General features: G+C 65.4%; 50 protein-coding genes and 1 pseudogene (1 of these 51 running past the window's edge). 27 read left to right on the top strand and 24 right to left on the bottom strand.

The window, feature by feature from the left end:
* On the bottom strand, window positions 1–507 hold the 5' portion of the coding sequence (locus tag A8G15_RS26575) for an IclR family transcriptional regulator (protein ID WP_068166031.1). It extends 255 nt beyond the left edge of the window; only the first 507 of its 762 coding nucleotides appear in the window; its start codon is at window positions 505–507; the stop codon falls past the left edge of the window.
* A gap of 370 nt (window positions 508–877) precedes the next feature.
* Here A8G15_RS26575 and A8G15_RS26570 point away from each other — a divergent pair, with 370 nt between their 5' ends.
* Entirely contained in the window at window positions 878–2083 is a 1206-nt protein-coding gene (locus A8G15_RS26570; protein WP_082900183.1) for a 3-ketosteroid-9-alpha-monooxygenase, oxygenase component, read from the top strand.
* 51 nt (window positions 2084–2134) lie between these two features.
* Here A8G15_RS26570 and A8G15_RS26565 read toward each other — a convergent pair whose 3' ends face one another.
* The 5 genes from A8G15_RS26565 to A8G15_RS26545 all read right to left on the bottom strand — a co-directional run bounded on the left by A8G15_RS26565 (window position 2135) and on the right by A8G15_RS26545 (window position 7493).
* On the bottom strand, window positions 2135–3598 hold the full coding sequence (locus A8G15_RS26565) for an FAD-dependent oxidoreductase (RefSeq protein ID WP_082900182.1): 1464 nt from the start codon (window positions 3596–3598) through the stop codon (window positions 2135–2137).
* 139 nt (window positions 3599–3737) lie between these two features.
* Complete coding sequence (locus A8G15_RS26560; RefSeq protein ID WP_068166030.1) at window positions 3738–4733, bottom strand: alpha/beta hydrolase; 996 nt, start codon at window positions 4731–4733, stop codon at window positions 3738–3740.
* Window positions 4734–4924: 191 nt separating this feature from the next.
* Window positions 4925–5566, bottom strand: a complete 642-nt coding sequence (locus tag A8G15_RS26555) for a Dabb family protein (protein WP_068166029.1) — start codon at window positions 5564–5566, stop codon at window positions 4925–4927.
* Window positions 5559–5906, bottom strand: a complete 348-nt coding sequence (locus A8G15_RS26550) for a hypothetical protein (protein ID WP_068166028.1) — start codon at window positions 5904–5906, stop codon at window positions 5559–5561. Before A8G15_RS26550 ends, A8G15_RS26555 begins: the two co-directional genes overlap by 8 nt.
* Before the next feature lie 99 nt (window positions 5907–6005).
* Entirely contained in the window at window positions 6006–7493 is a 1488-nt protein-coding gene (locus A8G15_RS26545; protein ID WP_082900181.1) for an MFS transporter, read from the bottom strand.
* A gap of 233 nt (window positions 7494–7726) precedes the next feature.
* On the opposite strand from A8G15_RS26545, the gene A8G15_RS26540 reads away from it, so the two are divergent.
* Together A8G15_RS26540 and A8G15_RS26535 are read left to right on the top strand one after the other, a co-directional pair.
* On the top strand, window positions 7727–9196 hold the full coding sequence (locus A8G15_RS26540; RefSeq protein ID WP_068166055.1) for an FAD-dependent oxidoreductase: 1470 nt from the start codon (window positions 7727–7729) through the stop codon (window positions 9194–9196).
* A 2-nt stretch (window positions 9197–9198) separates the two neighbouring features.
* Entirely contained in the window at window positions 9199–10077 is an 879-nt protein-coding gene (locus tag A8G15_RS26535; protein ID WP_068166027.1) for a crotonase/enoyl-CoA hydratase family protein, read from the top strand.
* A gap of 62 nt (window positions 10078–10139) precedes the next feature.
* Here the strand turns inward: A8G15_RS26535 and A8G15_RS26530 are convergent, their stop codons facing one another.
* The 6 genes from A8G15_RS26530 to A8G15_RS26505 form a co-directional block, all read right to left on the bottom strand.
* Window positions 10140–11189 (bottom strand): hypothetical protein, encoded by a 1050-nt coding sequence (locus tag A8G15_RS26530; protein ID WP_068166026.1) that lies wholly within the window; start codon window positions 11187–11189, stop codon window positions 10140–10142.
* On the bottom strand, window positions 11189–12220 hold the full coding sequence (locus A8G15_RS26525; protein WP_068166025.1) for an ABC transporter ATP-binding protein: 1032 nt from the start codon (window positions 12218–12220) through the stop codon (window positions 11189–11191). Before A8G15_RS26525 ends, A8G15_RS26530 begins: the two co-directional genes overlap by 1 nt.
* Window positions 12221–13231, bottom strand: coding sequence for an ABC transporter ATP-binding protein (locus tag A8G15_RS26520; RefSeq protein ID WP_082900186.1), 1011 nt, complete (start codon window positions 13229–13231; stop codon window positions 12221–12223). It lies immediately after the preceding gene.
* A gap of 116 nt (window positions 13232–13347) precedes the next feature.
* Entirely contained in the window at window positions 13348–14301 is a 954-nt protein-coding gene (locus A8G15_RS26515; RefSeq protein ID WP_245688013.1) for an ABC transporter permease, read from the bottom strand.
* Window positions 14298–15245, bottom strand: a complete 948-nt coding sequence (locus A8G15_RS26510) for an ABC transporter permease (RefSeq protein ID WP_082900180.1) — start codon at window positions 15243–15245, stop codon at window positions 14298–14300. The genes A8G15_RS26515 and A8G15_RS26510 overlap by 4 nt, the downstream gene beginning before the upstream one ends.
* A complete protein-coding gene (locus tag A8G15_RS26505) occupies window positions 15242–16792 on the bottom strand; it encodes an ABC transporter substrate-binding protein (RefSeq protein ID WP_068166023.1) in 1551 nt (516 codons plus the stop codon). Before A8G15_RS26505 ends, A8G15_RS26510 begins: the two co-directional genes overlap by 4 nt.
* 199 nt (window positions 16793–16991) lie before the next feature.
* Between A8G15_RS26505 and A8G15_RS26500 the strand changes: the two genes are divergently transcribed.
* Both A8G15_RS26500 and A8G15_RS26495 read left to right on the top strand, forming a co-directional pair.
* On the top strand, window positions 16992–17771 hold the full coding sequence (locus tag A8G15_RS26500; protein WP_068166022.1) for an SDR family NAD(P)-dependent oxidoreductase: 780 nt from the start codon (window positions 16992–16994) through the stop codon (window positions 17769–17771).
* 144 nt (window positions 17772–17915) lie between these two features.
* The gene (locus tag A8G15_RS26495; protein ID WP_068166052.1) at window positions 17916–18731 is read left to right on the top strand and encodes an SDR family NAD(P)-dependent oxidoreductase; all 816 of its coding nucleotides are present in this window, start codon (window positions 17916–17918) and stop codon (window positions 18729–18731) included.
* Window positions 18732–18919: 188 nt separating this feature from the next.
* On the opposite strand, the gene A8G15_RS26490 is transcribed toward A8G15_RS26495, so the two are convergent.
* Window positions 18920–20467: an ABC transporter substrate-binding protein gene (locus tag A8G15_RS26490; protein ID WP_068166021.1), complete on the bottom strand. Its 1548-nt coding sequence runs from the start codon at window positions 20465–20467 to the stop codon at window positions 18920–18922.
* A 264-nt stretch (window positions 20468–20731) separates the two neighbouring features.
* On the opposite strand from A8G15_RS26490, the gene A8G15_RS26485 reads away from it, so the two are divergent.
* On the top strand, window positions 20732–21775 hold the full coding sequence (locus tag A8G15_RS26485; protein ID WP_068166020.1) for a hypothetical protein: 1044 nt from the start codon (window positions 20732–20734) through the stop codon (window positions 21773–21775).
* 94 nt (window positions 21776–21869) lie between these two features.
* On the opposite strand, the gene A8G15_RS26480 is transcribed toward A8G15_RS26485, so the two are convergent.
* From A8G15_RS26480 to A8G15_RS26470, 3 genes are all read right to left on the bottom strand, one after another.
* Window positions 21870–22661, bottom strand: a complete 792-nt coding sequence (locus tag A8G15_RS26480) for an SDR family NAD(P)-dependent oxidoreductase (protein ID WP_156665576.1) — start codon at window positions 22659–22661, stop codon at window positions 21870–21872.
* Window positions 22658–23074, bottom strand: coding sequence for a VOC family protein (locus A8G15_RS26475; protein WP_068166019.1), 417 nt, complete (start codon window positions 23072–23074; stop codon window positions 22658–22660). Before A8G15_RS26475 ends, A8G15_RS26480 begins: the two co-directional genes overlap by 4 nt.
* A gap of 146 nt (window positions 23075–23220) precedes the next feature.
* Complete coding sequence (locus A8G15_RS26470; protein ID WP_068166018.1) at window positions 23221–24027, bottom strand: SDR family NAD(P)-dependent oxidoreductase; 807 nt, start codon at window positions 24025–24027, stop codon at window positions 23221–23223.
* Between the two features lie 398 nt (window positions 24028–24425).
* Here A8G15_RS26470 and A8G15_RS26465 point away from each other — a divergent pair, with 398 nt between their 5' ends.
* The 9 genes from A8G15_RS26465 (at window position 24426) to A8G15_RS26425 (ending at window position 35175) form a co-directional block, all read left to right on the top strand.
* The gene (locus A8G15_RS26465; RefSeq protein ID WP_068166017.1) at window positions 24426–25667 is read left to right on the top strand and encodes an ABC transporter substrate-binding protein; all 1242 of its coding nucleotides are present in this window, start codon (window positions 24426–24428) and stop codon (window positions 25665–25667) included.
* Window positions 25668–25700: 33 nt separating this feature from the next.
* Window positions 25701–28499 (top strand): branched-chain amino acid ABC transporter permease/ATP-binding protein, encoded by a 2799-nt coding sequence (locus A8G15_RS26460; protein ID WP_068166016.1) that lies wholly within the window; start codon window positions 25701–25703, stop codon window positions 28497–28499.
* Window positions 28496–29251, top strand: coding sequence for an ABC transporter ATP-binding protein (locus A8G15_RS26455; protein ID WP_068166015.1), 756 nt, complete (start codon window positions 28496–28498; stop codon window positions 29249–29251). Before A8G15_RS26460 ends, A8G15_RS26455 begins: the two co-directional genes overlap by 4 nt.
* A 122-nt stretch (window positions 29252–29373) precedes the next feature.
* A complete protein-coding gene (locus A8G15_RS26450; RefSeq protein ID WP_068166014.1) occupies window positions 29374–30165 on the top strand; it encodes an SDR family NAD(P)-dependent oxidoreductase in 792 nt (263 codons plus the stop codon).
* 213 nt (window positions 30166–30378) lie between these two features.
* Window positions 30379–31326, top strand: coding sequence for an SMP-30/gluconolactonase/LRE family protein (locus A8G15_RS26445; RefSeq protein WP_068166013.1), 948 nt, complete (start codon window positions 30379–30381; stop codon window positions 31324–31326).
* 35 nt (window positions 31327–31361) lie between these two features.
* Window positions 31362–32270: an SDR family NAD(P)-dependent oxidoreductase gene (locus A8G15_RS26440; protein WP_068166012.1), complete on the top strand. Its 909-nt coding sequence runs from the start codon at window positions 31362–31364 to the stop codon at window positions 32268–32270.
* 42 nt (window positions 32271–32312) lie between these two features.
* Entirely contained in the window at window positions 32313–33563 is a 1251-nt protein-coding gene (locus A8G15_RS26435) for a cytochrome P450 (RefSeq protein WP_068166011.1), read from the top strand.
* A 9-nt stretch (window positions 33564–33572) separates the two neighbouring features.
* A complete protein-coding gene (locus tag A8G15_RS26430) occupies window positions 33573–33893 on the top strand; it encodes a 2Fe-2S iron-sulfur cluster-binding protein (RefSeq protein ID WP_068166010.1) in 321 nt (106 codons plus the stop codon).
* Between the two features lies 1 nt (window position 33894).
* Window positions 33895–35175 carry an NAD(P)/FAD-dependent oxidoreductase gene (locus A8G15_RS26425; RefSeq protein ID WP_068166009.1) on the top strand — a complete coding sequence of 427 codons (1281 nt, stop codon included), beginning with the start codon at window positions 33895–33897 and terminating at the stop codon, window positions 35173–35175.
* Between the two features lie 110 nt (window positions 35176–35285).
* Here the strand turns inward: A8G15_RS26425 and A8G15_RS26420 are convergent, their stop codons facing one another.
* From A8G15_RS26420 to A8G15_RS26400, 5 genes are read right to left on the bottom strand one after another with little or no spacing between them, the layout of a single operon-like run.
* Window positions 35286–35993, bottom strand: a complete 708-nt coding sequence (locus A8G15_RS26420; RefSeq protein WP_425415133.1) for a GntR family transcriptional regulator — start codon at window positions 35991–35993, stop codon at window positions 35286–35288.
* Between the two features lie 51 nt (window positions 35994–36044).
* On the bottom strand, window positions 36045–37331 hold the full coding sequence (locus tag A8G15_RS26415; protein ID WP_068166046.1) for a CaiB/BaiF CoA transferase family protein: 1287 nt from the start codon (window positions 37329–37331) through the stop codon (window positions 36045–36047).
* A gap of 2 nt (window positions 37332–37333) precedes the next feature.
* On the bottom strand, window positions 37334–38446 hold the full coding sequence (locus A8G15_RS26410; protein WP_068166008.1) for an acyl-CoA dehydrogenase family protein: 1113 nt from the start codon (window positions 38444–38446) through the stop codon (window positions 37334–37336).
* Window positions 38443–39591, bottom strand: coding sequence for an acyl-CoA dehydrogenase family protein (locus A8G15_RS26405; RefSeq protein WP_068166047.1), 1149 nt, complete (start codon window positions 39589–39591; stop codon window positions 38443–38445). The genes A8G15_RS26410 and A8G15_RS26405 overlap by 4 nt, the downstream gene beginning before the upstream one ends.
* Window positions 39588–40403 carry an enoyl-CoA hydratase-related protein gene (locus A8G15_RS26400; RefSeq protein ID WP_068166007.1) on the bottom strand — a complete coding sequence of 272 codons (816 nt, stop codon included), beginning with the start codon at window positions 40401–40403 and terminating at the stop codon, window positions 39588–39590. Before A8G15_RS26400 ends, A8G15_RS26405 begins: the two co-directional genes overlap by 4 nt.
* Before the next feature lie 122 nt (window positions 40404–40525).
* On the opposite strand from A8G15_RS26400, the gene A8G15_RS26395 reads away from it, so the two are divergent.
* Genes A8G15_RS26395 through A8G15_RS26385 form a run of 3 tightly spaced genes read left to right on the top strand, consistent with a single transcriptional unit; the run spans window position 40526 to window position 43312 of the window.
* Window positions 40526–41284, top strand: a complete 759-nt coding sequence (locus A8G15_RS26395) for an SDR family NAD(P)-dependent oxidoreductase (protein WP_068166006.1) — start codon at window positions 40526–40528, stop codon at window positions 41282–41284.
* The gene (locus A8G15_RS26390) at window positions 41281–41697 is read left to right on the top strand and encodes a VOC family protein (protein WP_068166005.1); all 417 of its coding nucleotides are present in this window, start codon (window positions 41281–41283) and stop codon (window positions 41695–41697) included. The genes A8G15_RS26395 and A8G15_RS26390 overlap by 4 nt, the downstream gene beginning before the upstream one ends.
* 55 nt (window positions 41698–41752) lie before the next feature.
* Window positions 41753–43312: an FAD-dependent oxidoreductase gene (locus tag A8G15_RS26385; RefSeq protein WP_068166004.1), complete on the top strand. Its 1560-nt coding sequence runs from the start codon at window positions 41753–41755 to the stop codon at window positions 43310–43312.
* A gap of 112 nt (window positions 43313–43424) precedes the next feature.
* On the opposite strand, the gene A8G15_RS26380 is transcribed toward A8G15_RS26385, so the two are convergent.
* Window positions 43425–44204 (bottom strand): IclR family transcriptional regulator, encoded by a 780-nt coding sequence (locus tag A8G15_RS26380; RefSeq protein ID WP_068166003.1) that lies wholly within the window; start codon window positions 44202–44204, stop codon window positions 43425–43427.
* Window positions 44205–44485: 281 nt separating this feature from the next.
* Here A8G15_RS26380 and A8G15_RS26375 point away from each other — a divergent pair, with 281 nt between their 5' ends.
* Genes A8G15_RS26375 through A8G15_RS26345 form a run of 7 tightly spaced genes read left to right on the top strand, consistent with a single transcriptional unit; the run spans window position 44486 to window position 53462 of the window.
* Complete coding sequence (locus tag A8G15_RS26375; RefSeq protein ID WP_068166002.1) at window positions 44486–45685, top strand: 3-ketosteroid-9-alpha-monooxygenase, oxygenase component; 1200 nt, start codon at window positions 44486–44488, stop codon at window positions 45683–45685.
* Window positions 45686–45721: 36 nt separating this feature from the next.
* Window positions 45722–46906, top strand: a complete 1185-nt coding sequence (locus tag A8G15_RS26370) for an acyl-CoA dehydrogenase family protein (protein ID WP_068166001.1) — start codon at window positions 45722–45724, stop codon at window positions 46904–46906.
* A 28-nt stretch (window positions 46907–46934) separates the two neighbouring features.
* Entirely contained in the window at window positions 46935–47846 is a 912-nt protein-coding gene (locus A8G15_RS26365) for a VOC family protein (protein WP_068165999.1), read from the top strand.
* Entirely contained in the window at window positions 47843–49480 is a 1638-nt protein-coding gene (locus A8G15_RS26360; protein ID WP_068165997.1) for a flavin-containing monooxygenase, read from the top strand. Before A8G15_RS26365 ends, A8G15_RS26360 begins: the two co-directional genes overlap by 4 nt.
* Before the next feature lie 36 nt (window positions 49481–49516).
* Window positions 49517–51499 carry a flavin-containing monooxygenase gene (locus tag A8G15_RS26355; RefSeq protein ID WP_068165996.1) on the top strand — a complete coding sequence of 661 codons (1983 nt, stop codon included), beginning with the start codon at window positions 49517–49519 and terminating at the stop codon, window positions 51497–51499.
* Window positions 51496–53205, top strand: a complete 1710-nt coding sequence (locus tag A8G15_RS26350) for a 3-ketosteroid-delta-1-dehydrogenase (RefSeq protein ID WP_068165995.1) — start codon at window positions 51496–51498, stop codon at window positions 53203–53205. The genes A8G15_RS26355 and A8G15_RS26350 overlap by 4 nt, the downstream gene beginning before the upstream one ends.
* Window positions 53202–53462 carry a hypothetical protein gene (locus tag A8G15_RS26345; RefSeq protein ID WP_082900177.1) on the top strand — a complete coding sequence of 87 codons (261 nt, stop codon included), beginning with the start codon at window positions 53202–53204 and terminating at the stop codon, window positions 53460–53462. Before A8G15_RS26350 ends, A8G15_RS26345 begins: the two co-directional genes overlap by 4 nt.
* A gap of 58 nt (window positions 53463–53520) precedes the next feature.
* On the opposite strand, the gene A8G15_RS26340 is transcribed toward A8G15_RS26345, so the two are convergent.
* Complete coding sequence (locus A8G15_RS26340; RefSeq protein ID WP_068165993.1) at window positions 53521–54729, bottom strand: NADH:flavin oxidoreductase; 1209 nt, start codon at window positions 54727–54729, stop codon at window positions 53521–53523.
* Entirely contained in the window at window positions 54695–55378 is a 684-nt protein-coding gene (locus A8G15_RS26335) for a TetR/AcrR family transcriptional regulator (RefSeq protein WP_068165992.1), read from the bottom strand. The genes A8G15_RS26340 and A8G15_RS26335 overlap by 35 nt, the downstream gene beginning before the upstream one ends.
* Before the next feature lie 113 nt (window positions 55379–55491).
* Between A8G15_RS26335 and A8G15_RS26330 the strand changes: the two genes are divergently transcribed.
* Window positions 55492–56340, top strand: a complete 849-nt coding sequence (locus A8G15_RS26330) for an SDR family oxidoreductase (RefSeq protein ID WP_068165990.1) — start codon at window positions 55492–55494, stop codon at window positions 56338–56340.
* 492 nt (window positions 56341–56832) lie between these two features.
* A pseudogene (locus tag A8G15_RS26325) lies at window positions 56833–57671 on the top strand (ATP-binding protein); the annotation flags it as partial.

The following is a 57671-nucleotide window of genomic DNA, read 5'->3' as shown; positions in this document are numbered from 1 at the left end:
AGCGATTCCGCTTTCCCGGATGTGGTCGTAAGCCTGTCCGGGGGTGCCCGTGTAGGCAAGAAGAGCCTTGCCGAGCGCTGTACTGTGCGCCGTACGGCGCCCGCCGATGCGTGTGGGAACGGCGGACATCAGTCGTCCACCGAGTTTCTCGAGATAGACGATGTCGTTCCCGTCGAGGACGGCCAGGTGTACGACGAAGCCGGTGAGACGCTGCAGCTCCTGGAGGTGCGGTAGAGCGGTTGCGTGCAGCCGGTCCTGATGAACGGCGAGAGAGCCGAGTTCCATCAGGCGTAGGCCCAGCGTGTAGTCACGGCCTTCGCGGTGGAGCCACCGCATCGAAACGAGTCGCTCGAGCATCCTGTGAGCGGACGATCTGGGCAGGCCCGTTCGGCGCACGATCTGGGCGAGGGTCAGTCGGCCGGCGCCGTCGAACGCGTCCAGTACCAGGCTGACGCGATCGAGTACTGCGCTGGGGGTCAGGCGGTCGGCTTCGACCTGGATCGTCATGTGTTCTCCTACAGTCGCGGCGTCATTGACGCGGGGACGTGGGTATTTCTATTAGGAATACTGTCACATGGCCGCCTGATTGTGAAGCACGACACCTCGCGGGCGTTGATGCGTCTCGGACGACCGACGCGGCCGGACCCGAGAACCCGGGCGGCGGCTCGAGTGGTACGGGTTCCGAGCCGATCCGGAATGGATCGGTCACCGAGGTGTTCCGTCGCAACCACGTCGGTGTCTCTTCCGGCACGACCTCTCCCGCTCAACGCAACATGCACTACACCCAGGGTCGGGAAGTCACTACCGTCCGACAGATCCCGCCCGGGACCCGGAATCTCACCCTCTCGGCCCACCCCACTTGTATCGGAGGTACACAATGACACTCCCGGACAACGAAGTTCGCGTCATCGAATCGGCCCCGCCACCGACCCGCTACGCGCGAGGATGGCACTGCCTGGGGCTCCTCGACGAGTTCCGCGACGGCAATCCGCATGCGGTCGACGTGTTCGGCACGAAACTGGTCGTTTTCGCAGACAGCAAGGGCTCGTTGAACGTACTCAACGGCTACTGCCCGCACATGGGCGGCGATCTCACCCAGGGCACGGTCAAGGGTGACTCCGTGGCGTGCCCGTTCCACGACTGGCGATGGGCGGGTAACGGTCGCTGCTCGAGCATCCCCTATGCGCGACGGGTTCCGCCGCTCGCTCGGACGAAGGCGTGGACCACGCTGGAACGCAACGGCCAGCTGTACATCTGGCACGATCCACAGGGCAACCCGCCGCCGCCGGAAGTCACGATCCCGGAGATCGAGGGATACGCCGAAGGCGAGTGGACCGACTTCACGTGGAACCGTCTGACGATCGAGGGCTCGAACTGTCGTGAGATCGTCGACAACGTGGTCGACATGGCACACTTCTTCTACATCCACTATTCGTTCCCGGTGTATTTCAAGAACGTGTTCGAAGGTCATATCGCCAGTCAGAACATGAACACCAAACCGCGTGAGGACGTGGACCTCGGTACCAGTTACTCCCGCAGTGACGATTCGATAGGGCGTTCCGAGGCCGCGTACTACGGGCCTTCGTACATGATCGACTACTTGTGGAACGAGTCACCGGTGGGGCAACTCGAGACGGTGCTGATCAATTGCCACTATCCGGTTTCGCCCACGAGCTTCGTGCTGCAGTGGGGCGCCGCGGTGAAGAAGCCGCAGGGGCTCACCGACGATCAGGCCAAGGAGATTGCCGAGACCTTCACGAAGGGTGTCGAACTCGGGTTCGTTCAGGACGTGGAGATCTGGCGGAACAAGGCGAAGATCGACAACCCGTTGCTGTGCGAAGAGGACGGCCCGGTCTACCAGTTGCGTCGCTGGTACGAGCAGTTCTACGTCGACGTCGAAGACGTCACTCCGGAAATGACCCGGCGCTTCGAATTCGAGATCGACACCGAACGCGCGATCAGTTTCTGGCGTGAGGAGGTCGAGGAGAACCTCGCAGCCGGACGATTCATCACGTCCGACCCACGGATCGAGGCTTTCCAGGCGAGTGATGACCAGCCGACCGAGGTCGGTGCGCAGAACTGAGAGTGAACCGTGAGGCCGGCCCGGCCGAACCAGGCCGGCCTCACGGGCATGTCACCTGGCGCGTAGTGCTGCGTGCTCTCCGGCGATCCGGCCGAACACGATGGCGTCGGCGATGTGGAACCCCCCGTCCTTCGCCCAGCTGAACGTGGAGCTGACCGTGCCGGCCGCGTAGAGACCGTCGATCACGGCACCGTCGGTGTCGAGGACACGCGCGTGCTCGTCTCGGCGGGGGCCACCGTTGGTCCACGCCAGCATCGGTCCGCTGTGATAGGCGTAGAAGGGCGGTTCGAGGAGCGGAACCAGGGTTGCGGCGGAACGCCCGAAGCGTCCGTCGACGCCGGCGGCACATGCGGCGTTGTACTCCGCCACGGTGTCGCCGAGCCGATCCGCCGGAAGGCCCGTGGCTGCAGCCAGCTCTTCGAGCGTGTCGCCTCGCAGGATCCACCCCGCGTCGATCTCCGTGCTGTTGTCGGCACTCCAGCGGTATTCGTTCATCAGCACGTTCCACCCGACGGGCAGGACGTCCGCGGAACCGCTGATCGGTCCCGCCGCCCTCGTCTTCTCGTCGAACACGACCCACATGGGACGATGCGGATGCAACACGTACCGTCCGTCGATCAGTGCCTGACCGTGCCCCGAGGGGACGAACTCGTCGACGAAGCGCGCTCCGCTCCCGTCGACCCAGATCAGTCCCCGTGAGTAGACGAACATCGCGAAGTGGCCGTGCCGCGAACCAGGTTCGGTGATGCCGTTGACCGCCATCATGTTGTCCATGTGCCACACGTCGGCTCCGACCCGCTGCGCCATGCGGAGCCCGTCGCCCGTTGCGGCCGTGCTGCCCCACACCGGAACATCGTGGAGACCGAGATGCTCGCGCACCAGCGTCGGGTCGCCTTCGAATCCACCGGTGGCGAGCACGACTCCGCCCGACGCACGGATATGTTCTCCGGTGGCGGTGACGATGCCTGTCACGGCGCCCGATGCGGGATCGGTCGTCAGCCGGTCGGCGGCCGTTTCGTACCGCACTTCGATTCCGCGCTCGCGGAGCGCTTTCTCGAAGGTGTCGAACAGCCGACCTCGGCCTAGTACTCCTTCGACGCAGTGCAAACCGCCGTAGCATTCGCTGCCGGGCAGTTCCGGGTACTCGGCGCCTGTGGCGTTGTAATGGCCGTGTGGACCGACCCGGACGTCCAGTGCCTGCATCCACGCCGACACCTCACGGGTACCGTGTGCCCACACCTGCACAATCGACTCGGGCAGCTCCCGGTCGCCACAGAGTGCGCGCAGGTAGTTCGCAGCTTGTTCCGGATCGTCGTGATGGAACCACCCCCCACCCGACACTCGCGTATTTCCCCCGGCCTCAGCGACGCCCGTCTTTTCGAGCACGATCACACGGGCGCCCGCATCGTGCGCATCCAGTGCCGCGGCACAGCCGGCGGCGCCCATGCCGACCACCACCACGTCGACGTGTGCGCCGTCGCGGATGTCCCAGCGCGGATCAGGGTTTCGAGACACATCGCCCTCCTCGGATCTCTACGGGCGCACGGCTGTACCGCCCGGCGGAACGCTACGAGGACCGGCGGGGGTGCGGAAACACTACTGTCTGGTCAGCGGGAAGTCGGTACCTGTGCGACCGCCTGTGCTCCCGTCCACGTCAGTCGGGAACGGCGGACGAGTTCCGCGCAAAGCGTGCGGCGACCAGTCCGCCGACCTCGGCGATCGCGCTGCGCGCCCGGGCCACGGAAGCGGACTGCATGAAGAAGCCGTGGCCCACACCGGGATAGCGGATGATCGCCGTGAGTACTCCGGCCTCCTGAAGTCGCCGCCCGTAATCCTCCACCCCGTCGCGGAGCGGATCGGCATACCCGCACACCACGACGGCAGGCGGCAGTCCCGCCAGATCCGTGGCGACAGCAGGTGTGCCGTACTCGTCGTCCGTCGAAGGGTCGTCACCGAGATACAGCGACTTCATCCAGTCGATGTCCTCGGCACGCAGGAACGGACTGTCGGCGAACGTGCGCATGGACGGTCGATCACAACGTCGTTCGAGTCCGGGATAGACGAGGATCTGCTGCGCAAGGCGCGGGCCGCCCTCGTTGCGTGCCCGCAGAGCAGTTGCAGCGGCCAGACCGCCGCCGGCACTGTCACCACCCACAGCGATGCGGTCGGGGTCCACACCCCACCGCGCGGCAGTTTCCCGTACCCAGCGCACGGCCGCGTACGCCTCGTCGTGCGCGACCGGATATCGATGTTCCGGTGCGAGCCGATAGCCGACGTTGACAACGACAGCGTTCGTCGCGGCGGCAACCTCCCGTGCGAGGCGATCGAACGACTCGAGGGAGCCCATGATCATTCCACCCCCGTGGAACCAGACCACGACCGGCGCTGTCTGTTCCGGTGCCCCATGTGGACGGTAGACACGCACGGGCACCCGGCCGTGTGGGCCCTCGAACTCGACGCGGCGAACGGTCTGCATGTCGGGGCCGGGCGGCCGTGAGATCGATTCGAGCGCATCACGTGCCGGTCCTACTCCCGTTGATTGCAGGGAAGGGGATCGACGGGCGCGCATCGCGTCGACCATCACCCGGACATCCTCGTCGTAGACGCGGTCGTCATCGTCCACGCGAGAAGAGGCGGAAGCCGCACTCATTGTGATCCTCACTCCGGAAACAGTGGATCCGGTCCGTAGGGACGGATTTACTCTCGTTCATGGTGGGCATCGTCCCTGCGGGACCGAAGACCCCTTCCCGGTGACCGGAACACCGAACTGCGAGGGCTGTGTGGGTCCCGCACGATCGGTGGCAGCGCGGGACGCTGCCTTTCAGACGCGGCGGGAGGACCTCATTCGATGACTGTGTCCTCGAGAGCACAGAACGTGTGGCACACGCGATCGCGGACCACGGACTCGGGGCACTCGGGATCGAACCAGCGGTCCACCACGCCCCAATGGATCGGATGGTCGAGATACTGGCCCATGAGCGATGCGTGATCGGAGAACTCCTGCTCCCACACGTGTGTCCACGACGTCGGGCCGACGGACTTCTCCACGCGACTCAGACGCCACGAGACGATCGACGGGATGTGCTCGGGCATCGCCAGAAGATCGCGCTCGAACTGCTCGACGGTTTCTTCCGGTGTGTCGGCCGCGACCCGCAGCAGTAGTGCGCGATAGACGGTCCGAGGTGTCTCCGGGCGTGAGCTAGCCCGGCGCGCGTGGTATTGCACCCCGTCGAGCCGAGCGGTGATCGGTGATCCGAGAATGCTGTCCAAGGAGCGGACCACCGCGGCCGCATCGTCCGCCGTCGGGAGCCGAAGGTGGACCAGCAGATCACCGCCGTTGATCACACCCGGCAGCGTCGGGGAGACGAGGCGGCGTAGCGCTTCGAACTCTTTGACGGCGAGGCGTACGTCCTCGACGTATTCGGCGCGATCCGAGGCGTCGGCGGCGGCGTCGAAGTGGACGACCCGGGTGACGTTATACATTGCTCAGTCCTTCGATGTCGTCGGCCTCGGCTGCCATCGTTCGGGTTCGTTCCGCGATCAATTCGTCCATGCTCGACCACCACTCACCGAGCGTCGGGTCCTGCCGGCTCCGACGCGTCATTTCCCACCAGGAGCGGACGCCGTCGACGGTCCATGTGATGGTGACCGTATTGCAGTCCTCGTCGAACCACACGGGAGGACTGACGAGAATCCGGTCGAGTGTCATCCCGCGCCGGCGTCCACCCGGTACGTACTCTGCGACGTATGCCTCGACGAACTTGCGCGCACATCCGGGTTTGGTGACCACACGGTCGACCACGTATATCGTCTCGTCTGCCATGTCCGGAACCCTACGGTTGCGAAATGCCCTGGGCAGGTTCCTCTCCCGCCTCGCGGGAGAGGAACCTACCGCAGCATCAGGAACGATGCGGTGCAACGGTCAGGCGGAAGTGGCCGAAGCTGCGATCTCCCCGGATTTCGTGCCGTCGGCGGTCCCGCCGGAGGACTGCGGCCGACCGATGAACAGACAGATCGCCACAACGATCAACGAACATGCGATGAACCATCCGACAGCAAGGTTCAGCGATGCCGTTGTGGGCATGGTCGTTTCCGGCACGGTCCACAGGGAGAGCATGACCGAGACGATGGCTACGCTCACCGCCGAAAAGGCCTGCCGGGCGGTGGCCAGGACACCGGTCGTGACGCTGGTGACGTCCTCGGGGACGGACTCGATGACGATCTTCGGGTAGCCGGTGTAGGCGAATGCCGTTGCAACAGCGCCGACTACGAAAACGCCGATCATGACGGGCATGGATTTGTGACCGACGAGGATCATGAGATTCGCGACGGCGAACAGCGCGGCCCCGACGAGGAACGCGCTTCGGCCACCCCAGCGTCCGGCGACCACGCCGGCGACCGGAGCGGCGGCGAAACCGATGATCGCACCTACACCACCGACGAGACCCGCCATGCTCGCCGAGGCGCCGAGTCCGACGGGAAGGGTGGCCGGTGCCTGGAGAATCAGCGGGGTGACGATCTGCACGGCTCCGACAGGCCCGAGGGAGAGCACGGACACCGCAATCAGATTGAGTGCCATCCTCTTGCTGGCGAGGGCACGGAGGTTGACGAGGGGATCGCTCTGACGCAGTTCCCACACGGTCCACCCGGCGAGGATCACAACGCCACCGCCGATGAGCCCGACGACACCGAGACTGGTCCATCCCCACTTCGGCCCTTGGGTGATGCCGAAGAGAAGTGCGACCAGGCCGGGTGTCAACAGTGCGGCACCCAGATAATCGAAGCGCGGCAGTTCCCCGCGGGTGTGGGTGCCGGGCAGGGCGAACGCGGCCACGGCAGACGCCACGAGGGCGAGCACGGCAGCAAAGACGAAGATCATGTGCCAGTCGGCCACGTCCAGGAGCACTCCCGCGATGAAGTAACCGCCCGAGCCTGCGAGAAGTGCCGCGCCGCTGATGTAGCCGACTGCCAGGGACACCTTCGCCGGGGGCAACACCTCACGTGCGAGGCCGTAGCAGAGCGGCAGAATCGCACCGGCGGCGCCCTGCACACCTCGGCCGAGGATGATCGCGCCCATCGAGTCGCCGAACACGCTGATGACGGACCCGAGTATCGACACCATCATCGCGATGATGAGAACCCTCTTGCGGCCGTACATATCGCCGAGCCGGCCACCCACCAACGCTGTGGTTGCAGCTACGAGCATGTAGGCGGTCACAGCCCACCCGGTCGTGGATGCGGGGGCCCCGAAGATCTCCCCGAATCGTGGGAGGGCGATGAAGACCATGCCGGCCTCGAAGGCACTCACGCATTCCGCGAGGACCAGGGCGGTGATGACCAGGAACGAGGATCTCGGCACCGTCGCACGATCGGGGACACCTGCGGCTGCCTGCCTTGCGGGGTCGGACATCGATTGTTCTCCTTTGTGCGGGTCGAGCGCGGCTTCCGTAGTCGAGCGCGCCGGTTCCGACGTGACAATGCACGCATCGTGCCGTGCGAAGGACGGCCGGACCGAGTCTCCGCGGTGGCTCTCCCGAATGCCGCCTCCGTGGACCGCTCAGTGGGAGAAAAGCTCCCGTCCGGCGGAACGTTGGTGAGACCGTGCGGCCGCTGGTGCATCCGCGGGACGTCGAGGAGATTCACATGCTTGCTGATACGGTCCGTCCGGTTCTCGAATCAGAGATTTCGGACTGGGATCTCACCGCCGACGTCGTCGTCGCCGGCTACGGAATTGCGGGCGTCGCCGCAGCGGTCGAAGCCGCGCGCGCGGGTGCCGAGGTGCTGGTGCTCGAACGATCCGGCGGGTGGGGTGGTGCTGCATCGATGGCCGGCGGCTTCATCTACCTCGGGGGAGGGACACCGCTACAGAAGGCATGTGGATTCGACGACTCGGTCGAGAACATGAAAGCGTTCATGAAAGCCGCACTCGGTCCGTCCACCGACGAAGCGAAGATCGATGCCTATTGCGAAGGAAGCGTCGACCATTACAACTGGCTCGTGGAAGCAGGGGTGCCGTTCAAGGAGGAATTCTGGGGCGAACCCGGCTGGGAACCCGCCCACGACGAAGGACTGATGTACTCCGGGGGTGAGAACGCGGCACCGTTCAAGGACATGATCCCACCGGCACCGCGCGGACATCTCCCCCGGATGGACAACAAGAGGACCGGGGAACGCGGCGGCGGGTACATGCTGATGAAGCCACTGGTCGAGACAGCCGAGAAGCTCGGGGTCGCAGCAGAATACGATATCCGGGTCCAGACGGTCGTCGTGGACGACAAGGGGCGGGTGGTGGGTGTCGTCGCTCGACGTTACGGCAAGCCGATCACCGTTCGTGCTCGGCGGGGCGTCGTGCTCGCGATGGGCAGTTTCGCCTTCGACGAGGAAATGGTGCGCGATCACGCCCCCGTGCTCGTGGGGCGGCCGGGCTCTGCTGTCGAAGCGCACGACGGCCGGGCGATCCGGATCGGGCAGGCGCTGGGCGCTGCGACGGCACACATGGACGCAGCCGAGGTCGCGGTTCATACCGTGCCCGGACTGATGGTCCGGGGCATTCTCGTCAACGCGTACGGTCAGCGATTCATCGCCGAGGACACCTATCCGGGCAGGATCGGACAGGCGATGTTGTTCCAGCAGAACAACGAGGCGTTCCTGATCATCGATCAGGCCGCGCATGACGAAGCTCTGAGTCCCGGAATTCCCGGTCCGCAACCGACCTGGGTGTGCGAATCCGCCGTGGAGCTCGAGTCGGAGATGGGACTGCCCGCCGGCGCCCTGACCTCGACGGTGGATCTCTACAACCGGCACGCTGCAACCGGGGCCGATCCGTTGTTCTCCAAGAAGGCCGAATGGGTGAAGCCCATCGGGACGCCGATCGCCGCGTTCGACCTGCGTGGAATGACGAGCGGATTTCCCCTGGGCGGCCTGAAGACGAGCGTGGACTCCGAGGTGCTCCATGTGTCGGGAGAACCCATACCGGGCCTCTTTGCTGCCGGCCGGTGTACGGCCGGTGTCTGTGCCGGTGGATACGCCAGTGGTGCCAGTCTCGGTGACGGCAGCTTCTTCGGTCGCCGCGCCGGAATCGGTGCCGCACGCGGACCTGTGGACGGGGACTGATCATGCACGGCGACACCGTGATCTTCGATGTCGAGGACGGAATCCTCACCCTGACGTTGAACCGGCCGGGCAACCTCAATGCCTTCACCGTCGGGATGGCCGACGATCTCGAGGCGGCGTTCGGTGAAGCGGCCGAGGACGACGCCGTCGCCGCCGTCGTCGTCACGGGAGCGGGGCGGGCATTCTGCGCCGGCATGGATCTGTCGAACGAAGGAAATGTCTTCGGGCTGGACGAGACTCTCAGGCCGACCGTCGACGACATGGTCGAACGGTTCGACGATCCGGACATCGTCCGTGGCGTCCGAGACACCGGCGGCCGCGTATCGTTGGCGATCCACGCGTGCCCGAAGCCGGTGATCGCCGCGATCAACGGCCCGGCGGTCGGGATCGGGGCGACGATGACGCTGCCGATGGACTTCCGCCTGGCTTCGGAGTCGGCGCGGATCGGGTTCGTGTTCGGTCGTCTGGGTATCGTGCCCGAAGCCTGCTCGACCTGGTTCCTGCCTCGTGTGGTCGGGATGCAGAATGCTCTGGAACTGGTCTATTCCGCGGATATCGTCGATGCAACGACCGCGAAGGAACTCGGCCTGATCCGCTCCGTCCATGCACAGGAAGACCTGCTTCCGGCCGCCCGCGCGCTCGCTCACCGATTCGTCGACGGCAGGTCCCGGGTTGCGACCGCCCTCACGCGTCGGATGATGTACCGAAACAGTGCCGAGTCGTCGCCGCTGGCAGCGCACAGACGAGAATCCCTCGCTATGTTCTACACGAGTGTCGGCGACGGCAAGGAAGGTGTCTCCGCGTTTCTCGAGAAGCGCGACCCCGTATTCACGTCTCGTGTGCCGCAGGACCTTCCGCACATCATGGACGAGATTCGGTGACGTCCGGCCACGGGCTCGAAGCGGTCCCGGTCCGCCGGAATCGCTTCGAGCCGTGAACCGGATCATGCCGTGTTCGGGACATCCAACGGCGCTTCGGCCGGATACTCGGCCGGCGCCATCGCGTATGCACTGTTGAGTACCGAGACGAAGTCACGATCATGCAAGGGATCGGTGGGCTCCGGGCACCGGATCCCACGACCGCGAAGATCGTCCGTGAAAATCGCTACCGCGGTATCGAGGTCCAGATCATCGGTGTGCTCGAAATAGCGACGGAGTTCCGCCATGTCGTCGAACACGAACGCGCCGTAGTGAAAAAGGAAGCGCATATGGCGGTCGTGATAGCGTGCAATCTCCTCGTCGCCGTTGCAGATCGCCCATTCGGAGTCGCCCACTCCGTGGATCGCCGAATCGAGCTGCAAATCGGGAACCGACCGCATGTGGCGAGGGCCACTGGCTTCTCCCCGGTGGAACATCTTCTCGTTGTGGGTGAGGATGCCGCTGTTCCGGAACGGTGCCGGATACCGGGCCGGGGGCGCGTCGGGACCCTCGGGCCAGTAGGTGAATCCACCGTCGACGTCCGAGTCGTAGTAGTAGGCGATCACCTGGCCAGATCGCAGTTCCCACCGGTCGAAGAGCCCGGACTTCGCCATCACGCTCAACAACCAGGTGGGGGTGTTGAACTTGTCCATTCCACGCCAGCTCGGGCTGTCGAAATGTCCCGCATCGAAACTGTGTGCGGGAGCGCGCAGATTGAACAGGAAGCTGTTCGGAACCGCGTACGACGCTCCGTGCATGGACTTGATCATGTCGAGAAGCCGTCGGCTGTAGTAGATGTCGTGCGCTGATTGCTCGAGCACCGTGCCGTAGTTGCCGATGTAGCCTCGGAACGTCGGTGTCAAGAAGTCGGAGAGTGCCGGGGCGGACATCCGAGTGTGGTTCCTGCCACCGGCTACAGCCAGGAATTCCTCAGCCGACGAGAAGTGTTGTGCTGCGATGAGCCGCCACGGACCGCGGGTGCGGATGATGTCGAAGAGAACGGCCTGCTCGTCCGGCGTGTAGATATCTTCGACGAATCGGGGACGTGCGGCCGGAATCATGGGATGCTCTTTCATCAGGATGCAACTCCTTCCGCCGCCCGGACGAGATCGGCGTCCAAGGGGAAATGGCAAGCGACGAAATGCCGGTGACGCACCTCCCGCATCTGCGGTTCCTGCTCGGCGCAGACCGCAGCGGCCCGGGGACAGCGGGTGCGAAAGCGGCATCCGCTCGGCGGATCGATGGGCGAGGGCAGGTCTCCCGACAGTGCGTTGTCCGTGGGCACCACCTCCGGGTCGGGTTCGGGGATCGCCGACAACAACGCCTCGGTGTACGGGTGCAGCGGCGCAGCGTAGAGCGCGTCGGGGGAGGCGACCTCGCAGAGTTTTCCCAGATACATCACCATCACGCGGTCGCTGACGTTCTTGACCACGGCAAGATCGTGGGCGATGAACAACAGGGTGAGACCATAGCGTTCCTTCATGTCCTCGAGAAGATTGAGGATCTGGGCCTGGACCGAGACGTCGAGGGCGGAGACCGGCTCGTCGCAGATCACCAGTTCCGGTTCGACGACCACGGCACGAGCGATCGAAATGCGCTGGCACTGGCCACCGGAGAACTCGTGTGGCCGTCGGTCACCCGCGGCGGCCGGGTCGAGTCCGACCACGGAGAGGATGTCGTCGACCTTCGCCTGCTTCTCGGCGCGGCTGTGGCCGCGCGCCACATCGAGCCCCTCGGCGACGATGTGGCGTACCTTGCGCAGCGGATTCAGAGACGATATGGGGTCCTGGAAGATCATCTGAAGTGTTCGGCGCGCCGCCCGCAGTTCGCGGGGAGACATGGCGGCCAGGTCGACGCCCTTGAACTTCACCTCACCGGCCGTCGGCGGCGGGAGCTGCATGACGGCCTTGGCAACGGTGGACTTGCCACAGCCGGATTCGCCGACCACGCCCAGTGTCTCGCCTCGTTTGATGTCGAAGCTGACATCGGAGACCGCCTGCACCTTTCCTGTGCGTCCGGTGTCGTACTCCACGACCAGATTGCGGACGGTGAGCAGCAGCTCGTCGCTCTCCGCCTCACGCAGGTGCGCTGTTCCTGTTCCCGCCATCTAGAGCACACTCCTCGCGTCCACCGGAAGACCTGCGGCGGTCCGTCCTTCGTTCAAGTTGGTTGTCCAGGCCTCGTCCCCGGCGGGCGTGCCGACGGGGAAGAAGCACGCGTGCCGGTGCCTGTCGCCGACGGTGCCGCCGGTGATCAGGGTGGGTGTCTCGGCCAGGCAACGCGGTCTCGCGTGCGGGCAGCGCGCCGCGAACGCGCACCCGGGTGGCGGGTCGACGACGGTCGGTGGCCGGCCCGGAATCGCCCGCAGCCGAGTGTGACTGGGATCGGAGATCCGCGGGATCGAGCCCACCAGCGCGCGAGTGTACGGATGCCGCATCTCGCGGAACAACACTCTGGTCGGTGCCTGTTCCACCACTCGCCCCGCGTACATCACCGCGATCTCGTCGGATCGTCCTGCAACGACGCCGAGGTCGTGGGTGATCAGCACCATCGCCATGTTGTGTTCGTGCTGCAAGCGCTCGAGCAGATTCAGGATCTGGTGCTGCACCGTCACATCCAGCGCTGTCGTCGGCTCGTCGGCGATCAGCAGACGGGGAGAGCAGGCCAACGCCAGGGCGATCACCACGCGCTGTCGCATACCCCCGGACAGATTGTGCGGATACTGATTCAGCCGTTTGCGGGGCTCCGGGATACCCACCCATCCCAGCAGTTCCTCTGCCCGGGCCAGAGCGTCCGCCTTGTTCATCGGCAGATGACGACGGAGCGTCTCGGTGAGCTGCGAGCCGATCGTCAGGACGGGCGTGAGAGACGTCATCGGGTCCTGGAAGACCATCGCCAGCTGTGCACCCCATAACCCTCGTGCTTCGTCCCGCCCCAGCGTCGCGGTGTCGCGGCCCTCGAACTCGATGCGTGAGCCCTCCTGCACAACGGCGCTGGGGGCAAGGATGTTCATCACGGCGCGCGACAATACGGACTTACCGGAGCCGGATTCCCCGACGATGCCGAGCGTGCGTCCCGGCGCGACATCGAGCGTGACGCCGTCGACCGCGCGCACCATGCCGCGCGGAGTGTCGAACCACACCCGCAGGTCGGTCACCGACAACGTCGGGAGTTTCGTATCCTGCGGCCGCTGTAGTACTTCCGGCACAGTACCGGTGTCCTTTCCGTTGACGATCACAGCGACGACTCCCGCCCCACACGTCCGCGTGCCCAGTCGCCGACCCGATTGAGAGAGAAGACCGTGAGGAAGAAGAACATGCCCGGGACGAGCACCAGAGCAGGGTTCTCGTAGAGACTTTCGCGTCCGGCGGCGATCATCCCACCCCAGCTCGGTGCCGGCGGCGGAACGCCGAGACCGAGGAAGCTCAGCGAGCCCTCGGCGACGACGAGTGTCGCCGCGACCACAGTGGCGAACGAGACGACCGGCAGAAGCGCGTTGGGCAGGATCTCGCGCCACAGGATGCGCGTGCTGGTCGAACCCATGGACTTTGCCGCGACGACGAATTCACGTTCCGCATAGGCGATCGTATTGGCGCGGGCGATGCGCGCGAATGTCGGTGCTCCGACCACGCCGAGACCGATCGCGAGTGTCACGGCACTGGGCTCGCGAAGTGCGACGAGGGCGATGAGAAGAATGAGAGGGGGGAAGGCGAGCACTGTATTCGTGGACAGGTCGAACACCACGTCGAATGTGCGGCGGAAGTAACCGGCGACGAGACCTGCGGCAGTGCCGGTCACCATGGCGAACAGGGTTGCGCCGATTGCCACCGCCAGTGACACCCGGGCGCCGTACAGTGCGCGACTGAGCTGGTCGCGGCCGAGTTGATCGGTGCCGAGGATATGGTCGGGATTCTGGAACGGGGGTAGCGAATACAGGTCGCCTATCGCGTCCGGGGCAGGCAGTGGCAGCAAGTCCACGAAGACCGCCGCCAGCACGATCAGCACCAGCCAGCACCCGCCGAGGACGGCGCCGACATCGCGTCGACGCCGACGGCGCCGCCCGGCCGGCTTCGCTGCTGCCGGAGAGGGAGTGAACTCGTCCACGGGCGGCCGCTCGCCCATGGGACCCGGATCGGAAGCCGGGTCCACTTCGACGACCGACGTGGGTTTGTCCAGGCTACGGCTCATGAAGTCCTCACTCTCGGGTCCAGGAGCGGATAGGTCAGGTCGACAAGAGCATTGAGCAGTACGTAGGCGACGGCCACCACCAGCACGATGCCCTGGACCAGGACGAAATCCCTACCGGTGATGGCGGTGATCACCAACGTGCCGAGCCCCGGGAGGGAGAACAGAGTCTCGACGATCACCGTCCCTCCGATCAATCGACCGAGCGACACACCCATCACGGTGAGAAGGGAGAATGCGGAAGGGCGCAGAGCGTGTACCAGCAGGATTCGTGGGGTGGGCAGTCCACGAGCGCGGGCGGACAGGACGAAGTCCTGTTGCAGGGTGGCGACCATGTCGTTGCGGAGAAGTCTGATGAACCCGACCGTCTCGACGGCGGCGAGGGTCACGACCGGGAGCACCAGGCCGCGGACATGCGGCACGAAGCCCTCCGACAGTGGTGTCCAGCCGGTGACGGGAAGTGCGGACAGCGTCACCGCGAAGACGAAGACGAGCAATACGCCGAGAAGGAAACTCGGAATCGACAGGGTGATCGAGCACAGGAACGTTGCGACACGATCGACGACGCCGCCGGGGCGATATCCCGAGTACACCCCGATGGGGATGGCGATGAGCAGCGCGAGGACGATGGACAAGGTGGCCAGTTCGATTGTGACTGGCAGACGTTCGAGGATCGACTCGGCCACCGGGACCTGTGACTGCATCGACCGTCCGAGATCGCCGTGCAGGGCGCCCCCGAGCCATCCGAAGAACCGCTCCACAGGAGATCCGTCCAGACCGAATCTCTCCTCGGCAGCAGCGCGCATCTCCGGAGTTGCCCCCTCCGGCAGGACCGAGGCGAGCCGATCGCCGGGGATCGTTTCGAGCAGGAGGAATGTAGTCACGCTGACGAGAGCGAGAACTGCGACGAGCTTCGCGATCTGTCGTGCTGCGGCTCTGTACATCATTGCTGCACCCACGCCAGTTCGGGCCGGAACCAGTACTGGTAGGCAACTTCGATGCCGTGGACATTCGCCGGGCTGATCAGATCGGTCCGGGCGTGTCGCCAGAAGCGGTACGCATTGGTCGCGACCAGTTCGTTGACGGCGGTCTTGTATGCATTCGCCACCGTCTCCGGATCACTGGAGGTGTGGGTGAGATCGAGGGCCTCGTCGACCTTCGGGTTCGAATAGCCCGAGTTGTTGGACGAACCTCCGGTCCGGAAGACCTTGTAGAGGTTGTCGGGGTGCGCGCCACCGAGCCCACTGACGATGAGGTCGTAGTCACCCGAGGTCATCGCCGCAGCGAACGCGCCTCCTTCGAGCGGTGTGATGCGCACTCGCAGACCGTCGACTCGCTGCAGTTGTGCCTGGATCAGTTCGGCGGTCTGGTTCAGTACAGGGCTGCCGGCTGTGAGTACGTAGGTGAGTTCGATGTCGCCGCTGCCGGTACGAGCACGATATTCGTCGATGAGTCGCTGTGCTCCCTCGACGTCCGGCTCCGGCCACGCCGATCCCGGATCGTAGAGCGGACTGTCCTCGGGGGTGAAGCCGGACGCTGCGGATTCGCCGGGGTAGACGGCGTTCATGATCTGTTGGTTGTCGGTCAGCTTCGCAATCGCGGTGCGCACGCCGGGATCGGCGAGGGCACCACGGTGACTGAGCCGTACTCCGGTTCCGCCGAGTAGTGCGGCCCGCGTGACATTCATGCCCGCGCTCTCGGCTCGGTCCGCATACTTGTGCACGGTCACCGCCATGACGTCGACCTCGCCCGCCTGCAGTGCGTTGAAGCGCTGGTCGTCGGCGGGAATCGTCCTGATCACCAGCCGGTCGACATAGGGCCGGGGCTGGTCCCAGTAGGTCGGGTTGCGGTCGAGTGTCATCTCCGTGCCGCGGGCCCAGGAGGTCAGTGTGAACGGTCCGGCCCCCACAGGGTTGTTGCCGAAGTCCGCTCCCTTTTCGCGGATCGCGGTGGGGGAGGCAATGTAGGCGAGGGCTTCCGTCAGGCCGAAGTCCAACCGGTAGTTGACCTCGTCGGAGGTGATGCGGAGTGTTGCCGGATCGACGACCTCCCAGGCGATATTGCCGGCAACCGACGCGCTGGGAGACAGGAGGGCGGGATCCAGAATTCGATCCCAGTTGAACGCGACGGCGGCGGCGTCGAACGGGGTGCCGTCGGTGAATGTCAGACCGGGACGCAGCTTCAACGTCCAGACCTTGCCGTCCTCGGTCGTGAAGGACTCGGCCATCCCCGGCTGGATCTCACCGGTCTCGGTGTCGTAGTAGAGCAGCGCACCGTACACCGCCTGGCAGGGGGCCACACCGATGCCGATCGCGCAGGTGGCCGGATCCACCGACTGTGCTTCTGTGTTGTACGAGTAAACGAGTGTTCCGCCGCGCACCGGATCACCACCGGACGCGCCGGATGACGCCGGCTCGCCGCCGCAGGCGGACAGGAACAAGGTGACGGCGGTACCGAGACCGGCAGCTGCCATCAGACGGGGACGGATCTTCACAGCACTCTCCTCGACGAAGCCGGGTGAACGGGCACGCTTCGAATTGGGACCAAAGACGGCGAGTGCATTAGGTCACACGTCACAGCGGCCGCTGAACCGGATGTTCCACTGAGCGGGTGGTCGGGTGGTCCGGGCGACACCTCGGATATTCGGATGGGATGAAACGATTTTCGGCTTCGCGTGCACGGAGGTGGATTGCATGGCAGTCAGGTTCGGCCTGGAGGGCAGGGTTGCACTCGTGACCGGAGGGGGCCAGAACACAGGACTCGGTATCGGAAGTACCCTTGCGGCGTACGGCGCCGCTGTGGTCGTCAACGATGTGATGTCCGAGCGCGCCGAAGCCGGTGCCGCGGCGATCCGCGAAGAGGGCGGCTCTGCAATCGCGATGCCGTTCGACATCACCGACTACGACGCGGTCCTCTCCGGCGTGCGGGCGGCGGAGCAAGAAGTGGGCCCGATCGATATCCTCGTCAACAACGCGGGCCTGCCGATCGGTGGGCAGATGCTGCCGTTCCTCGACTCGAAGCCTGCAGCATGGCGCCCGTACATCGACATCAACATCTTCGGTTCGCTCAACATGATGCACGTGGTCCTCCCGGGGATGGTGGAGCGCGGCTGGGGCCGCATTGTGCAGATCTCCTCAGGATCGGGTTCGGTGGCGAGCCGTGGTCTCGGCGGATCGATGTACGGGGCCGGCAAGGCGGGAATCGAGGGAGCGGTGCGGCACATCGCCACGGAGGTCGGACCGCGTGGCGTCACCGTCAACACCCTTGCCCTGGGGCTGATGGAGAAATTGCGCGAGACGATCGCAGCCGGTGATTCTCCGGTGATCGATGCAATCTGGCAAGGAAACGTCATGGGGCACTTGGGTACCGGCGAGGACGTCGGCGCCGCATGCCTGTGGCTGTGCTCGGCTGCGGGGGAATTCGTCACGGGGCAGACCATCCACCTCAACGGCGGGTCCTTCCCGGGACGTTGACCTCCCGCTCAGTACGAATTGTCGAGGAGGAAGATGAAGGAACTGCATGGCCGCGTCGCCGTCGTCACCGGCGGTGCGAACGGAATCGGCCCGGACTCTTCCGAACACCTACGGAACAACCGATCTCATATCAGGAGAAAATTGGTGAGAAACCTAGAAGGACGTGTCGCGGTCGTGACCGGTGGCGCGAACGGCATCGGCTACGGCCTCGCCACCCGCTTCCTCCAGGAGGGCATGAAGGTCGTCATTGCCGACCTGGACGCGGCAGATCTCGAGTCGGCCGCCGGCCGACTCGGTGCACTCGGTGAGGTCCTTCCCGTTCGGACCGACGTCGCCGACCCCGACTCGGTCCGGGCGCTCGCCGACGCCACCGTGGAGAACTTTGGTGCGGTCCACGTTCTCTGCAACAACGCCGGCGTGGGCGGAATGCAGCGCTTCGCGACCACCTCCCTCGCCACGTGGGAATGGACGCTCGGGGTCAACCTGTGGGGAGTTGTCAACGGTTGCAACATCTTCCTTCCTCTCCTGGCCGCTCAGGACGAGGCGTACATCGTGAACACCGCTTCGATGGCGGGTTTCACGACCACAGCACCGCTTCACCCGTACATCGCCTCGAAAGCGGCTGTCGTCGCGTTGTCGGAGAGCATGGCGCACGAGTTCGCAACGGAGTATCCGCACGTCGGTGTCGCCGTGCTGTGCCCGGCGTACACGTCCACCTCGATTCGAAACGACGAGCGGAACGCGCCGGCCGGGCACGTCCCGCGGGCGCAGGCAGATCCGCAACTCGAGGAGTTGCGGGACAAGGTGAACAGCGACATCGACCAGGGCGTCTCACCTGCGTACGTTGCCGACCTCGTGGTCGCCGCCATGGCAGCCCGTAAGACCCACATCTTCCCCTCGCCCGACTGGTTCGACAGATGGCAGGACCGGGTCGACCGGGTGCGCAAACAGCTCGACTGACGGCACCTCGACCGCGGGGTGCTCCGGAGCGTGGCCGATTCCCGCAGGCAGGCGGGCCCGACCCCCGGATCGTCGCCGAGTTCGGCGACGATCCGGGAGACAACGGGACGCCGAGGCCTGCGCGGACGGCGACGCCACCGGATCGCATCACTCGGCACATCGGCTTGCCGAGCGAGGGAGGGCGGTCGCTACCCGATCCACGCGAGGTCCGGCCGGAACCAGTACTGGTACGCGGGCCGAACGTCGTGAACATCGTCGGGGCTGAGGAGACTGACCTCGGCGTGTCGCCAGAACCGGTATGTGGACGCCGCCACAATCCTCTCGATCGCGGACCGGTAGGCGTCGTCGACCACCACCGGATCACCGGAGGCACGGCTGAGATCCAGTGCCTCGTCGACGGCGGGATCCGAGAGCCCGGCCCCGTTGGACGCACCCTCGGTGTGGAAGACCTTGTACAGATTGTCGGGATGTGCACCGCCCACGGAGGCGATGATGAGGTCGTAGTTGCCGGAGTTCAGCGCAGCGGCATAGGCGCTACCGTCGAGTGGCTCGATGTCCAGCTTCAGTCCGTTCACCTGTTGCAACTGGGCCTGGAGCAGCTCGCCGACCTGGGTCAGCACGGGGCTTCCCGCGGAAATATTCAGTCTCAGTTCGACATCCGCGCCGCCGTTGCGTGCCCGGTATCCGTCGACGAGGGCCTGTGCACCGGAGACGTCTCGCGCAGGCCACGAAGCCCCGGCGCTGTGGAGCGGGCTGTTCTCGGGGGTGAAGCCCGTCGCGACCGCCTCGCCGGGATACACCGCATTCATGATCTGCTCGTTGTCGACGAGTTTGTCGATGGCCGTCCGCAGTTCGTGATCGGCGAGCTTGCCGCGGCTGCTCATCCGGAAGCCCGTTCCGCCGAGCATTTCGGCTGTGACGACGTTCATTCCTGCGCTCTCGGCGCGGTCGGCGTACTTCTCCAATGTAACTGCCATGACATCCAGCTCGCCGGCCTGCAAGGCGTTGAATCGCTGATCGTCCGCAGGGATCGTCTTGATCACCAGCCGGTCGACGTAGGGTCGTGGCTGGTCCCAGTAGCCCGGATTGCGATCGAGGGTCATCTCGGTGCCGCGAGCCCACGACGTGAGCGTGAACGGCCCGGCGCCGACCGGGCTGCTGCCGTAATCCGCGCCCTTGCCGGTGATGGCGGCCGGTGACCCGATGAACGCGAGGTCCTCGGTCAGCGCGAGCGGGAGCTGATAGTTGACCTCCTCCGAAACGAGCCGGAGTGTCCGAGGATCGACGACCTCCCACCGGAGGGTTCGTGCCACGGCCGCGCCCCGGGAGAGCTGTGCGGGATCCAGTATGCGATTCCAGTTGAATGCAACGGCTTCGGCATCGAACGGCGTTCCGTCGGTGAAGGTCAGATTCGGCCGCAGTGACAACGTCCAGGTCTTGCCGTCCTCGGTCGTGAAGGACTCGGCCATGCCCGGTTCGAACTCGCGGGTTTCCAGGTTGTAGTACATCAGCGCGCCGTAGATCGCCTGGCACGGGTGCATTCCAACGCCGATGGCGCACGTGGCGGGGTCCACCGATTGTGCCTCGGTGTTGAAAGCGAACGTCAGGCTGCCACCGCGTTGGGGCTCACCGGAAGAGGTGTCGGCGGGGGCGGTCGATCCGGAGCAGGAACTCAACAAGGTGGCCACGGCAGCGCCTGCACCGATGATCGCAGCAATGCGTGGGGATATCTTCACAAGGTTCTCCTCGACTTCGGCAGAGAGTCGGCGTGCTTCGAGTGAGCGCCGGGTCCGTCTGATTAGGACACGACGATCCACCCGCCCGAACCCTGTGTTCCACACAACGGGTCGTTCGACGTTGCCGCCCCTGAATCTTCTGCCGTCGGTGCAGGTCTCCCGCCTGATGGGATCTGCTCTCGGCGAGGGCATTCGAACGCACATACCGTGACGGGAGCCACTGAGTTCGCCGCGGAGTATCCACTGCGTAGAGAGGAAGCGTCAATGACGACCATCGAACGACATCCGATGATCCCCATTGCACCACCGGTTTTGATCGAGGACTTCTACACGCCGGAGGAAATCGATACGATCTTCTCGGTGATTCGCGCGAAGGGTCCGTGGCGGTTGATTCTCGCCCACCATTTCTCGTCGACGGAGGAATACCTGGCGATTTCGGGCGGTAAGGACCGGAAACCGGACGCAAAGCTGTCAGACTTCGTCGCACCGGTGTTCCGGGGATTCCTGGCCAACGACGGCGTCGTCTTCCATCCCGAGTTGCACGACATCTACTTCGGCCGCAAGCTCCTCGACACCGCGCGCTCCCTTCACGGCGCCAAATACGGTATGGCACACGACCTCCTGTTCAACCTGTGCGGCCCCTCGCACAGTTTCGATGCCGGGCACTTCGACACCGGGAGATTCCGTGGAATGGGCCTGTTCAACACGCCGATCTGGCTTCTGGCGATCATGACGAAGTCGGGTCTCTTCGACGAGTGGGAAGTCAAGACCGCGCAGGTGCTCACCTACTTCGCGCGATCCGACGTCGACGGTGGTTTCACCTATTGGCCTCAAGGACCGGACAAGGCTCCCGAGCGGCTGACAGCGCCGTTCTGGAACACCACATTCCTGACCGACAATTCTCGGATGTATCACCGGCGGGAAGCCAACGGCAGGAGGGATCAGCGGGACTACCCCGAGCTGGACATCACGTCCGAACTCCATGCCGTGGACGGGGGTGAATGGTCGATCCGTAATGGTGACAAGGAGATCCGACGCTTCGGCGAGGACGATTTGCGCATGCTCGTGCACTACACCGCATTGCTGTTCGACGACGTCGCCGACGTCCGGCGCTTCCAGGACCATACCGACGATCTCGACCCGGACAAGGTCTTCGGGATGTTGATCGACGACATGCGCTCCAAGGGTGCCACCGTCGAGGTACCCGGCGATGCGATGAACGACACCGCGTTCATCGCGCAGCTGACCGACTTCTACGCCATGGCGCCCCGCGAGTACCCGGCGGAGGCACCGCTGGACGTACGGTGAATCGTGTCCGACAGCGGAAGGCCCCACCCCGAGAATGGGGTGGGGCCGACGCATCGAAGGCGCATCGGCCGTGCCGATTCGGAGCGTGAAGAGATCAGCGTGCAGGAAGGAAGGGACGCATCCGTATTCCGCCGTCGATGCGAATCGTCTCGGCGTTGAGGTAGGGGTTGCCGAGACATGCCAGCGACAGTTCTGCCACTTCCTCCACGCTGCCCAGCCGTCGAGGAAACAGTACGTCCTCTGCGAGCAGTGCCTTGTACGCGGCCGAAGTACCGGGATCGCCGTAGATGGGTGTGTCGATGAACCCGGGGGCGATCGTGTTGACGCGTATGCCGTAGTCCGCGAGGTCGCGGGCCAGCGGAAGGGTCATGCCCGCCAGTGCCGCTTTTGCGGCCGAGTAGGCGACCTGACCTGCCTGCCCGTCGAACGCCTCGACGCTCGAGACCAGGAGAACGGCGCCGCGCTCGTCCGCTGGGTCCGGATCCTGCCCAGCCATCGCCGCGGCGGCTCGTCGCACGAGGTCGAAGCTTCCGAACAGATTGATCCGGAGCACACGCTCGAACGCGTCCGGGTCGTGAATACGCTGTTCGCCGGGAGTTCCCGCCAACGTACGTTCCGTGTGGCCGATACCGGCGGAGGCCACCACTCGACGAAGCGGGCCACACGTGACCGCGGTGTCGACGAGTTCGGTGACCTGCTCGGGGATGCTCACATCGCAGACAACGAAGGTTCCCCCCAGCTCACGGGCGACGGCTCTGCCTTCGTCCACGCGCACGTCACCGATGACGACGTGGGCGCCCAGGCCGGCGAGACCGCGCGCGATTGCGGCGCCGATACCGGATGCTCCACCGCTGACGATTGCGGTCGTATCCGCCAACGAGATCATGCACCAGCGCCTTCCGTGGTCCGCAGGTTCTGGGTTACCTCGATCAGGTGCCCCTCGGGGTCTTTCACGAACGCGACCGCGAAGCCGATGTCGGGCATCTGCTCGATCGGTGTGTCGATTGTCCCTCCGGACTCTCGGACTGCACGCACGGTGGCCTGAACGTCCGGCACATTGAATCCGAGGACGGCCTCTCCCGGCACCGGGGTGGGACGCTCGACGTAGCGCCAGACGATCAGGGACGAATCGTCGTTGCGCCCGCTCGTGAGGATGATCTCTTCGACCGCGCTCTCGCCCTCGCCGATGGTGAGCCGATTTTTCTCGGTCATGTCGAAGGCCGCGCAGTAGAAGGCGGCCTGGGCCTCGATGTCGTCGACAAAGATCTTGGTGAATGCGAAGCGCGTGTCACCGTTCATCGGATCCTCCGGGTGTGGGGTGGGTCCACCGTCCCCCGGACGGTGGTGGATGCATACCCCGATTGGACCGGCCGCCGATCGATGCGGCGACGGCGGATTCCACTGAGCGGTCGGTCGATTCCGGCTGCCGGCCCACTCGGCGGCACTCACATATGTGATCCGCCGTCGATGCGCACCTCGGTTCCCGTGATGAAGTAGGCGTCCGGAGAACCGAGCATCGCAACCACCGCAGCCACCGAATCCGGACCGGCGAACATCGCTCCGTCGGCCAGCGGTAGAGATGGCGAGATCTTGGTGAAAAGTGTGTAGTCGGCGTCCGCGGGCAAGCCCGGTCCGACGCTCCGGCGTGCCTCGCCGGTACCGTCGGTCATTCCAGAGGAGATGGAGCCCGGTTGCACCGCATTGAACCGGATGCCCTGCTTGCTGAACTCCATCGCCAGCGAGTGGGTCATTGCCTGGATTCCGCCTTTGGATGCGGCATAGGCGGACATGTACGGGTGAGCGAACATCGCCGACGTCGAGCTGAAATTGACCACGGCGGGACTCGCTCCCGCCCGCAATGCCGGGATCGATTCTCTGGTCACCAGGAAGGTGCCGACGAGGTTGACCCGCAGCACATGCTCGAAAGCCGCGAGCGTCGTCTCCTCGAAATGGGCCGATCGCAACACACCCGCGGCATTCACCAATGTATCGAGACCGCCCAGGTGACGGACAGCCTCGGCTGTCCCGCCGCGCACGGAATCCTCGTCACCGACATCCACCACGGTCGTGCTCAGGCGATGCTCGGCATCGTGTGCCTTGGACAGTGTGTCGCGTAATCCCGCTTCGCTGACATCCGCTGCCACGACACTGCCCCCTTCCGCGAGGATCCGTAACACGGTTTCCTGGCCGATACCGGATCCGCCGCCGGTGACCAGCACGCGACGGCCCTCATAGCGTCGAAGCTGTCTCATTTCCGTTGGCTCACTTTCTCGACGATGTGTTCGCCGATGGGACGCGGAAACCCTCCGGCCGCAAGGGTGACGCCCGGACTCCTCGGGATGGACCCGAGTCTCCCACTGAGCGGGCCACTGAATCGAGATTCCCGTTGCACCTCTCCCGCGCGGTCGAATGGGAGCCACACCGACATATCACCGCCCGGTCTGCGGGTCTCGGGAAGTTGCCGCCGCTGTACTGCGCGGATCGGTTTTGCAACGGGCGTCCCGTTCAACGGGAGGCTCCCGTCCACGGCGCTCTTTCGTGTACGCATAATTCACCGCCAAATCAGAAGTGACTTGGATCACTCAATCCGGAAACTGTGTCCGGCACCTCGTCGAGTCGGGCATTGCCATCGTCTGAAGGAGTCCACGTTATGAACTCGAGCGGTCGAAATCGACAGTTCCGGACTGTCGCCGGGACCAGCGCACTGTTGCTCGCCGCGATGTTCGGCACCGCTGCATGCGCCGGAGACCAATCGCCGGAGGGCGCAGCAGAAGTCGCGTCCACATCCGCGTTGCCGAGCAACCCTGCCGGCGGAGAGCCGGTGAAGATCGGTTTCGTCTCGACCGAGGGCGGGGCAGCGGTGTCACTACCGGAAATGCGGGAGGGAGCCGAAGCCGCGGTCGAGTACCTCAACAACAACGGCGGCGGGCTCGCCGGCCGACCGGTCGATCTCGTCGTCTGCAAGCAGCAGGAGGAGCCGACCTCCGCGACGGCCTGCGCGAATCAGTTCGTCGAGCAGAAGGTCGCCGCCGTCCTGTCGCCGGGAACGTCGCAGGGACCGGCCATCGTTCCGATCGTCATCGGCGCCGGAATCCCGTACGTCACCCTCAACGGTGTCGCGCCGATCGAACTGACCTCGCCCGAGGTCGCATCCCTCTCCGCAGGGCTGCCCGGGACTCTGACAGCGGCCGCCACCGCGGCCAAGCAGGAGGGAATGGCGAAGTTCACCATGTTCGCCAGCGACGGCGGCGGAATCGCGGCCATGATCGACCAGATGGGCAAGCCGATCTTTCAAGGATTCGGTGTCGAGCTCGAAGTCGTGCCCATGCCTCTCGGCGTCCCGGACCCCACGCCCGTCGTCACGGCCGGATTGACGAGCAACCCCGATGGCGTGAGCTTCATCGGCGATGCCGCCACATGCACGTCTGTGCTGAAAGCGGTACAGACGACCGCGCCGACGGTGAAGAAGGTTCTGATTCCGACCTGTCTCGACGAGAACGTCGTCAAGGCGATCGGTATCGACAACGTCGAGGGCAACATCGGTATCACCGCGACGGATGCGTTGTCCGAGCGACCCGACACAGTGTTGTACAGGTCGATTCTCGCCGAGTACGCCCCCGACCTGTCGCCGACCGGGTACGGCTCGACCGGCTATCAGACGGTGATGGCTCTCGCTGCCGCCACGACCGGCATTTCGGGTGAGGTGGATGCCGCGTCGATCCAGCAGGCGCTGCGCACCGCCGCGAACGTCGAAATGCCTGCGGGCGGCGGAATCACGTTCACCTGCAACGGGACCGCATTCTCGATGATGCCGTCGATCTGTTCCTCGCAGATGCTGATCGGTGAGATCAACGATCAGGGCATCCCCGAGAACCTCACCGTCACGGGCTGACGGTCCGGCCGGAAAACCTCACAAGGAAGCAATATGACCGACCATCTCGCCTATCTCGTGCTGGGCCTCGGCAACGGTGCCGTGTACGCCGCCATCGGACTGGCGCTCGTGATGACATTCAAGAGTTCCGGTGTCGTCAATTTCGCCACCGGTGCGGTGGCCCTCTACACCGCCTATACGTACGCGTTGTTGCGCACGGGTGAGCTGATGGTCCCGATTCCGGGGCTCCCCAGAACGGTCGATCTCGGTGGACCGCTCGGGGTTGCCCCGGCCATGGCCGTGTCGCTCGTGGTCGCGGCACTACTCGGTGTGATCTTCTATGCGCTGATCTTCCGGCCGCTTCGTCATGCGCCGGTCATCGCCAAAGCTGTCGCGTCCATCGGCCTGATGATCGTGCTCCAGGCTTTGATCGCTCTGCGTGTCGGAACGGAAATCGTCGCGGTGGAACCGATCTTCGCTCTCGACAGCATCGCGATCGGCTCCCGGCAGGCGCCGACCGACCGAATCTGGCTGGCCGTCACCATCATTGTGATTGCGCTGGCCGCCACCCTGGTGTTCCGCTTCACCCGCTTCGGGATCGCGACGGAGGCTGCCGCCGAGTCGGAGAAAGGTGCCTATCTCACCGGGCTGTCGCCGGACCGGATCGCGTTCAGCAACTGGGCGCTGTCGTCCGTGGTCGCCGGACTCGGAGGCATTCTCATCGCGCCGATCGTGGCACTGAATCCCATTGCGTACTCGATGTTCATCGTCCCTGCACTCGCCGCCACCCTCGTCGGCAATTTCCGCTCGATCTGGCTGACCGTCGTCGCCGGCATCGTGATCGGGTCGCTGCAGGCCGAGACCACGAATCTGCAGGCGAACTTCGACTGGTTCCCGCGTGCGGGCATGGCCGAAGCCATTCCGTTGTTGTTGATTCTGGTGTTTCTGGTGTTCAAGGGGCGGCCGCTGCCCGACCGCGGCAGCATCGTCCGACAGCGGCTGGGTCGTGCCCCGCGTCCCGAGCGGATCCTTGCGCCCGGTCTCCTCGCGATCGCAGTGGTCGTTGTGGGCCTACTGGTGACCAGCGGCAGTTACCGTGCCGCGATCGTCAGCAGCATCATCTTCGCCGTGATCGCTCTCTCCCAGGTGGTCGTCACCGGCTATACCGGGCAGGTCTCTCTGGCGCAGCTCACGCTGGCCGGAGTGGGCGCCTACTCGATCAGCGTGCTCAACACGCATCTCGGGATCCCGTTTCCGTTCGCTCCGCTCATCGGCGCGCTGTTCGCAATGGTGATCGGTGTCGTGATCGGGCTGCCGGCACTCCGTGTGCGAGGGCTGCCCCTCACAGTGGTCACGCTCGCGCTGGCAGTGTTCCTGGAGGCCTTCTGGTTCCGTAATCCGCAACTCAACGGCGGTGTCGCCGGTGCCCCGGTGGACGTACCGAGAATATTCGGCGTCGATCTGGGAATCGGTGCAGGAGAAGCCTATCCGAGGCTCGCTTTTGCTCTGATGTGCCTGGGTGTGCTCGTGGCTGCTGCCCTCGGCGTCGCATGGCTGCGGCGAAGCCGCCTCGGAACGGACATGCTGGCGGTCCGGGCGAACGAGCGGTCGGCCGCGGCATCGGGAATCAACGTTCCACGTACGAAACTGGCAGCCTTCGCGATCGGCGCGTTCCTTGCCGGCCTCGCCGGTTCGCTGATGGCCTATCAGCAGACGTTGGCGACACCGGAACCGTTCACCGTGTTCCTGGGAATCACCCTGTTCGCGATCATGTACATCGCGGGCATCACGTCCATCACGGGCGCCGTCCTGGCCGGGATCATCGCACCCGGCGGGTTGCTGTACCTGCTTGTCGACCGCTTCCTGAACATCGGCGAGTACTACGCGGTGATCAGTGGCATTCTGCTGATAGTCACGATCATGGTCAATCCCGACGGGATCGCGGGCAAACTCCCCCGAATCCCTTGGCCCGCCGCCCGGAAGATTGCGGTGAGCACCGGGAACGAGGAGCGTCGCACCGAGCCGGCGACTGCGCGGACACCGCTGTCCCCGACAGGCGACGTGCTCCTGTCGGTGCAGGGGGTCAGCGTGAAATACGGTGCGGTCCAAGCAGCATCGGATGTCACCTTCGACGTCCGACGTGGCGAGATCGTCGGACTGATCGGACCGAACGGCGCGGGCAAAACCACGGTCATCGACGCGATCACCGGTTTCGCGGCGGCGACCGGAACAGTCGTCCTGGACGGTGCCGACGTCAGCAGTCTACGACCGTACCGGCTCAGCAGAAGTGGTCTCGGCCGCAGTTTCCAGGACGTCGAACTGTACGACGATCTGTCGGTCGCCGAAAATGTGACGGTGGGTGCGGCGCGAGGTGACGAGTCCTCCACGCCGGCAGTCGCGGAGCGAGTGCGTGCGGTCCTCGAAACCGTGGGGCTCGGCGACGTCGCAGATGCCGAGGTATCGACCCTGTCGCAGGGCAGACGCCAGCTGGTGTCGGTGGCCCGCGTGCTGGTCGCTTCTCCGAAGGTGGCCCTGCTCGACGAACCGGCCGCGGGCCTGGACAGTGCGGAGAGCCGCTGGCTCGGCGAGCGTCTTCGTGCCGCCCGCGACGCAGGGACGTCGATTCTGCTCGTCGACCACGACATGGAACTGGTTCTGACCATCTGCGATCGAGTCGTCGTTCTCGATCTCGGCAGGGTCGTGGCCTGCGGCACTCCGGAGGAGGTCCGGGCAGACGAGCGAGTGATCAGTGCCTACCTGGGTCTCCCGGTCGATCAGGCGGATCTCGAGCACGACGCGATCCCCGAACTCGCGGCCGCTCCCAAACATGATGCACAGGAGGCGCTCTCGTGAGCAGACTGACGATTCGGAACCTCTCGACGGGTTATCTCCAGCAGCGGCCCTGCGTCCGAGATGTGGAGTTGGAGGTGGAGAAAGGGACGATCACCTGTCTTCTGGGGCCCAACGGCGCGGGCAAGACCACGTTGCTGCTCTCCCTCGCGGGCCTGCTTCCCCGGTTCGACGGCGAAGTTCTCGTGGACGGCTCGGCGGTGACCGCCGGCCGTCCACGTGACGCGGTGCGGTCCGGAATGGTGCTCGTTCCCGACGACCGGGCGCTCTTTCGCGAGTTGACCACGACCAACAATCTGCGTCTTGCAGTGCGTGAGCGTCGTCGTCGATCCGGCGCCGTCGACGAGGTACTCGAGTACTTTCCGGCGCTCGACAAGAGGCTCGGTGTCGCCGCGGGACGTCTTTCCGGCGGCGAGCAGCAGATGCTCGCCATCGGCCGGGCGATCCTCCAGCGGCCGAAGGTGCTGCTGATCGACGAATTGAGCATGGGGCTGGCCCCGGTGATCGTCGACGAGATCCTGACGGTCTTGCGGCGTCTGGCGAAGGAACGGGAGATGTCCGTCGTCCTGGTCGAGCAGCACGTGCGCCTCGCGCTCGATGTTGCCGACGAAGCCGTCGTGCTGGTGCACGGCTCGGTGGCTCTGGCGGAGTCGGCATCGTCCCTCAGGTCCGATCCGGTGCGGATCGAACACGCCTATCTGGGTTCTGCGCAGGAGCACAGCGCGACGAAGGACACGCACGTCGTGAGCTCGTGATCCCGGAGGAGCGCATTCGGTCTCCCGCTCTGCGGTCGGGAGCTGCCTTCCGGCGCAGTTCGTCCGGTAGACGGTGAGTGTGCGGTGCCGCAACACGCGTCACCCCCAGGAGAAAGGACCGTATGAGACTGGACGGAAAGGTCGTCGTCGTCACCGGAGCCGGCAACGGTATCGGACGACAGACAGCTCTGACGCTGCTCGAACGGGGCGCGCGCGTAGCGCTCGTCGACCTGAAGGAGGACTGGTTGCACGAGACCCGCGAGCTTGCCGGCGACCGGGCCGCGCGTGTCTCGCTCCACGTCGCCGACGTCACGGATTCGACCGTCGTCGGTGCGTTGCCCGCGGCAGTCACCGCCGAGCACGGGCAGATCGACGGACTGATCAACGTCGCAGGCGTGATCCACAGATTCGTACCGGTCCTCGATCTCGAACGAAGCGAGATCGAGCGGGTCGTGCAGGTCAATCTGTGGGGCGTCATGAACATGTGTCTGACGTTCGTACCCGAACTGAAGAAGCGCCCGGAGGCCGGGCTGGTGAACATCTCGAGCCTGTCCGGGTTGCTCCCGTTCGCGGGACAGACGATCTACAGCACGACCAAAGGGGCGGTCAAGCAGTTCAGCGAGGGGCTCTACCAGGAACTCGCCGATAGCAATGTGTCCGTCACCACGGTGTTTCCCGGCAATATCAGCACCAACCTGAGCGGCAACTCCGGCGTCGCGATGATCGATGCGGGCGGCAGAAAGGTGAGGGCAACCACGCCCGAACGCACAGCCGAACTGATCGTCTCCGGCATGGAGAAAGGCAGTTTCCGTGTCCTTGTCGGCCAGGACGCCAACCTGCTCGATCGCCTCGTCCGCCTTGCGCCTCGTTGGGCGACGAATCTGGTCGCCAAGCAGATGAGGAGCGTGCTCTGAACACCGCGGACGAGCACATCCGCACATGCCCACAACCGTCGCGAGGAAGCTGACCGCTCAGCGGGATGCCCCCGTCCACGGCATTTTTCGAAACATATGGTCCCACATGACAGTTGTTGTGACATTGTTCACGGCTTCCTGAGCCGTAGTCACGCTTCGCATTACCGCACCGCAGGACACCTGCGCCCGGTCTCCCTCACTGGAAGGCTCGACATGACCAACGTAGTTGCCGACACCGCTGCCGCCGTCGCCGAAGCGGGCGCGCGCGTCGTCGAACCCCGCAAGATCGCGACCGGCTTCTCGTGGCCGGAGTGCCCGCGCTGGCACAACGACACGTTCTGGTTCTCCGACATGTACACCGCAACGTTGAAGACCCTCGATGCCGAAGGAAACGCGACGGTCGTGGTGGACGCCTCGGGGCGTCGTGCGGGCACCGACGTGCCGATCGTTCTCGGCGGCTTCGGGTGGCTTCCGGACGGACGGCTCATCGTCACCTCCATGCACGAGAAGCTCGTCCTCGTGCACGGCGGGAACGGCCCTGAGGACCTCGAAGTCCTCGCCGACGTTTCCGGCTTCGCACAGGCCGCGATCAACGACATGGTTGTCGATGCAGACGGACGTGCCTACGTGACCCAGCTCGGATTCGATCTCTTCGCAGGGCAGGATCCGGTGCCGTCTCCTCTCATCGTCGTCGAACCCGACGGTACCGCCTCCACGGCAGACGAGGTCGGGCCTCTGCTGTGCGCCAACGGTATTGCTATCAGCGCAGACGGAACGAAGGTCTTCACCGCCGAAGTGATGGCCCAGAAGATCACGGTCATCGACCGTGCGGCAGACGGCACGTTGTCCAACCCCCGTGCCTTCGCCACCTGCCCGTTCCTGCCCGACGGGATCGGACTCGACGAGGACGGCGGTGTGTGGGCGGCAATGCCGGGCAGCGGCTATGTCGCCCGCTTCACCGAGAACGGGATGACCGACGCGATCCCGCTTCCCCTGGAGAACGGCGTTGCCTCGGCGTGCCTGCTCGGCGGACCCGACCGCTCGACGCTTTGCATGACTGTCGGTGTCGAGGTGTTCGACTTCGAGAAGTCGGCCCGGGAGGCGCTGGGCAGCATCTGGGTTGCCGACGTCTCCGCGCGGGGCGGCGCAACCCGTCCCTGACAGCCCACTGCTCCCATCACATTCGAGGACAATTCATGACAACACTGGACTTCTCCGACCGCGTGGTCGTCATCACCGGTGCAGGCCGCGGCATCGGCCGGGCACACGCCGAGCTGCTCGCTTCCCGCGGTGCCGCTGTGGTCGTCGGTGATCTCGGCGCCACCATCGACGGCTCCGGCGTCGAAGAGGGCGACCCCGCCCGCGAGGTCGCCGAAGCGATCACTGCGGCCGGTGGACGCGCCGTGCCGTGCAACGCCGACATCACGACCGAGGAGGGAGCCCACGCCCTCGTCGACATCGCACTGTCGGAGTTCGGGCAGCTGGACGCGGTGATCAACAACGCCGGCATCGTCCGCACTGCGCGATTCGACGAGGTTCCCTACGAGGAGTACCAGCGTCACCTGGACGTCCACTACTTCGGCCCGCTGCGCCTGTGCCGTGCGGCGTGGCCGCATCTGATCAAGTCGCCGGCCGGTCGCGTGGTGAACACCATTTCACAAGCGATGCTGGGTAATCCGGACATGTCGCACTACGGCGGTTCGAAGGGTGCTCTGTTCGGGCTCACCCGTAACCTCGCGGTCGAGGGTCTGGCCTCGGGTGTGTTGGTCAACGCCCTCGCACCGGGTGCGGGTACCCGCATGGCGGAGGCCTCTGCGGATTCCCTTTCCCCGGAGGTGATGGAGTACATGCGCACCCAGCTGCGGCCCGAGCACGTCGCACCGGTTGCGGCCTACCTCGTCCATCCGGCCTGCACCGTCACCGGCGAAGTGTTCAACGTTGCGGGAGGTATCGTCAACCGCCTCGCCCTCGTCAACACGGCCGGAATCCACGACCCGGCCCTGACGGTCGACACCGTTGCCGACCGGTTCGACGAGATCATGGCGATCAGCGCCGACGCCATCCCTCAGGTCGTCGCCCCGGCCGAGGTTCCCGCCTCGTCCTGAGCAGAATCCTGACGACAACGGTTCAGCCCCAGGAGAATTGCAGTGAGCTCAACGGAAACTTCCACGGACACCGCCGACCAGGCAGTCGACACCTCCTATCCTTTTGCCGCCGTCCCGGCGAACGAAGCCGTCCAGAGGTATATCGCGATCGCGGCCGATCGGCCCATGACCAAGATGACGATGCCGATCGGCGGTGACGTCTGGGTCATCCATCGGAATGCCGCAGCACGTGAGATGCTCAGTGATCCCCGATTCGTGCGCGAGCCCTTCCGGACGGGTGCACGGCCGGTACCCTACTTCGTCGAGTTCCCGGACTTCCTGAAGTCGACGATCCAGTTCGAGGATCCGCCGCACCACACCAAACTTCGGAAACTCGTGCAGAAGTCGATTTCCCCGAAGCGCGTGCGCGCGATGCGCGAATCTGCCGTCGAATTCGCCAACCATCTGATCGACGAAATGGTGGCGAAGGGCACGTCGGCGAATCTGGTGAGCGACTACGCCGTGGCGTTGCCGATCCAGATGCTGTCGAACCTGATCGGCGTTCCCCCGGAGGACCGTCCGAAGTTCCAGAAGTGGAGCGCGGCAACACTCGCTGTGGCGAACATGCCCGAGGAGGAGGTCGTGCAGAACATGACCGAACTCTTCATGTACCTGATGGCACTGATCGAGGATCGCCGCAAGAATCCTCGCGAAGACCTCCTCAGCGATCTCGCGAACGCTCCCGACAAGGACGATTCGCTCACCGACGGCGAAATCCTGCCCATCGCGATGATTCTCATCGTGGCAGGCTTCGACAACACTGCGAACTTCATCTGTTCCGGCGTCCTGTCTCTCCTGCGGAACCCCGAGCAACTGGCGGTTCTCCTCGAGGACGTCGACGCAGTAGCGCCCACCGCCGTCGAGGAGATCCTGCGCAACGGCCGCATGGCCATCTACGACACCGTCGCGGGAGGTGGCGGGCTGGTTCCGTTCGTGGCCACCGAGGACGTAGAGATCGACGGCCAGCTCATCGCCGAAGGTGAAGCGGTGCTGGTGGACCCGGCTGCCGTCAATCACGACGGGATCGCAGTTCAGGACGCCGGGACCTTCGATGTTCGCCGAAAGGACAACCCGCACCTGACTCTGAGCTACGGACTGCATCACTGCCTCGGCGCTCCGTTGGCCAGGATGGAGATGCAGGTTGCGATCACGGAGTTGTTCAAACGTCTCCCGGGTCTCGCACTGGCGGGTGAGGCCGTCGTGGACAACGACAACCTCACCCTTCCCATCGTCGATCTCCCCGTCACCTGGTAGGGATTCGACATGCCCAAGGTCTTCTATGTGGAGCCCGACGGAACCGAGCGCGTGATCGACGGGCGGGCTGGTGATTCCGTCATGTCGACGGCCGTCCGCAACGGTGTCGCCGGGATCGTCGGACAGTGCGGCGGTTCGCTGTCGTGCGCTACCTGCCATGTGTACCTCGCGGAGGAGGATCGGCATCATTTCGAGCCTCCTTCGGAGGACGAGGACGACATGCTGGACTGCACTGCCAGTGACCGCGAGGATTCGTCGCGACTGTCGTGCCAGTTGCTTCTCCGGGACGGAGTGGATCTGCACGTGACGATTCCGGATGAGCAGGCCTGAGATGACCAGGCACGCAACAGGCACCGGCACGCTGCCACACAGCGTGGCGGTCGTCGGTGCCTCGCACGCAGCAGTGCACTTGGCCGACCGGCTCAGGCACGGGGGATACGTGGGCCCGCTGACACTCGTCAGCAGCGAAGTGCATCTGCCCTATCAGAGGCCTCCGCTGTCGAAGGCATGGCTGAAGGGCGAGGCGGCGTCGGACTCGTTCGTGTTGCGTGCCGCGGATCATTACCCGGGAAACGACATCGAGGTGTTGCTCGGTACGACCGTCCGCAGGGTCGGCCGTGAGGACGACGGGATCGTCCTGAGCCTCGATCACACCGACGGTTCCACCGGAACACGCAGATTCGATCGCCTCGTCCTCGCCACCGGTGCCCGGGCGCGTCGACTGGACATTCCGGGTGCCGACCATCGGGATGTGCTTGTGCTGCGCGAACTCGACCATGCACACCGGCTGGCGGAACGTGTCGCAGCCGGACCGGTCGTGGTCATCGGGGGCGGCTTCGTCGGACTCGAGGTCGCTGCCACACTCCGTGGTCTGGGCGTCGAGGTCACGGTGGTCGAGGCAGGTTCACAACTGATGGGTCGTGCTGTCGGGGCCGGAACGGCCGAGTTCCTGCTCGCAGCACACCGGGAAATGGGTGTCCGGGTCCTCCTCGACGTGAAACCCGTCGAGATCGCCGTCGACGGCGACGGAGTTCGTGCGGTCCGTCTCGCCGACGGTCGCGACATCGCTGCGGCGACGGTGCTCGTCGGTGTCGGTGCGGAACCCCGTACCGAGCTCGCTGAGCAACTCGGACTGACCTGTGACCGGGGCGTCGTGGTGGACGAGCGGTGCACGACTTCGGACGGACGCATCCTCGCCATCGGCGACTGCACCGTTCAGGAGATGCACGGAGGCGCTCGGATACGTCTCGAATCCGTCGACAACGCGACCGAGCAGGCCAACGTAGCGGCCGCTGTGTTGCTCGGTTGCGAGGCGCCCGAACGGCCCACGCCGTGGTTCTGGTCCGACCAGGGACCGTGGAAGCTGCAGATCGTCGGAACGGCCGGTGGGCACACGGACGTGATCGTCCGAACCGATCCCGACAAGCCACAGCGCCGCGTCAGCCTTTATTTCGAGGACGACCGGCTGGTCGCCGCGGAATGTGTCAATGCGCCCGCCGATTTCGTGGCATTGCGCTCGGCGCTCGCTCGTGGGCAGCGGATCTCGCAAGACGATCTGGCGGACAGTTCGATTCCCCTGAAGAAGCTGCTGGGGTCGGTCCGTTCAGCGTGAAATGGCGATGAGCCGGCAGGATGAAGTCCTGCCGGCTCATCGCTCTCGTGTCGTCGGTCCCGGAGCGATGTGGTTCGAGGGGTCCACAGTGCCAGGGTCGATGCGGCTGGTCAGACGGACGGTCGGGCGGTCGAATTGCGCAGGAGCATGGTCGCGCCGGCTTCGCCGCCCCGTCGATGCTCGTTCATCAACATGATCAGACGTTCGTTGTCGTGTTTCGTCAGGGCGTCGATCATCGCATCGTGCTCGGCGATCACCCGCCGCCGGACGTCCGCGTCGAAGATGTAGGCAGCGTGGTACGGCATGGCCAGTCGCCACAGGCGGCGGATCTCCGTCACGACCAGCCCGAGCGGCGAGCGGTCGAACATCGCGAAGTGGAAGTCCTGGTTCGCCAGACGCATCTCCAGCAGGTCGGCGCGTCCCGCGGCCTCGGCGACGCGGTCGCCGAGGCCGCGGATCTCGGCGAGCGCATCGTCGTCGAAGTGGGGGAGCGACGCCAGCACTTCACGCTCGAGAGCGTTGCGCATCAGGTAGATCTGGTCGAACTCGGACTGCTCGAGCCGCACCACCGTATATCCGACGTTGCGGCGGTGTTCGACGAGTCCCTGCGACGCGAGCTGGCGTAGGGCCTCCCTGATCGGAAGGCGGCTGACACCGAGCCGCTCGGCCATCAGCTCCTGGCGGACGGGCTGACCCGGAAGAAGATCGCCGGTGATGATCATGCCTTCGATCTCAGCGGCCACCCAGTCGGCGTCACGAACCAACGACGCATCACGCTCCGTGGCCCGTCCGTCCGCCGCCGTCGATCGTCGATTCACCGTGGTCCCTTCTCGTGCCGGCCCGGCCCGATGACTCGTGGCGACGATCGGTCAGACGTCGCCGAGCGCACCACCGGTCTTCACGACGTCGATGTCCTTCTCGCTGTATCCCATCGCGCCGAGGATCGCATCGGTGTCGGCTCCGAGGGACACCGCCCGGCGCGGCGTCCGCGTCGCAGTCCGACCGAGCTTGATCGGCACGCCCAGACCACGATAGTCGACGGTGTCCAGGAAGAGCCCGCGGTGGACGGTCTGGGGAGCGGTGAGTGCCTGGTCGACGGTGTTGACGGGGCTGGCTGCGACCCCGGCGCGCTCGAGTTCGGCAGCGAGGTCGTCGCGATTTCGTTCGGCGATGCGGTCGCCGAGCAGTGCCGCCAGCACGTTCCGGTTCTGTGAGCGGACACCGTTGGTGACGAAACGTGGATCCTCGGCGAGCTCCGGTACGCCGAGGGCCGTCACCAGCGAGCGGAACTGCCGGTCGTTGGCCGCGCTCACGAAGAAGTCACCGTCGCGAGCGGCGAAGACCTGATAGGGCACGACCGTCGGATGGTAGTCGCCCGTTCGCTGAGGCACCTTCCCGCTGGAGATCCAGTTGGAGGCATGAGGGTGCAGGAGGGATATCACCGAGTCGAGGAGCGTGATGTCGACGAGTTGCCCACGACCGCTGAGGTCGCGTTCCCTCAGTGCGAGCAGGATTCCGCTGACCGCCATGTGGGAAGCGACGATGTCCACGATCGGCACCCCGACGCGGAGCGGATTGCCGTCCGGGTAGCCGTTGACACTCATCAACCCACCGAAGGACTGCAGAACCGCGTCGTATCCCGGCAGTCCGCCCATCGGGCCGTCGACGCCGAATCCGGTCACCCGGCAATACACCAGCCGGGGATTCTCCTCGGCGAGAACGGTCTCGTAGTCGAAACCCCAGCGGGCCATCGTGCCGGCCTTGAAATTCTCGATCACCACATCCGCCCCGCGCAGCAGATGCGCCAGGACGCCTCGACCGGCATCCGTCCGCAGATCGAGGCAGATGTTGTCCTTGCTGTGGTTGAGACCGGCGTAGTACGCGCTGCTCCGGCCGTCCTCGGCGAAGGGCGGTCCCCATCCGCGTGTCTCGTCTCCGGACGGTGCCTCGACCTTGATCACCTCGGCGCCGTGGTCTGCCAGCGTCTGAGCGGTGTACGGTCCGGCCAGTACCCTGCTGAGATCGAGGACGCGCAGTCCGGCCAGTGCCCCGGTGCCGGTGTCCTCCTCTGCGGCGCGCCACGCGGCGCGTCCGTCGATATGGGGTTCGTCGGCGACGGTCGGCTGCGTAGTCGCGTCGCCTGTCGAAGTGGGCACGTTCACGCCGGGCTCCTGTCGGTGGTCTGTGTGCTGTCGTGCGGAGACCGTCGCCCCACGATGACGTCCCAGACGTCGACGCCGTCGTCGAGGATCCGGCTCGCCAGGTCGTCGGCCCAGAACTGCTCGGAGCCGCAACGGTCACGCCAGCTCCACAGCGACGTGGTGAACCGGCCGAGCGGGTGTTCGGATGTGGTTCCGATCGCGCCGTGGATCTGGTGTGCGGCAGCGGCGACAGGGTGGGCCGATATCGCGGTCACGACCTTTGCCGCCGCCGTCGCCATTCGCGGGTCCTCGGTGGTCTCGTGCGCGTCGACGGCGGCGTCGACGGCGGCGTCGACGGCGACTTTCATCATGGTGGTCCGGGCGGCGAGCTGTGCCAGTTGCTGTTGAACCGCCTGGAATTTCGCCAGGGGGCGACCGAACTGCACGCGTTCGGCGGCGTAGCGCAGCGTCTGCTCCTGGACGGCGGCGGCGACCGCGGCGGTTGCCACCGCACAGGCGAGAGCACCGCGGCGGAGGAACTCGTCCAGCGTGACCGGCGATGTGCCGTGGAAGACGACAGGTACCTCGTCGAACGTGACATCGCCGACGGACACACCGGTCAGGTCGGTCTCGTCCGACACCGTCACACCGGTGCCGGACATCGGCACGACGGCGACCGACGAGCCATCGACGCCGGTCTCGGCCGGGAGAAGCAGGACAAGGGTGTCTGCGTCTGCCGCATAGGGAACCGCAGCGACGGCACCGTCCAGCAGGACCACTCCGTCGTGTCGGCGGACCGAGCAGGTATCGCCCGCAGCGGCAGCCGATGCCGTCTGCGATTCCAACGTGTGGCCAGCGGTGGCGGCGAGCCACGCGGCGAGAATCCCGTGCTCGACGATCGGGGTCAGGGCGCCTTGTTCCGCTGCCACAGACACGACTGCGAGGGCATCGGCCAGTGTTGCTCCACCCCCGCCTGCCTCTTCGGGAACGCCGACCGTGGCGAAGCCGGCGTCGCCGAGCTGCGTCCAGATCGCGCCGGCCATGCCGGAGGCCGGAGTTTCGCGGTCGACACCGACACGATCGATCATCGACGTGGTGGCCGAGACCAGCTCGGCAAAGAACTCACTCATCGAATCCCCAGTCCGCGCGCGACGATCCCGCGCAGAATCTCGTTGGTCCCACCCCGCAGGGTGAAAACCGGTGTGTGCAGGACGCTCTGGGCCAGCATGCGGGCCAAGGGATCCGCCGCGTCACGACGGGCGACCACGCAGCTCGACGATCGCACGGCCTCGACCAGTTCACCCTCGAACGTCGATCCCAGGTCTTTGACCATTGCGGCGAGCACGTCGGGCTTGCGGCCGGCGGTGAGTTCGGCAGCGACCCGCAGCGACATCCGGCGCAGGGCCCACGCACGTGCCGTGAGTGTGCCCAGCGTCTGCCGTTGCTCGGAAGTGGCGCCGGCTTCGGCGAGGTGGGCCGCCCAGGCGCGCAACAGAGGCATCGTGCTGAGGTAACGCTCAGGCCCGGAGCGCTCGAATGCGAGCTCACCCATCACCTGCGCCCAGCCGTTGCCTCGTGTGCCGAGCAGCGCCGAGGCGGGTACCTCCGCGTCGTGGAAGACGACCTCGTTGAAGTGCGACTGTCCGTCGATACTGCGCAGGGGGCGGATCTCGATGCCGGGGTGGGGGAGATCGACGACGAACTGGGACAGGCCGTTCTGGCGGTCGCCGTGTTGTCCGTCCGTCCGGGCGAGCACCACCATCGCGTGCGCGAGGTGTGCGCCGGTGGTCCAGACCTTGGTTCCGCTGATCGTCCATGAATCGCCGTTGTCGACGGCGCGTGTGCGAACCGCAGCAAGGTCCGATCCGGCGTCCGGTTCACTCATGCCGATCGCGAAGAAGGTTCGGCCCGAAGCGATTCCGGGAAGATATCGTTCTCTCTGTTCCTCCGAACCGTTCGCGAGGATGCTCGGTGCCATCTGCCGGTCGGCGATCCAGTGAGCTGCCACCGGAGCGCCGTGCGCGAGCATCTCCTCACTGACGACGAAGCGTTCGAGCGGACTTCGGCCGTGTCCGCCGTATTCGGTGGGCACGGTCATGCCGAGCCATCCGTGGGCGGCGACGCGGGCGCTGAATGCGGAGTCGAATCCGGTCATCCAGCTGTCGGTGTCCGGGGTGAAGCCCCCGGTGGCGATCTCGTGGGAGAGAAAGGTGCGTACCTCGGTGCGGAGTTCCTCGAGCTCGGACTCGACGCGGTCGAGAAGTTCGGTGGTCATGAGCGGTTGGGTCCTCGCGACGACCACGACGCCTTGCCCTTCCGGGACATCGACCACATCTGCACGCCGCGCTCGATTTCGAGTGCGGACTGCCAGCCGACTGCGGGCGGACCCAACTCGAGACGTGCGCTGGTCATGATGCGGCGGGTCAGTTCGGGGTCGGCGGCGGCGGTGCGGGTCAGCTCGTCGACCGTGGCCTGAATCTCTTCGGCCGGGACCGCGGTGTACGCCAGGCCGCGTGCAACGGCTTCGGCGCCGGTGAGCGACTGCCCGCAGGCGGCGAGAGCGACTGCCCCGGACCAGCCCATGGCACGTCCGAGCAGGGAGATGTGGCCGCCGCCGGGGTGAATGCCGCGAGCGGAGAAACCGCTGTCGAGGACGGTGTCGGGGGTGGTCACCATGATGTCGGCGGCCATCGCGAGGTTGAGGCCGGCGCCGACGGCGCCACCGACCACGACGGCGACGGTCGGTACGGGCAGCGACCCGATTCTCACGAAGGAGCCGTATACCGCCGACGTACGCTGCACTGCCTCGGGGGATGCCGGATCCGCGGACGACGATGCCAGATCACGTGTGTCGGCGCCGCTGCAGAAGTAGGTGCCGGTGGCGTCGACCACGACGGCGCCGATCGCGGGATCGGACTCGACGCGGTCGCAGAAGGCAACGATCTCGGCGGCCATGGCCAGGGTGATGGCGTTCTTGCGCCGGGGATTGTTCAGGGTGATGCGGGCGACACCGTCTGCGACAGATGTGAGAATCGGCGGTTCCGTCGGGCCTGCGCCCAGGTCTGTGCCGGAAGAAGTCTGGGTCATGTGCAGACCGTAACAGATTGTAGGCGATTTTGGATCCAATATTGGTTGACAAAAAACGGTTGCCTGCTGTGCACTGGGCCACACCACGATTCGCCGCAGAAGGTCGGCGGGAAGGAGTAGCTGTGTTCAGCTTGGCGGGACGTATCGCACTGGTCAGCGGAGCAGGCCAGAGTGTCGGCGAGGGAATTGCGAAAGTGCTTGCACGGCAGGGAGCCGCGGTGATCGTCAACGATCTGTTCGCGGACCGCGCCGAAAAGGTCGCCGCAGCGATTGTCGAAGAGGGGAACGTCGCCGTCGCCGCGGCGTTCGACGTGACCGACTTCGGATCCACTCTCGACCACGTGCGGGCGGCGGAGAAGGAGCTCGGTGGCCATGTCGACATCGTCGTCAACAACGCGGGTGTGGCGGAAGGGCGCGTCATCAAACCCTTCCGGGAGCTGTCACCGGAGGAGTGGCGTGCGCCGATCGACCTGAACATCTTCGGTGCGATGAACTGCATCAAGGTCGTCCTCGACGGTATGTGCGACGCGGGCTGGGGCCGGGTCGTCCAGATCTCGTCGGGATCTGCGAGAACGGGACAGAACATCAACCAGTCGATGTATGCGACGGGCAAGAGTGGTATCGAGGGCTTCATCCGCCACCTCGCCGCCGAGACCGGGCAGTACGGCGTCACCGCGAACATCGTGGCTCTCGGGCACCAGAAGAATCTCGAGGACAAGATGCCCCCCGAGATGATCGAACAGATCCTGCGGACCATTCCGATCGGCCGATTGGGAGACCCCATCGAAGTCGGAGCGTTCTGCGCATACCTGGCCTCGGACGAAGCCGGCGGCATCACCGGGCAGACGATGGACTTCAACGGCGGTTCCCAGACGCGATGACAACGAACAGTTCGCATCCGCAGACCACGATGTCGCTCACCGCGATACGGGTGGCCGACCTCGACCGTGCCGTCGAATTCTACGTTCAGGGCTGCGGATTCGTATACGAGAAGGACCTCACGACCTCCACCTTCCGGGCCACGATCGTCCGGGCCGGGGCCGCCGGACTCGAACTCGTGCTACCGACGGACGGTGCTGCTGGCGAGACGCCGGATCACGGCAACATGCTGGTCAAGATCGTCACCAACACCACCGACGCCCGTGCCCGGATGGCCGATGCCTGCGCGCACGGCGGTACCGAGGTGACTCCGCCGACGCGACTCGAGGCGTACGACATGGTGATCGGAATCGTCCGCGACCCCGACGGCTACCTTGTGGAATTCGTGCAGCGGCCGGACGCCCTGGAGCCCTGACCGTTCAGCGGGAGGCCCCCCGGTCGCGGGCCGTCGGCGCATATATGGTCCGCACATGCTGCGAGACAACGAGTTCGACATTGTGGTCGTCGGTTCCGGGGTGGCTGCTCTGTGCGGCGCCGTCGCTGCCGCCTCACGGGGACGATCGGTATGCGTCATCGAGAAGACCGCCTATTTCGGTGGCACATCGGCGTATTCGGGAGGCAGTGTGTGGCTTCCCGGGAATCACGTGCTCGAACGGGACGGCGTCGACGACTCGGTGGCGAAGGGATACACCTACTTCCATTCGCTGGTGGGATCCCGAACCTCGGAGGAACGACAGCGTGCCTACCTGGAAACCGGCCCCGCCCTGGTCGACTTCCTCGAGAACACCGCAGGGATTCCCCTCGAACATCGCCCCTTCCCGGATTACTTCGATGCGCCGGGACGGAGCGCGAACGGTCGAACCGTTTTCGCGCGGGCGATCACAGCGGAGGAGGTGGGGCCGCGATTGAACGAGATCCGGCCGATGGTTCCTGCCGACCAGTTCGGAATCGACGTGGACCGGTCGGTCCTCGACGGCGGTCAGGCATGGGTCGCCCGTCTGGTCATGGCGCTCGATCGCTCCGGAAACGCGGAGCTGGCACTGAACACCACGGTCGAGGAACTCGTCCAGGACGAGGCAGGTCGCGTCGTCGGTGTCGGGGTTCGGGCGACGGACGACGAGACAGGGACCCGCCGAGTCGTTCACGCCCGGCTCGGGGTTCTCGTCGCGGCGGGCGGATTCGAACGAGCAGCCGGCTTGCGGCAGGTCTGGCAGCAGATGCCGACAGCCGACTGGTCGTCCTCGCACCCCGACACCGGTTCCGGGGATGCGCTTCGGATGCTCGACTCCGTGGGCGCCGAACTCGATCTTCTCGATCAGTCGTGGTGGTGTCCGGCAACGCTGTTCCCCAACGGGCACGCCGCGTTCACCCTCGGTCTTCGCGCCGGGGTCGTGGTCGACGACTCCGGACGACGGTTCGCGAACGAGATGCTGCCGTACGACCGGATGGGGCACGCGATGCGCGCCCGGATGGCGGCCGGTCACAGTCCGCAGTTCTGGTTCGTCTTCGACGACCGCGCGGGAGACCAGTTGCCTGCGATCTGCGTTCCGGCGCCGGACGCAGGCGAGATGAGGGAAGCGGGGCTGTGGCACACCGCCCCCACGATCGCGGAACTCGCTGCCGCAATCGACGTCGACGCCGAAGCGCTGACGAACACCGTCGCACGGTTCAATGCGTTCGCGGAAGCGGGCCATGACCAGGACTTCCGTCGCGGTGAGGATCCCTTCGGGCGGTTCTTCGTCGGCGCCACGTCGGCCGCCCAGTGTCTGCAGCCGATCGAGGGGACGCGCTTCCACGCAGTGCGTCTCGTGCTCGGAGACCTCGGTACGAAGGGAGGCGCCGTCGTCACACCCGACGGTGCGGTGAAGCGCGCCGACGGCTCGACGGTGTCCGGGCTCTACGCGGCCGGAAACTCGGCGGCCTCGGTGGCCGGTGCCGTGTACCCGGGCCCGGGGGTACCGCTCGGGTCGGGGATGGTGTCGGCGTACCGAGCGGTCGGCGACATGGTGCGGCACCTCACACCGGCCTGAACCCAGGCGCCGCCGGGGGACGGTAAGAGAGGGGGCGGCAGCACGATCGGCCGCGGCGTCCGCAGGGGGGCGCCGCGGCCGACGCATGCCGGGCGGGTCTCGAAGATTCTGCTCAGTGGTTCGCCAGGTCCGCGGTCACACAACGCTGCCAGATCTCGCCTGCAACCAGACGCAGGGGGGAGACCATCTTCTGATGATCGAACGCTCCGACGCGCGCGCAGACGGAGAGCGCGGCCAGGTTGCCGTACATGTGCTCGGGCGGACCGATCGACACGCCCACACAGGCGATGCCGGGGAACGCCTCACCACGGTCGAATGCGGCGCCCCGGTCGCGGACCTGGGCCAGCTCCTCTTCGAAACGTGTTGATGCAGAGGGCGTGAACGACTTCTCCGCAGGGGAACCCTGCGGTCCTCGCCGCGACAACGGTCCGGACAACGATGCGTACGCCATGACCACTTTGCCCAACGCCGTCAGGTGGGCCGGCACCCGCTGACCCACCGCAGTCGGCGTCGGGCCGGAGATACGACCGTTCACCTTCGCGAGATACACGGTATCTCCCCGGTCGACGACGCCCAGTTGGATGGTCAGACCGGTGCGCTGCGCGAAGGCGTGCATCACGGGACGCGCATGGTGCAGGAGGCGATTCTGATTGAGTGCGGCCTGTCCCATCTCGTAGGCCTTGACCCCGAGCTCGTATGTCTGATCGGGCGACCGGGCCAGCCACCCCGCGTTGGCGAGCTGTTCGAGCAACCGGTGCGCTGACGACCTGGGCAGTCCGGTCCGTGTCGTCACCTTGGCCAGCGTCATGGGGCCCGCACTGAGGGCCTCCAGGACCAGCGAGACCCGCTCTACGACGGAGACCGGAATTCCCTCGATGTTCGACGTGTTCAACCCATCCTCCTGACACCCACTATAGGTGTGATGTGAATCACGATACCTGCGATGTGCGGTGCGCATCAATCCGCTCTACGACTGTCCGTCGTATGCGCGACGCATCGTCGTCGAACGGCCAGGTGACCGAGTGCGCGAACACTCATTCTCTCGAACGGTGGAGACGCGGCCCGAACTACCCTCCCGTTGTGCGGGAGACACGCGTCACAGGGCAAAGCCCGCTTGACAGGCTGACCTCAACGCGACGGTGAGTTGTCGCGGTCAGTCGATCAGGAGGCACAGTGAATCCCACTGACACCGAGGACCAGATTCGCGTCATCGACACGGGTGCACCACCGGAACGCTACGCTCGCGGATGGCACTGCCTCGGGTTGGTGCGCGACTTTGCCGACGGAAAGCCACATCAGGTCAACGCATTCGGAACCGCACTCGTCGTGTTCGCCGGAGAAGACGGGAAGCTGAACGTCCTCGACGCGTATTGCAGGCACATGGGCGGAAATCTCGCGCAGGGAACGGTGAAGGGGAATGCCATCGCTTGCCCGTTCCACGACTGGCGTTGGCGCGGCGATGGAAAGTGCGCCGAGATTCCCTACGCGCGTCGTGTGCCTCCGCTCGCCCGCACGCGGACGTGGCCGGTCGCCGAAGTCAGCGGCCAGCTCTTCGTGTGGCACGACCCTCGGGGCGGCAAGCCCCCGGTGGAACTGGCGATTCCCGAGGTCCCCACGTACGGAGATTCCGGATGGACCGACTGGGTGTGGAACTCGATCGAGGTCACCGGCTCGCACTGCCGTGAGATCGTGGACAACATCGTCGACATGGCGCACTTCTTCTACGTGCACTACGGAATGCCGACCTTCTTCCGTAACGTCTTCGAGGGACACACTGCGACGCAGGTGATGCGGTCCCGGCCACGAGCCGACGCGGTCGGTGTCAGTCAGTCCACCAACTACAGTGTCGAGAGCCAATCGGACGCAACATATTACGGACCGTCCTACATGATCGACAAGCTGTGGAGCGGTGGCAGGGATCCCGAATCCGCCCCGAACATCTACCTGATCAACTGCCACTACCCGATCACACCGACGTCCTTCCGATTGCAGTACGGCGTCATCGTCGAGAAGCCGGTGGGGGTGCCCGACGACCAGGCCGACCAGATCGCCCAGGCCGTCGCCCAGGGCGTCGCGATCGGATTCGAACAGGACGTCCACATCTGGAAGAACAAATCCCGGATCGACAACCCGTTGCTCTGCGAAGAGGACGGACCCGTCTACCAGCTCCGCCGTTGGTACGAGCAGTTCTACGTCGATGTCGACGACATCCGCCCGGAGATGGTCGGCCGTTTCGAGTACGAGATCGATACCGAGCGAGCGCTGACGAGCTGGCAAGCGGAGGTGGACGAGAATCTGGCGGCCGGCCGCAGTGCCTTCGCCCCGAATCTCGCCCGGACCCGTGACGCAGTGACGGCAGACACGGATTCCTAGACCGAAATATCACCCCATAACTTTCAGGAGATCGATATGAGTTACGAAGCGCTCGACAACATCGTCGCGATCGCTGACCAGATCCGTGCCGGAGGCGAGGAATCCGAATCGCTCGGTCGTTTGACCGACGAGATGGCGAAGGGTCTCAAGGACGCCGGGATCATCCGACTGCTGCAGCGCACGAAGTACAACGGCTACGAGGCGCACCCGCGTGAGTTCGCCGAAACCGTGATGAAGACGGCGAGCCTCTACGGTTCCGCGGGCTGGGTCGGTGGGATTGTCGGTGTCCATCCGTGGCAACTCGCGTTCGCGGATCCGAAGGTGCAGGACGAGGTGCTCGGCTCGGACTCCGACACCTGGCAGGCGTCACCGTACATGCCGGGTGGCGTAGCCGTCCCGGTCGACGGCGGCTACCGGATGACCGGTCGCTGGCAGTTCTCGTCCGGCACCGACCACTGCGACTGGATCTTCCTCGGCGCGATGATCGGTGACAACGACGGCAAGCCGATCATGCCGCCGGTCGGGCTGCACGTGATTCTGCCCCGGTCCGATTACACGATCGTCGAGGACTCGTGGGACGTCGTGGGCCTGCGCGGCACGGGCAGCAAGGACATCATCGTCAAGGATGCGTTCATTCCCGACTACCGGGTGATGAAGGCCCAGGACGTGATGGACGGGACCGCGGCGAAAGAGTACGGAGTCACCGAGACCCTGTACCGGATGCCGTGGTCGACGATGTTCCCACTCGGTATCACTTCCGCCACCATCGGCATCTGTGAGGGCGTCCTCGCCGCCGGCGTCGATTACCAGCGCGCCCGCGTCGGCGCGAGCGGTACCGCCATCAAGGACGATCCGTACGTCCTGCACGCGCTGGGTGAAGCCGCCGCCGAAATCGACGCGGCCCGCCAGCAGCTGCTCGCGAACGTGGACCGCATCTGGGATCTCGTCGAGGCGGGCAAGGAAGTTGACTTCGAGACCCGGGCGGCTTCGCGCCGGAACCAGGTCCGATCGGCGTGGCGGGCAGTCCGTGCCGCCGACGAGGTTTTCGACCGCACCGGCGGAAACGCTCTGCGCGTGGATAACCCGTTGCAGCGATTCTGGCGGGACGCGCATGCCGGCCTGCATCATGCTATCCACGTCAGCAGCACGACCTATCATGCGGCCGCCATGGCTTCGCTCGGAATCGAGGTACCGAACGGTCCTCTGCGCGTGATGATCTGAGTATCCGGACGGACTGGAAAGGAACATAGTGACTGAGATCAGGGGACTCGGATACGTCCGTGTGCAAGCCACGGACACAGCGCGATGGCGCGAGCTCGGGTTCGACGTGCTCGGCTTCGCGCCCGGGTCGGGACCCGAGGTGAACGCGCTGCACTTCCGGATGGACGAGCGCCGGGCGCGGATCACCGTCGAGCACGGTGACGCCGACCGTGTGACAGCCGTCGGGTGGGAGGTTCGCGACGAGGCGGCGCTCCGGAGGCTCGCGCACCGACTCGACGAGAACGGTTGTGAGTACGCGGCCATGCCCGTCGAGATCTGCGAGCATCGCAGCGTCGAGGGCGGGCTGGTCATGAAAGACCCCGGCGGCACGCCTCTGGAGTTCTTCTTCGGTCCGGCGCTCGACCACAGTCCGGTGATCACCCGGTACGGACAGAAGTTCGTCACAGGAGCGCAAGGCATGGGACACGTGGTCATGCCGACGGCGCGATTCGACGAGTCGTACCGCTTCTACACCGAGGTACTCGAATTCCTGCCTCGCGGCGCGTTCCGGATGCCGACGCCTCCGGGGACACCGCCGCAGCGGATCCGCTTCCTCGGTGTCAACCAGAGACATCACAGCCTCGCGATCATGCCGACCCTCGAGGGGCGTGACCCGGGACTGATCCACGTGATGGTCGAAGTCGACTCGCTCGACGCTGTCGGCCGTGCCCTGGACCAGGTGGAGGCACGGAACTTCCCGGTCTCGTCGACGCTCGGCAGGCACACGAACGACAAGATGATCTCCTTCTACGTCCAGGTACCGGGCGGATGGGACATCGAGTACGGCACCGAGGGCAAGGTCGTCGACGAGACGTACTACACCGCGGAGGAGATCACCGCGGACAGCTACTGGGGCCACGAGTGGATGTGGGCCCGACAGGCGAAGGCCGAGAGCGCATGACCGAGGAAGTGAACACAGTGGACACGTACGCACACGACTTCGATGCGGTTGTGATCGGTGCGGGCATATCCGGGCTCTACGCGGTGTACAAGCTCCGGCAGCGCGGAATGACCGTGCGGGGCTTCGAATCCGCGGCGGGAGTGGGGGGTACCTGGTTCCACAACCGTTATCCGGGAGCGCGGTGCGACGTCGAAAGCATCGACTACTCGTACTCCTTCGACGAGGAACTCCAGCAGGAATGGACGTGGTCGGAGCGATTCGCCACCCAAGAGGAGATTCTGTCGTATCTCGAGCACGTCGCCGACCGTCACGACCTTCGTCCCGCCTACGAATTCCTCACGCGGGTCACCTCGGCCGTGTACGACGAGGAGTCGGCGCGATGGTCCGTCACCACGGATACGGGACGTACGGTGATCGCGCGGTTCTGCATCATGGCCACCGGTGTCCTGTCGGCGACCAACCGGCCCGACATTCCGGGCCGGGACTCGTTCGCCGGGGAGTCCTACCACACCGGTGAATGGCCCCACAGCCCGGTCGATTTCACCGGAAAGCGCGTCGGCGTGATCGGGACGGGTTCTTCGGGAATGCAGTCCATCCCGCTGATCGCGCAGGACGCCGAGCATGTGTTCGTGTACCAGCGCAGTCCGAACTACTCGATCCCGGCCGGAAACCGACCGCTTACTCCCGAGCAGATTGCGGAGGTGAAGGCCTCGTATCCGGAGCGCCGCCGACTTGCGCGTCTGAGCGGTGGCGGAACCCCGTTCACGCCCTACCCGAAGGGCGCGATGGAGGTCGACGAGGCCGAGCGCCGGCGTGTGTACGACGAGTGGTGGCAGCGCGGCGGTTACCTGTTCGCGAAGGCATTCCCGGACCAGACGGTGAACCTGGAATCGAACGACACCGCCCGAGAGTATGTCGAGTCGAAGATCCGCGAGATGGTGAACGACCCCGAGATCGCCGACCAGCTCATCCCGACCGACCATCCGATCGGAACCAAGAGGATCGTCACCGACAGTGGGTATTTCGAGACCTACAACCGTGACAACGTGACCTTGATCAACCTGCGGCGCACTCCGCTCGTCGAGATCACCGAGACCGGGATCCGGACGAGCGAGGAATACCAGGAGCTGGACGTTCTCGTGTACGCCACCGGCTTCGACGCGATGACCGGTGCATTGTCGCGGATCGATATCCGGGGACGGGACGGCCGCACTCTGCGTGACGAGTGGGCTGCGGGACCGCGTACCTATCTGGGCCTGTCGTCCAACGGCTTCCCCAACATGTTCTTCATGGTGGGCGCGGGCAGCCCGAGTGTGCTGGCAAACATGGTGCTGATGGCGGAGCAGCAGGTGGACTGGATCGCCGCCTGCCTCGATCATCTCGACGAGCACAACGCCAGGTCGATCGAGGCCGGCGAACAGGCGGTCGACGAGTGGGTCGCCGAATGCAACGAAAAGGCCGCGGGCACTCTGTTCCCGTCTGCGAACTCGTGGTACATGGGCGCCAACATTCCCGGTAAGCCGCGAGTGTTCATGCCCTACATCGGTGGCTTCGCCAACTACTGCAACATCTGCGCCGAGGTCGCCGCGGCCGGCTACAAGGGCTTCGACATCGTCGGAGTCGAAGGTGCCTGAGATGACGACGACACATTCATCGACGAGAGGTCGATCATGACCGAAACCATGTCCGTGGACTCCGATGCCGGTGCCGAGAGCCGTGACTCGAGCTTGGCTGCCGCGATCGATGTGTGCGATCCGGCTCCGTTGCTCATGTCCCTCGTGCACGTGACCGGAGACCTCGGTCTTCTCGACGAGTTCGGAGCGCGGCTGACCATCGGCGAACCGGGCAACCACTATCGGACCGGAACGCGCCCGGCTGTTCCACCGGGGCAGTATCCGGCAGACGTCGTCGCCGACATCCGCGCCCGTGCGCACGAGCTGCTCACTCCCGATATGGTCGATCGTCTCGGAGTTCCCGACCGCGAAACGTTCCTCCATATGGCGAAGGTGGCGACGTCGGAGCGCGTCGACGAGGAGTTCGTCCCGATTCTGCTCGAACAGGCCGGTTTCGTCCTCGGGGAGCGCTGTGTTCCGGTGACGGTCACGCCGCCCACGGACTTCTCCGTCATCGTCATCGGTGCCGGGATCGTCGGTGTCAACGCCGCAATCAAGCTCGGGGACGCAGGCTTCACCTACCGGGTCTTCGAGTCCCGCGACGAGATCGGCGGAACCTGGTCACGCAACACCTATCCGGGTGCCGCGGTCGACACGCCCAGCCACTACTACTCGTACTCCTTCGAGTTGAACCCCGACTGGTCGAAGTACTATCCGTCGGGTACCGAGTACCAGCGATACCTGAAGGGTGTCGTCGACACCTACGGGATCGCCGAGAACATCTCGTTCCGCACGCGGGTACTGTCCGCGTGCTGGCTGGACGATCAGCATGTGTGGGAGGTGACCACCGAATCCGCCGACGGTTCCCGTGAGGTGCACCGTGCGAAGGCGGTGGTGACCGCGCTCGGCATGCTCAATTCGCCGAACATCCCCGACGTGGAGGGCCTGGATTCCTTCGGCGGCACGGTCGTGCACACCGCCGATTGGGACGAGGACCTCGACCTGACCGGCAAGCGGGTGATCGTTCTCGGTACCGGCTGCACGTCCGTGCAGGTGGTCGCGAGCATCGTCGACAAGGTGAAGGCGCTCGACGTCGTGGTCCGGTCACCGCACTGGATCGTGCCGGAGAAATCCGTCGTGAACGACGTTCCGGACGGAGAGAAGTGGGCGCTCGCTCATATTCCGCGCTACCACGAGTGGTTCCGGCTTCGCTCCTACTGGTTCGCGTCCGACAACCTGTACACGCTGCCGCGGATCGACCCGGAATGGGCGAAGACGCATTTCTCCGCCTCTCCGGCCAACGAGATGGTGCTCGAGACGGCACGGAACTACCTGCAGGCCAGCTTCGCGGACCGCCCGGATCTGATCGAGAAGCTGACTCCGGACTTCCGTCCGTACGGTAAGCGGATCGTCAAGGATCCCGGCTTCTTCAAGGCGCTCACGCGTGAACACGTGACCCTCCATCGGGCATCGTTCGAGCGAGTGACCACGGACGGTGTGATCACCACCGAAGGCAGATTCGTCCCTGCGGACGTCATCATCCTGGCGACAGGATTCGAGTTGGAGTTCACCACGTCGATCGACATCAGTGGGCGGGACGGGCGCACACTTGCCGACCTGTGGAAGAACGGTGACGATCCGCGTGCGTACCTCGGGATCCAGGTGTCCGGATTTCCCAACCTGTTCGTGACCGCAGGACCCAACTCGGCCCCGAATCACGGTGCCGGCCATAATATTCTCAGCGAGGAACACGTCCACTACATCATCGAGTGCCTCCAGTACCTGCTCGAAAACGGGCACGACGCGATGGACGTCAGGCAGGACGTACTCGACGAATACAACCGTAAGGTCGACGAGGCGCTCGACAAGACCGTGTGGGTGCACCCCGGCACGAACGTCAACGGTTACTACCGGAACAGTCAGGGGCGGGCAGTGGTGCCGTGCCCGTGGCGTCTGGTCGACTACTGGACCCTGTTGCGGGAACCGAACCCGGATGCCTTCGACTTCATCGATCCCACGGTCGAGAGGATCGAGGGATGAACTCGGACCCCATCGTTTCGGACGGGCGGGTGGAGGTCGACCTGCTCGTGGTGGGGTCGGGTACCGGCCTGGCCGCGGCACTGGCCGCGTCGGAGGCCGGACTCTCGACGCTGGTCGTGGAGAAGTCGGAGTACGTGGGTGGTTCGACGGCACGGTCGGGCGGTGCCTTCTGGGTGCCGGGAAACCCGGTGCTGTCCGCACTGGCACCGTCCGACACGCTTGCCGACGCCCGCACCTATGTGCACGCAGTGGTGAACGGTACCGGCCCGGACGCGCGCGGCGAGTCCTTCCTCGATCACGGCAGCGCCGCGATCGCAATGCTCGAACGCACGACGCCGATGAAGTTCATGTGGGCGGAAGGCTATTCCGACTACCATCCCGAAAAGCCGGGCGGCTCGGCGCTCGGCCGCACCTGCGAGTGCAAGCCGTTCGACGCATCCGTTCTCGGGTCGGAACTCTCGCGGCTGCGACCAGGCCTTCTCGACGCTCCTCTGCCGATGCCGGTGACCGGCGCGGACTACAAGTGGCTCAATCTGCTCACCAGGATGCCGAGGAAATCCCTGGGGAGAGCGCTGAAGGCGCTCGGTATCGGACTCGGCGGTGTGGCGCTACGCAGACGGTACGTCGCAGGAGGGCAGGCGCTGGCCGCGGGGTTGTTCGCCGGTGTCGTGCGCGCCGGAATACCGGTGTGGACGAACTCTCCTCTGGTCGACCTGGTGGGGATCGACGGACGGATCACCGGTGCGGTCGTCGAGCGGGACGGACGGCCGATCTCCGTTGTCGCCCGACGCGGTGTCGTTCTGGCGGCCGGTGGTTTCGACCACGACATGGAGATGCGGCACGCCTTCCAGTCGGAGCGCCTGGCAGATCACGTCAGTCTGGGCTGCTCGGCGAACACCGGTGATGCCGTCAAACTGGCGCAGGCTCACGGCGCGGCCGTCGGGCTGATGGACCAGGCATGGTGGTTTCCGGCGGTGGCGCCGGTTCGCGGTGGACAGCCGTCGGTACTGCTCGCCGATCGGTCACTGCCCGGTTCGTTCATCGTCGACCAGAACGGCAGGCGCTTCGTCAACGAGGCGGTCGACTACATGTCGTTCGGTCAGCGCATGCTGGCCCGGGAGAAGGCGGGCGAACCGGTCGAGAAGATGTGGATCGTCTTCGACCAGCGGTACCGCAACAGTTACCTGTTCGCAGGCGGGCTGTTTCCGCGGCAGCCTCTGCCCGACTCGTGGTACGAGCAGGGGATCGCGCACCGTGCGACGGGGCCGGAGCAGCTGGCCGAGCGGATCGGAGTGCCTCCGAGAGCATTCGAGGAGACCCTACGCGATTTCAACAACTCGGCCGCCAAGGGCGTGGACCACGAGTTCGGCCGCGGTGCAAGCGCATACGACCGTTACTACGGTGATCCCACCGTGACACCGAATCCGAATCTTCGTGCTCTCGACGAGAAAGCTCTGTTCGCTGTCGAGGTCGTGCTCAGTGACCTGGGAACCTGCGGTGGCCTGCGTGCGGACGAGAAGGGGCGAGTGCTGCGCGAGGACGGGACTGTCCTGGACGGTCTCTACGCGATCGGCAACACCGCCGCCAACGTCTTCGGCGAAACGTATCCCGGCGCCGGCGCGACCATCGGGCAGGGACTCGTGTACGGCTACGTCGCAGCGCAGGCGGCGGCCGAGACACCTCTCGCAGCGGCGGTTCGGACATGACGATGCAACCGCTGAATTGCGAGACGTGCGGGAGTGCTGTTCTCGTCGAGAAGTTCAGCGCTGCCCACACATCTGTCCAGTGGATGACCGAAGCGTCGGAATGCCCGATGATCAGGGACACCGCGCGATCCCTCGGGGACACCCGACGCGGCTGCAGTGCGCTGCATCGCACCATCGACCGTGCGGTGGCGCGTAACGAGCTGACCGAATCGCGAATCGACCTGCCGGACGGGCCGGACGTACCCCGGCTGCACTGACAATCCGAAGCGCGGGGCCGCTGCCGAACGGGCAGCGGCCCCGCGCTTCTTCCGGTGGTCAGCCCGGAGTGCCGGGGACCAGTGGGCAGCGCGTGCCGGTGAAAATGCTTGCTGCGCAACGATTACAGTGGATGCACAGGGATCGCGTGTCGCGGTTGCGCTGAATTCGCGCGACGAGGTCCGGCTCGCGGAGCAACGCCCGTGCCATCGCTACGAACTCGAACCCGTCGCGCATGGCCACTTCCATGGCGTCGAGGTCTGTGACGCCGCCGAGCAGCACGAGCGGGAGGGACAGCTCGTCCCGGAACTGCCGCGCGTACTCCAGGAAGTACAGAGGTTCGTAGGGGTAGTGCTTGAACACCGCTCTGCCGAACAGTTTCATCCCGATCTGCAGGATGGGTATCTGCGTTTCCGCCATCTCGTTCAGCGGAACGTCGCCTCGGAACAGATACATCGGATTGGAGAGGGACGATCCGCCCGTCAGCTCGAGTGCATCCAGATGGCCGTCGGATTCGAGCATCTTCGCGAACGTCAGGGATTCATCGAGCCAGAGTCCGCCCGGTACGCCGTCGGCCATGTTCATCTTGGCGAGCACCGCGATTTCACCGTCGGCGGCCTCCGCGACCGCGGCGACGATGCGGCGGGCGAATTCGGCCCGGTTGGCCAGGGAACCGCCCCATCGATCTTTGCGGCGGTTGACTTTGGGGCTCAGGAACGAGCTGGCGAGATAGTTGTGTCCGAGGTGGATCTCGACGGCGTCGAATCCGACCTCGCGGGCGTAGCGGGTGGCCTGGCCGTGGGCGTCGACGATCCGGCGGATGTCGTGGTCGCTCGCTTTCCGGTCGAAGCTCATCGACAGCGGGTTGGGCCTGGCGGAGGGTGCGAGGGAAGGCAAACCGTTCGATCGGGAATTGGCGACCGGACCTGCATGGCCGATCTGTGCAGAGACTTTGGCGCCCGTCTCGTGGACGGCGTCCGTGAGTCGCCGCAAGCCGTCGAGCGCCTCCGGCCGCCAGTAGATCTGGTCGCGCTCGGTGCGACCCTCCGGGGCGACAGCGAGATACGCCACCGTCGTCATTCCGACGCCGCCGGCTCCGACCGCTACGTGGAAGTCGACGAGCCGGTCGCTGACGAGGGCGTTGGGCGTCACTCCCTCGAAAGTCGCGGACTTGATGACGCGATTGCGCAGCGTGATCGGACCGAGACGGGCGGGCGCGAGCGGATCCGGAAACTCAGGAACTGCGGTCGTGAGGTTGGGTGCTGACATGTCGATCTCCGTGTTTCTCGGGCTGTGAGGGGAGTCGGTCGGGTGCGGACGAGAGTTGCGATGTGATGTCCAACCAGCGCAATGTTGCTTCGACGGAATCGGCGGAGTCTCCGTGCGCGCCGTCCTCGGCCCACTCTGTCAACGCGGCGAACGCGGCAGCTTGATAAGCGGTCGCCAATGCTCGGCCGACCGCCGGCGGTACCTCGGGGTTCCGACGAGTGATGTAGCGGGCCAACTCGGTGATCCACGGCCGGTACGCCTGGGAGGCCGTTGCGACCAGTTCGGGCGTGGATGCGATCAGACGCAACCAATCCGGGCCGACGCGTTGGACACGGGGGTGGTGTGACACGGAATCGGCGACGGCCGTTCGCACCGCTTCACCGAGCGGAACCGAATCAGGCACTGCAGACAGTGATTCGCGCAACCGCTGGGTCGCGGATGCGACACCGACCCAGGCGATCGCCGACTTGGTCGAAAAGTGCCGGATGAGGGTCCGGGTACTGATTCCGGTCGCGTCGGCGATGTCGTTCCAGCTCGTCGAGTCGTAGCCGCGGAGGGACCAGAGCCGGAACGCTGTTTCCGCGACGAATTCGGGTTCGAGGACCGTGGGACGGCCACGTCCCCGGCCCCCGCCGGCTTCGGTGGACAACTTTGCGCTCGAAGAGTTCTCGCAACTCACACTTCCGAGGACACCATTATTGGCATAGTGTGTCAAATATCGGCCACTGGGGATGTGGCATTCGAGAACACAAGGATGATGCTGTGGGTATCTATGCGGTGACCGGTGCGGCGTCGGGTATGGGCCGCGCGGTTACGGACCGACTTCGCTCCGCCGGCCACACTGTGGTCGGGGTCGACATCAAGGAATCCGACGTCGTTGCCGACCTCTCGACCCCCGGTGGTCGGCAGCAAGCGGTACGAGAGGTGCTGAAGATCGCAGGGGGTCGGTTGGACGGGGCCGTGCTTGCGGCGGGGATCGGACCGGCACCGGGGCGGGGCCGGCCGAGGCTGATTGCCGAGGTCAACTACTTCGGCGTCGTCGACCTTCTCGACGGCTGGAGAAGTGCGCTCGCGTCGGCGGGCAAAGCGAAGGTCGTCGTGTTCTCGAGCAACTCGACGACGACCACACCCGCTGTGCCCGGTCGAATGATCAAGGCGCTCCTCGACGGGGACGCTGACCGTGCGGTGCGCTCGGTCCGGCTGTTCGGAAAAGGAGCACCCGGAATCGCATACGGAGGATCGAAGATCGCGGTCAGCAGATGGGTGCGACGGAATGCGGTTCGGCCCGAGTGGGCGGGTTCCGGAATCCGGCTGAATGCGCTCGCTCCTGGAGCGATCATGACTCCGTTGCTGGAGAAGCAGCTTGCGACACCGGCGGAAGCGAAGGTCATTCATTCGTTCCCGGTGCCTGCCGGAGGATTCGGTGACGCCGGTCAACTCGGCGACTGGGCCGTGTTCATGTTGTCCGACGCTGCTGATTTCCTCTGCGGAAGTATCGTCTTCGTCGATGGCGGCTCCGACGCATACTTCCGATCCGACGACTGGCCTCGCTCCGTCCCGGTTCGTCGGATCGTTCGCTACCTGCGCCGTTTCCGGGAATTCGGGAGGTGACACGGGCCGGTCCGTGCAATTCGCCGACCGTGTGAGAGCGGAATCCGGGGATGGCGGGGGATTCGGATTTCGGGCGCCGTCGGTGTGAAGGCGGCTGACCGGCATCCACATCCCGAATCCACTCGTCTGCTGAACGGGATACACCGTTGCCGCCGATGTCGCTCTCTCGGACCATCGACTGATGGACTTCGAGTTCGCTCGGCCGCACTGCGCTGCCTCGACGAAACACGCTCTGGCTCGGTTGTTTTCCCATGACGTGATGCTGAGCCCCGGCAGCGGGTCGGGGACAGCCCGTGAGTGTGCCGTATCAACGCCTCGGCGCCGCCCTCCGAACTCGGGACACGGTGACGGGTTCGCAGCCCGGATTGCGGGCCGAGTGTTCGGCCGCGCCCGTGGCGCGTATCCCCTGCGGGCGGAGAGAAGTGCTGTCGGGTGCCCCGTTCCGCGCGGCGCTTGCGGCCCGGAGCGGCGAATCGACCGAGGACGCAGCTCGTGAACCGGGCACTGGGGATCTCACACTGGCGGCTGTCGCGCAAGCTCGCCGTCGTGCTCGCCGTTCCGTTTCTCGCCGCGCTCGCACTCGGCGCCCTGCGGGTCTCCACCCAGCTCGACGAGGCTCGCCGCTTCGGTTCGCTCTCCGATCAGATGGCCGCGATCCCTGCTCTCTTCGTCTTCTCCAACGACGTCGTCAGCGCCTCCACCGCAAAGAGTCTCGGCATGCCGGTCCTGGTCGCGCCGGAGCACTTCGAGAAAGCCACCGCCGAGGTGGACCGACTCGCCACCGCGGACATTCTGGAGCCGAGAGTGGCCGACGGTCTTGCGCGCCTCCTCGTGGACGGTCGAACTCTCTACGGTACGGACCCCCAAGGCGACATGTCGGCCGACGAACTCGCGAATCGCATGGTCGACTTCCTCATCCGGTGCGAAGGGATCTTCCGCGCACTGCTCGACCTGACCGAGAACGGCGACGTGCTCACCGCGGGCACAAACCTGCTCTCCGCTTGGAACGCCCAGCGGACGATGCTCGACCAGGCGAACGCGCTCGGTCTCTTCGCCCGCGATCCCGAGACTGCACGTCTCACAGCGCTGAACGCGATGAACATAGAGGAGTCCACTCTCGGCTTGCTGCGCGGCACAACTCTCGACGAGGGGCAGCTCGACGGCATGATGGAGAATCTTGCTGTCCGGCGGAGTCTGCTCACCGATCCTGCTCCCAGCCGGGACTTCGGGCAGGAACTGGCGGATGTGATGCTGGCGGCCTTCCCCCCGTATCAGGACATGAATTCCGAGGCGACTGCACAGATCACCGCGACCCTGGACCGGCTGACCTC

It is taken from the genome of Rhodococcus phenolicus (genome assembly GCF_001646785.1).
Lineage (GTDB): Bacteria > Actinomycetota > Actinomycetes > Mycobacteriales > Mycobacteriaceae > Rhodococcus > Rhodococcus phenolicus.
The sequence above is the reverse complement of the archived record's forward strand: the minus strand, read 5'-3'. Positions and strand labels throughout refer to the sequence as shown.

Excerpts from the sequence above, each read along its gene's own strand:
- A8G15_RS26430 (WP_068166010.1), top strand. The coding sequence starts at position 33,573 with ATGCCCAAGGTCTTCTATGTGGAGCCCGACGGAACCGAGCGCGTGATC.
- A8G15_RS26450 (WP_068166014.1), top strand. The coding sequence starts at position 29,374 with ATGAGACTGGACGGAAAGGTCGTCGTCGTCACCGGAGCCGGCAACGGT.
- A8G15_RS26570 (WP_082900183.1), top strand. The coding sequence starts at position 878 with ATGACACTCCCGGACAACGAAGTTCGCGTCATCGAATCGGCCCCGCCA.
- A8G15_RS26405 (WP_068166047.1), bottom strand. The coding sequence starts at position 39,591 with ATGACCACCGAACTTCTCGACCGCGTCGAGTCCGAGCTCGAGGAACTC.
- A8G15_RS26535 (WP_068166027.1), top strand. The coding sequence starts at position 9,199 with ATGCACGGCGACACCGTGATCTTCGATGTCGAGGACGGAATCCTCACC.
- A8G15_RS26545 (WP_082900181.1), bottom strand. The coding sequence starts at position 7,493 with ATGTCCGACCCCGCAAGGCAGGCAGCCGCAGGTGTCCCCGATCGTGCG.
- A8G15_RS26500 (WP_068166022.1), top strand. The coding sequence starts at position 16,992 with ATGGCAGTCAGGTTCGGCCTGGAGGGCAGGGTTGCACTCGTGACCGGA.
- A8G15_RS26525 (WP_068166025.1), bottom strand. The coding sequence starts at position 12,220 with ATGGCGGGAACAGGAACAGCGCACCTGCGTGAGGCGGAGAGCGACGAG.
- A8G15_RS26530 (WP_068166026.1), bottom strand. The coding sequence starts at position 11,189 with ATGAAAGAGCATCCCATGATTCCGGCCGCACGTCCCCGATTCGTCGAA.
- A8G15_RS26475 (WP_068166019.1), bottom strand. The coding sequence starts at position 23,074 with ATGAACGGTGACACGCGCTTCGCATTCACCAAGATCTTTGTCGACGAC.
- A8G15_RS26360 (WP_068165997.1), top strand. The coding sequence starts at position 47,843 with ATGACCGAGGAAGTGAACACAGTGGACACGTACGCACACGACTTCGAT.
- A8G15_RS26355 (WP_068165996.1), top strand. The coding sequence starts at position 49,517 with ATGACCGAAACCATGTCCGTGGACTCCGATGCCGGTGCCGAGAGCCGT.
- A8G15_RS26480 (WP_156665576.1), bottom strand. The coding sequence starts at position 22,661 with ATGATCTCGTTGGCGGATACGACCGCAATCGTCAGCGGTGGAGCATCC.
- A8G15_RS26350 (WP_068165995.1), top strand. The coding sequence starts at position 51,496 with ATGAACTCGGACCCCATCGTTTCGGACGGGCGGGTGGAGGTCGACCTG.
- A8G15_RS26385 (WP_068166004.1), top strand. The coding sequence starts at position 41,753 with ATGCTGCGAGACAACGAGTTCGACATTGTGGTCGTCGGTTCCGGGGTG.
- A8G15_RS26445 (WP_068166013.1), top strand. The coding sequence starts at position 30,379 with ATGACCAACGTAGTTGCCGACACCGCTGCCGCCGTCGCCGAAGCGGGC.
- A8G15_RS26400 (WP_068166007.1), bottom strand. The coding sequence starts at position 40,403 with ATGACCCAGACTTCTTCCGGCACAGACCTGGGCGCAGGCCCGACGGAA.
- A8G15_RS26340 (WP_068165993.1), bottom strand. The coding sequence starts at position 54,729 with ATGTCAGCACCCAACCTCACGACCGCAGTTCCTGAGTTTCCGGATCCG.
- A8G15_RS26540 (WP_068166055.1), top strand. The coding sequence starts at position 7,727 with ATGCTTGCTGATACGGTCCGTCCGGTTCTCGAATCAGAGATTTCGGAC.
- A8G15_RS26345 (WP_082900177.1), top strand. The coding sequence starts at position 53,202 with ATGACGATGCAACCGCTGAATTGCGAGACGTGCGGGAGTGCTGTTCTC.
- A8G15_RS26510 (WP_082900180.1), bottom strand. The coding sequence starts at position 15,245 with ATGATGTACAGAGCCGCAGCACGACAGATCGCGAAGCTCGTCGCAGTT.
- A8G15_RS26440 (WP_068166012.1), top strand. The coding sequence starts at position 31,362 with ATGACAACACTGGACTTCTCCGACCGCGTGGTCGTCATCACCGGTGCA.
- A8G15_RS26425 (WP_068166009.1), top strand. The coding sequence starts at position 33,895 with ATGACCAGGCACGCAACAGGCACCGGCACGCTGCCACACAGCGTGGCG.
- A8G15_RS26410 (WP_068166008.1), bottom strand. The coding sequence starts at position 38,446 with ATGAGTGAGTTCTTTGCCGAGCTGGTCTCGGCCACCACGTCGATGATC.
- A8G15_RS26460 (WP_068166016.1), top strand. The coding sequence starts at position 25,701 with ATGACCGACCATCTCGCCTATCTCGTGCTGGGCCTCGGCAACGGTGCC.
- A8G15_RS26465 (WP_068166017.1), top strand. The coding sequence starts at position 24,426 with ATGAACTCGAGCGGTCGAAATCGACAGTTCCGGACTGTCGCCGGGACC.
- A8G15_RS26515 (WP_245688013.1), bottom strand. The coding sequence starts at position 14,301 with ATGAGCCGTAGCCTGGACAAACCCACGTCGGTCGTCGAAGTGGACCCG.
- A8G15_RS26520 (WP_082900186.1), bottom strand. The coding sequence starts at position 13,231 with ATGGTGCGCGCGGTCGACGGCGTCACGCTCGATGTCGCGCCGGGACGC.
- A8G15_RS26485 (WP_068166020.1), top strand. The coding sequence starts at position 20,732 with ATGACGACCATCGAACGACATCCGATGATCCCCATTGCACCACCGGTT.
- A8G15_RS26470 (WP_068166018.1), bottom strand. The coding sequence starts at position 24,027 with ATGAGACAGCTTCGACGCTATGAGGGCCGTCGCGTGCTGGTCACCGGC.
- A8G15_RS26550 (WP_068166028.1), bottom strand. The coding sequence starts at position 5,906 with ATGGCAGACGAGACGATATACGTGGTCGACCGTGTGGTCACCAAACCC.
- A8G15_RS26370 (WP_068166001.1), top strand. The coding sequence starts at position 45,722 with ATGAGTTACGAAGCGCTCGACAACATCGTCGCGATCGCTGACCAGATC.
- A8G15_RS26390 (WP_068166005.1), top strand. The coding sequence starts at position 41,281 with ATGACAACGAACAGTTCGCATCCGCAGACCACGATGTCGCTCACCGCG.
- A8G15_RS26560 (WP_068166030.1), bottom strand. The coding sequence starts at position 4,733 with ATGAGTGCGGCTTCCGCCTCTTCTCGCGTGGACGATGACGACCGCGTC.
- A8G15_RS26555 (WP_068166029.1), bottom strand. The coding sequence starts at position 5,566 with ATGTATAACGTCACCCGGGTCGTCCACTTCGACGCCGCCGCCGACGCC.